This is a genomic window from Stutzerimonas chloritidismutans (genome assembly GCF_038562055.1).
Classification (GTDB): Bacteria; Pseudomonadota; Gammaproteobacteria; order Pseudomonadales; family Pseudomonadaceae; genus Stutzerimonas; species Stutzerimonas chloritidismutans_A.
Map to the genome: position 1 here is coordinate 57672 of NZ_JBCFXD010000015.1, position 48651 is coordinate 106322.

39 protein-coding genes and 2 tRNA genes (1 of these 41 cut by a window edge) are annotated in these 48651 nt (G+C 59.9%); 18 read left to right on the forward strand and 23 right to left on the reverse strand.

Annotated elements, in window-relative coordinates:
• Both rlmB and rnr read right to left on the reverse strand, forming a co-directional pair.
• Nucleotides 1-107, reverse strand: partial view of a 23S rRNA (guanosine(2251)-2'-O)-methyltransferase RlmB gene (gene rlmB / locus AAGW23_RS18830; protein ID WP_342407833.1) — the 5' portion only. Its footprint begins 649 nt before the window's first position; the window shows 107 of its 756 coding nt (coding positions 1-107); the start codon lies at nucleotides 105-107; its stop codon lies off the left edge, out of view.
• Complete coding sequence (rnr, locus tag AAGW23_RS18835) at nucleotides 104-2638, reverse strand: ribonuclease R (protein WP_342407834.1); 2535 nt, start codon at nucleotides 2636-2638, stop codon at nucleotides 104-106. Before rnr ends, rlmB begins: the two co-directional genes overlap by 4 nt.
• A gap of 204 nt (nucleotides 2639-2842) precedes the next feature.
• Here rnr and AAGW23_RS18840 point away from each other — a divergent pair.
• Nucleotides 2843-2929 (forward strand) — tRNA-Leu (locus AAGW23_RS18840).
• A 102-nt stretch (nucleotides 2930-3031) separates the two neighbouring features.
• Nucleotides 3032-3118 (forward strand) — tRNA-Leu (locus AAGW23_RS18845).
• 186 nt (nucleotides 3119-3304) lie between these two features.
• Here AAGW23_RS18845 and AAGW23_RS18850 read toward each other — a convergent pair.
• The 11 genes from AAGW23_RS18850 to AAGW23_RS18900 form a co-directional block, all read right to left on the reverse strand.
• Nucleotides 3305-4600: an adenylosuccinate synthase gene (locus AAGW23_RS18850; protein WP_342407835.1), complete on the reverse strand. Its 1296-nt coding sequence runs from the start codon at nucleotides 4598-4600 to the stop codon at nucleotides 3305-3307.
• 74 nt (nucleotides 4601-4674) lie between these two features.
• On the reverse strand, nucleotides 4675-5862 hold the full coding sequence (locus AAGW23_RS18855; protein WP_342407836.1) for an ATP phosphoribosyltransferase regulatory subunit: 1188 nt from the start codon (nucleotides 5860-5862) through the stop codon (nucleotides 4675-4677).
• A 283-nt stretch (nucleotides 5863-6145) separates the two neighbouring features.
• Nucleotides 6146-7018: a protease modulator HflC gene (hflC, locus tag AAGW23_RS18860; protein WP_148925213.1), complete on the reverse strand. Its 873-nt coding sequence runs from the start codon at nucleotides 7016-7018 to the stop codon at nucleotides 6146-6148.
• Nucleotides 7018-8205 (reverse strand): FtsH protease activity modulator HflK, encoded by a 1188-nt coding sequence (hflK, locus tag AAGW23_RS18865; RefSeq protein ID WP_200636702.1) that lies wholly within the window; start codon nucleotides 8203-8205, stop codon nucleotides 7018-7020. The genes hflC and hflK overlap by 1 nt, the downstream gene beginning before the upstream one ends.
• Nucleotides 8206-8302: 97 nt before the next feature.
• Entirely contained in the window at nucleotides 8303-9604 is a 1302-nt protein-coding gene (gene hflX / locus AAGW23_RS18870; RefSeq protein WP_342407837.1) for a ribosome rescue GTPase HflX, read from the reverse strand.
• 12 nt (nucleotides 9605-9616) lie between these two features.
• Complete coding sequence (gene hfq / locus AAGW23_RS18875) at nucleotides 9617-9871, reverse strand: RNA chaperone Hfq (protein WP_019340119.1); 255 nt, start codon at nucleotides 9869-9871, stop codon at nucleotides 9617-9619.
• A gap of 90 nt (nucleotides 9872-9961) precedes the next feature.
• On the reverse strand, nucleotides 9962-10933 hold the full coding sequence (gene miaA, locus AAGW23_RS18880) for a tRNA (adenosine(37)-N6)-dimethylallyltransferase MiaA (RefSeq protein ID WP_342407838.1): 972 nt from the start codon (nucleotides 10931-10933) through the stop codon (nucleotides 9962-9964).
• Between the two features lie 63 nt (nucleotides 10934-10996).
• Nucleotides 10997-12874 (reverse strand): DNA mismatch repair endonuclease MutL, encoded by a 1878-nt coding sequence (gene mutL, locus AAGW23_RS18885; protein WP_342407839.1) that lies wholly within the window; start codon nucleotides 12872-12874, stop codon nucleotides 10997-10999.
• Complete coding sequence (locus AAGW23_RS18890; protein WP_342407863.1) at nucleotides 12871-14292, reverse strand: N-acetylmuramoyl-L-alanine amidase; 1422 nt, start codon at nucleotides 14290-14292, stop codon at nucleotides 12871-12873. Before AAGW23_RS18890 ends, mutL begins: the two co-directional genes overlap by 4 nt.
• Nucleotides 14293-14309: 17 nt before the next feature.
• Complete coding sequence (gene tsaE, locus AAGW23_RS18895) at nucleotides 14310-14780, reverse strand: tRNA (adenosine(37)-N6)-threonylcarbamoyltransferase complex ATPase subunit type 1 TsaE (RefSeq protein ID WP_342407840.1); 471 nt, start codon at nucleotides 14778-14780, stop codon at nucleotides 14310-14312.
• Complete coding sequence (locus AAGW23_RS18900) at nucleotides 14768-16267, reverse strand: NAD(P)H-hydrate dehydratase (protein ID WP_342407841.1); 1500 nt, start codon at nucleotides 16265-16267, stop codon at nucleotides 14768-14770. The genes tsaE and AAGW23_RS18900 overlap by 13 nt, the downstream gene beginning before the upstream one ends.
• Before the next feature lie 197 nt (nucleotides 16268-16464).
• On the opposite strand from AAGW23_RS18900, the gene queG reads away from it, so the two are divergent.
• Nucleotides 16465-17559, forward strand: a complete 1095-nt coding sequence (gene queG / locus AAGW23_RS18905; protein ID WP_342407842.1) for a tRNA epoxyqueuosine(34) reductase QueG — start codon at nucleotides 16465-16467, stop codon at nucleotides 17557-17559.
• On the opposite strand, the gene ftsH is transcribed toward queG, so the two are convergent.
• From ftsH to mpl, 4 genes are all read right to left on the reverse strand, one after another.
• The gene (gene ftsH / locus AAGW23_RS18910) at nucleotides 17556-19397 is read right to left on the reverse strand and encodes an ATP-dependent zinc metalloprotease FtsH (RefSeq protein ID WP_342407843.1); all 1842 of its coding nucleotides are present in this window, start codon (nucleotides 19395-19397) and stop codon (nucleotides 17556-17558) included. The genes queG and ftsH overlap by 4 nt on opposite strands.
• A gap of 123 nt (nucleotides 19398-19520) precedes the next feature.
• The gene (locus AAGW23_RS18915) at nucleotides 19521-19820 is read right to left on the reverse strand and encodes a YceK/YidQ family lipoprotein (RefSeq protein ID WP_342407844.1); all 300 of its coding nucleotides are present in this window, start codon (nucleotides 19818-19820) and stop codon (nucleotides 19521-19523) included.
• Nucleotides 19821-19883: 63 nt separating this feature from the next.
• Complete coding sequence (gene ubiX / locus AAGW23_RS18920) at nucleotides 19884-20513, reverse strand: flavin prenyltransferase UbiX (RefSeq protein WP_342407845.1); 630 nt, start codon at nucleotides 20511-20513, stop codon at nucleotides 19884-19886.
• 208 nt (nucleotides 20514-20721) lie between these two features.
• Nucleotides 20722-22071, reverse strand: a complete 1350-nt coding sequence (gene mpl / locus AAGW23_RS18925; protein ID WP_342407846.1) for a UDP-N-acetylmuramate:L-alanyl-gamma-D-glutamyl-meso-diaminopimelate ligase — start codon at nucleotides 22069-22071, stop codon at nucleotides 20722-20724.
• A 215-nt stretch (nucleotides 22072-22286) separates the two neighbouring features.
• On the opposite strand from mpl, the gene exaC reads away from it, so the two are divergent.
• The 10 genes from exaC to AAGW23_RS18975 all read left to right on the forward strand — a co-directional run bounded on the left by exaC (nucleotide 22287) and on the right by AAGW23_RS18975 (nucleotide 32877).
• Nucleotides 22287-23807 (forward strand): acetaldehyde dehydrogenase ExaC, encoded by a 1521-nt coding sequence (gene exaC / locus AAGW23_RS18930; RefSeq protein ID WP_342407847.1) that lies wholly within the window; start codon nucleotides 22287-22289, stop codon nucleotides 23805-23807.
• A gap of 172 nt (nucleotides 23808-23979) precedes the next feature.
• Nucleotides 23980-25428, forward strand: a complete 1449-nt coding sequence (gene eat / locus AAGW23_RS18935; protein WP_342407848.1) for an ethanolamine permease — start codon at nucleotides 23980-23982, stop codon at nucleotides 25426-25428.
• A 14-nt stretch (nucleotides 25429-25442) separates the two neighbouring features.
• Complete coding sequence (locus tag AAGW23_RS18940) at nucleotides 25443-26837, forward strand: ethanolamine ammonia-lyase subunit EutB (protein WP_342407849.1); 1395 nt, start codon at nucleotides 25443-25445, stop codon at nucleotides 26835-26837.
• 46 nt (nucleotides 26838-26883) lie between these two features.
• The gene (gene eutC, locus AAGW23_RS18945; protein WP_342407850.1) at nucleotides 26884-27699 is read left to right on the forward strand and encodes an ethanolamine ammonia-lyase subunit EutC; all 816 of its coding nucleotides are present in this window, start codon (nucleotides 26884-26886) and stop codon (nucleotides 27697-27699) included.
• Between the two features lie 72 nt (nucleotides 27700-27771).
• The gene (locus AAGW23_RS18950) at nucleotides 27772-28584 is read left to right on the forward strand and encodes a M90 family metallopeptidase (RefSeq protein ID WP_342407851.1); all 813 of its coding nucleotides are present in this window, start codon (nucleotides 27772-27774) and stop codon (nucleotides 28582-28584) included.
• Nucleotides 28585-28723: 139 nt separating this feature from the next.
• The gene (gene ppa / locus AAGW23_RS18955) at nucleotides 28724-29251 is read left to right on the forward strand and encodes an inorganic diphosphatase (RefSeq protein ID WP_342407852.1); all 528 of its coding nucleotides are present in this window, start codon (nucleotides 28724-28726) and stop codon (nucleotides 29249-29251) included.
• Nucleotides 29252-29450: 199 nt separating this feature from the next.
• Nucleotides 29451-30701 carry a tyrosine-type recombinase/integrase gene (locus AAGW23_RS18960; RefSeq protein ID WP_342407853.1) on the forward strand — a complete coding sequence of 417 codons (1251 nt, stop codon included), beginning with the start codon at nucleotides 29451-29453 and terminating at the stop codon, nucleotides 30699-30701.
• 33 nt (nucleotides 30702-30734) lie between these two features.
• Nucleotides 30735-31394, forward strand: coding sequence for a hypothetical protein (locus AAGW23_RS18965; protein ID WP_342407854.1), 660 nt, complete (start codon nucleotides 30735-30737; stop codon nucleotides 31392-31394).
• 90 nt (nucleotides 31395-31484) lie between these two features.
• Nucleotides 31485-31727 (forward strand): AlpA family transcriptional regulator, encoded by a 243-nt coding sequence (locus AAGW23_RS18970; RefSeq protein ID WP_342407855.1) that lies wholly within the window; start codon nucleotides 31485-31487, stop codon nucleotides 31725-31727.
• Nucleotides 31728-31890: 163 nt separating this feature from the next.
• Nucleotides 31891-32877, forward strand: a complete 987-nt coding sequence (locus AAGW23_RS18975; protein WP_342407856.1) for a hypothetical protein — start codon at nucleotides 31891-31893, stop codon at nucleotides 32875-32877.
• Between the two features lie 781 nt (nucleotides 32878-33658).
• On the opposite strand, the gene AAGW23_RS18980 is transcribed toward AAGW23_RS18975, so the two are convergent.
• Nucleotides 33659-34537: a WYL domain-containing protein gene (locus tag AAGW23_RS18980; protein ID WP_342407857.1), complete on the reverse strand. Its 879-nt coding sequence runs from the start codon at nucleotides 34535-34537 to the stop codon at nucleotides 33659-33661.
• Between the two features lie 149 nt (nucleotides 34538-34686).
• Here AAGW23_RS18980 and AAGW23_RS18985 point away from each other — a divergent pair, with 149 nt between their 5' ends.
• The 4 genes from AAGW23_RS18985 to AAGW23_RS19000 are packed head-to-tail and all read left to right on the forward strand — an operon-like array spanning nucleotide 34687 to nucleotide 41148.
• Nucleotides 34687-38424: an ATP-binding protein gene (locus tag AAGW23_RS18985; RefSeq protein ID WP_342407858.1), complete on the forward strand. Its 3738-nt coding sequence runs from the start codon at nucleotides 34687-34689 to the stop codon at nucleotides 38422-38424.
• On the forward strand, nucleotides 38421-39068 hold the full coding sequence (locus AAGW23_RS18990) for a hypothetical protein (protein ID WP_342407859.1): 648 nt from the start codon (nucleotides 38421-38423) through the stop codon (nucleotides 39066-39068). Before AAGW23_RS18985 ends, AAGW23_RS18990 begins: the two co-directional genes overlap by 4 nt.
• Nucleotides 39065-40315 carry a hypothetical protein gene (locus tag AAGW23_RS18995; protein ID WP_342407860.1) on the forward strand — a complete coding sequence of 417 codons (1251 nt, stop codon included), beginning with the start codon at nucleotides 39065-39067 and terminating at the stop codon, nucleotides 40313-40315. Before AAGW23_RS18990 ends, AAGW23_RS18995 begins: the two co-directional genes overlap by 4 nt.
• Entirely contained in the window at nucleotides 40312-41148 is an 837-nt protein-coding gene (locus tag AAGW23_RS19000; RefSeq protein WP_342407861.1) for a DUF7281 domain-containing protein, read from the forward strand. Before AAGW23_RS18995 ends, AAGW23_RS19000 begins: the two co-directional genes overlap by 4 nt.
• A 167-nt stretch (nucleotides 41149-41315) precedes the next feature.
• Here AAGW23_RS19000 and AAGW23_RS19005 read toward each other — a convergent pair whose 3' ends face one another.
• From AAGW23_RS19005 to AAGW23_RS19025, 5 genes are all read right to left on the reverse strand, one after another.
• On the reverse strand, nucleotides 41316-42128 hold the full coding sequence (locus tag AAGW23_RS19005; protein ID WP_342407862.1) for a glutathione S-transferase family protein: 813 nt from the start codon (nucleotides 42126-42128) through the stop codon (nucleotides 41316-41318).
• Nucleotides 42129-42331: 203 nt separating this feature from the next.
• The gene (locus AAGW23_RS19010) at nucleotides 42332-44008 is read right to left on the reverse strand and encodes an AMP-binding protein (RefSeq protein ID WP_125898744.1); all 1677 of its coding nucleotides are present in this window, start codon (nucleotides 44006-44008) and stop codon (nucleotides 42332-42334) included.
• Nucleotides 44009-44078: 70 nt separating this feature from the next.
• Nucleotides 44079-45242, reverse strand: coding sequence for an FAD-binding oxidoreductase (locus AAGW23_RS19015; RefSeq protein ID WP_008175515.1), 1164 nt, complete (start codon nucleotides 45240-45242; stop codon nucleotides 44079-44081).
• Nucleotides 45235-46755: a phytoene desaturase family protein gene (locus AAGW23_RS19020; RefSeq protein ID WP_008175513.1), complete on the reverse strand. Its 1521-nt coding sequence runs from the start codon at nucleotides 46753-46755 to the stop codon at nucleotides 45235-45237. Before AAGW23_RS19020 ends, AAGW23_RS19015 begins: the two co-directional genes overlap by 8 nt.
• A gap of 46 nt (nucleotides 46756-46801) precedes the next feature.
• Nucleotides 46802-47638: an enoyl-CoA hydratase-related protein gene (locus tag AAGW23_RS19025; RefSeq protein ID WP_125898742.1), complete on the reverse strand. Its 837-nt coding sequence runs from the start codon at nucleotides 47636-47638 to the stop codon at nucleotides 46802-46804.
• A 117-nt stretch (nucleotides 47639-47755) separates the two neighbouring features.
• On the opposite strand from AAGW23_RS19025, the gene AAGW23_RS19030 reads away from it, so the two are divergent.
• Complete coding sequence (locus tag AAGW23_RS19030; RefSeq protein WP_125898741.1) at nucleotides 47756-48382, forward strand: TetR/AcrR family transcriptional regulator; 627 nt, start codon at nucleotides 47756-47758, stop codon at nucleotides 48380-48382.
• Nucleotides 48383-48651: the final 269 nt, after the last annotated feature.

The window sequence follows — 48651 nt, forward strand, 5'->3', positions numbered from 1 at the left end:
GGATCATCTCGCCCCTCCGCCAGCCAGATCTGCTTGACCCGCTTCGGGTGATGGCGGAGCAACGCTTCGACGGCATGAAGGCCATAGATCTTTTCAAGATCACTCATGGCTTGGCCTTACGCTTGCGAGGCGCGGCACCGTCGGACTTTGGCTCCGCCTTGCCGGTTGCTTTCGGCTTCGTGCTACTGCGCTTGGGCTTGCTCTTCGAGGGCTTGCCTGCCTTGGCGTCGCTCAGCAGCGCCTTTTTCATTTCACGACTCTTGCGCACGTCATCGCTGACTGACTCCCGGCCCCTCGACGAAGGCGCATCGGCGCTCTTCTTACTGCGACCGTCCTTGCGCGCGCCGCGGGCGTCAGAGGCACCTCGCTCGCCGATCCCGGTCTTGCTGCCACCACCAATCAACTCGAAATCAATCTTGCGCTCGTCCAGATCGACACGCATGACGCGCACCTCGACGCTGTCACCAAGACGGAAACTGCGCCCACTACGCTCCCCCGAGAGACGATGATGCAGGGGATCGAAGTGGTAGTAGTCGCCAGGCATCGCCGTTACGTGCACCAGTCCTTCGACGTAGATATCAGTCAGCTCGACGAACAGACCGAAGCCGGTCACAGCCGTGATGACGCCGGGGAAATTCTCACCGACGCGGTCTTTCATGAACTCGCATTTCAGCCAGTTCACAACATCACGGGTCGCTTCGTCGGCGCGACGCTCGGTCATCGAGCACTGCTCGCCCAACTGCTCCAGCGCAGCCTCGTCATACGGGTAGATGCGCGCTTTAGGCATGCTGGTCGCGCCCGCCCGGCGGACATGGGAGGTATCGCGCTTGGAGCGGATCACGCTGCGGATCGCCCGATGAATCAACAGGTCGGGGTAGCGGCGAATTGGCGAGGTGAAATGTGCGTAGGCCTCGTAATTCAGACCGAAATGCCCGTTATTATCCGGGCTGTAGACCGCCTGACTGAGGGAGCGCAGCATCACCGTCTGGATCACGTGGAAGTCGGGGCGACCCTGGATGTGCTCAAGCAGCGCCTGGTAATCCTTGGGTGTCGGCCCCTCCTTACCCTTGTGTAGCGTCAGGCCCAGCTCGCCGAGAAATGCCCGGAGCTTTTCCTGGCGCTCCAACGGCGGGCCGTCATGCACACGGTACAAGCCAGGAATCTCATGGTCTTGCAGGAAACGCGCTGTGGCCACGTTAGCGCAGAGCATGCATTCCTCAATCAACTTGTGCGCATCGTTGCGCTCGGTTGGCTTGATTTCCGAAATCTTGCGCCCTGCACCGAAAACAATGCGGGTTTCCTGCGTCTCGAAATCGATTGCCCCGCGGGTATGCCGCGCCTTGAGCAGTATCTTGTACAGCGCGTAGAGCTGCTTGAGATGAGGCAGCACCTCACCGTACTCACCCACGAGGCGCTTACCTTCGGCTGAAGACGGCTGCTCCAGCATGCTGCTGACCTTGTTGTAGGTCAGCCGTGCGTGGGAATGAATGACCGCTTCGTAGAACTGATAATCCGTCATCTTCCCCGATTTGCTCAGGGTAATTTCGCAGACCATCGCCAGGCGGTCAACGTGCGGATTCAGTGAACAGAGCCCGTTCGACAACTCCTCCGGCAGCATCGGGACAACCCGCTCGGGGAAGTACACCGAAGTCCCACGCACTTCGGCTTCCTGATCCAGCGCCGAGCCAACCTTCACATAGTGCGAAACATCTGCAATCGCCACGTACAGGCGGAAACCACCGGAAAACAGCTTCCAGCCACTGAGCTTCTCGCAATAGACGGCGTCATCGAAGTCACGCGCATCCTCGCCATCGATGGTGACGAACGGCAGATGGCGAAGGTCGACGCGCTTCTGTTTGTCCTTCTCCTCGACTTCCGGCTTGAGCTTGGAGGCTTCACGCTTGACCGCATCCGGCCAGACATGCGGAATATCGAAACTGCGAAGCGCGACGTCGATCTCCATACCGGGCGCCATGTAGTTGCCGATCACCTCGACCACATCGCCCTGAGGCTGAAACCGCTGAGTGGGCCAGTGGGTGATCTTGATCTCGACGAACTGACCCGGTTTGGCATTCATGGAACGGCCTGGCGTGACCAGGACTTCCTGTTGGATTTTGGGGTTATCGGCCATCACAAAGCCAATACCACTCTCTTCCTGATAGCGACCTACGATTGTTTCGTGGGCACGACCAATGATCTCCACTATTGCGCCTTCGCGGCGTCCACGACGATCAAGACCGGCTACGCGAGCCAGGCAGCGGTCGCCATCGAAGACCAGACGCATCTGCGCCGGGCTCAGGAACAGGTCGTCGCTGCGGTCATCGGGAATTAGGAACCCAAAGCCGTCGCGATGGCCGCTAACGCGACCGCAAACCAGATCCAGCTTGTCTACCGGGGCATAGGTGCCACGCCGGGTATAGATAAGCTGGCCGTCACGCTCCATCGCACGCAAACGGCGGCGCAGAGCTTCAATGTCATCTTCGGAGGACAATCCGAACTCTTCCACCAGCTGCTCACGCGCCGCTGGCGAGCCGCGCTCGCTCAGGTGCTGGAGGATCAGTTCGCGACTAGGGATGGGGTTTTCGTACTTTTCCGCTTCACGTGCGGCCTCGGGGTCGAGGGATTGCCAATCGGCCATTAAGAGATGTCACCTTTCATTCATTTATAGAGGCAGTGCGCCCTATATCTATTGAAGCGCGAAACGCCGCCTGACGGCAGCTTTCGCACAAATTATTTTTCCTGGACGGGGCTTTACAAGGCATAACCTCGCCCGTATAGTTCGCGCCCACAATGTCTGGTAGACGTTGTAACACGGAAACGATGAAGTATCATCGTTTGCAGTGCCCAGGTGGCGGAATTGGTAGACGCACTAGGTTCAGGTCCTAGCGGTGGCAACACCGTGGAAGTTCGAGTCTTCTCCTGGGCACCATTTATCCGATGAGACATTTGCAGCAGCAAGCGTCTCATAGACACGAGGTTTGTCGGCCTCGACCAGCAATCGACAGAAGTCGATGAGCAATCATCGCAATGTGCCCAGGTGGCGGAATTGGTAGACGCACTAGGTTCAGGTCCTAGCGATGGCAACATCGTGGAAGTTCGAGTCTTCTCCTGGGCACCACTCTTCAGAAAAAACCGAGCCACTGGCTCGGTTTTTTCGTTTCTGCTGTCTGGAGTCCATCCGGAGGGCCGCCAAGCCATAAGCGGTAGCTCAACGCTCTACTGATGCTCTTTCTTGGCAGCTACAAGCCATTAGCCTTGGCCAAAAAAACCGCCCGAGGGCGGTTTTTTAATGTCACTCCAGCGATCAGGCGTAGGGATGACGCAGTACGATGGTCTCGTTGCGGTCCGGGCCAGTTGAAATAATGTCGACTGGTGCCTCGACGAGCTCTTCAATGCGCTTGATGTAAGCACGCGCATTAGCCGGCAGCGCCTCAAGCGACTTTACCCCGACAGTGGACTCAGCCCATCCGGGAAGCTCCTCGTAAACCGGCTGCAAGCCCTGATAACTGTCCGCATCGGTCGGCGCATCGACCAGCATTTCCCCGTTTCGATCCTTGTAAGCGACGCAGATGCGGATAGTCTCGAGGCCGTCCAGTACGTCTAGCTTAGTCAGGCAGATACCCGAGACACTGTTGATCTCGATTGCGCGACGCAGGATTACCGCATCGAACCAACCGCAGCGCCGAGCGCGGCCGGTAGTCGAGCCGAACTCATGGCCACGCTCAGCCAGACGAGCACCCACCTCATCAAATAATTCCGTCGGGAACGGACCGGAGCCGACGCGCGTGGTGTAGGCCTTGGTAATGCCGAGGATGTAGTCCAGATAGAGCGGACCAAAACCGGAACCGGTAGCTGTACCCCCCGCTGTGGTGCTGGAGCTGGTTACATAGGGGTAGGTACCATGATCGATGTCGAGCAGCGAACCCTGGGCACCCTCGAACATGATGCGTGCACCCTGCTTGCGCAACTCGTGCAGCCGCGCCGAGACATCGGTCATCATCGGCCGAAGAATTTCGGCGTAGCCCAGCGCCTCATCCAGGGTCTTCTGGAAGTCGACTGGCTCGACCTTGTAGAAATTCTGCAGGATGAAGTTGTGGTACTCGAGCAGCTCACGCAACTTGACCGTGAAGCGCTCAGGATTGAACAGATCACCAATCCGCAGGCCACGGCGAGCGACCTTGTCCTCGTAAGCCGGCCCTATGCCACGCCCTGTTGTACCGATCTTACCTTCGGACCGCGATGCTTCACGCGCCTGATCAAGAGCGACGTGATACGGCAGGATCAGGGTGCAGGCCGGACTGATACGCAGACGCTCACGAACCGGGACACCCTTTTCTTCGAGCTTGGTGATCTCACGCATCAGCGCATCCGGCGCCACGACCACGCCATTACCGATCAGGCACTGGACGTTTTCACGCAAGATTCCGGACGGAATCAGGTGCAGTACGGTTTTCTCGCCATCGATGACCAGTGTGTGCCCGGCGTTATGACCGCCCTGGAAACGCACCACGGCCGCAGCCTGGTCGGTCAGCAGATCAACGATCTTGCCCTTGCCCTCATCACCCCATTGGGTGCCCAGGACCACGACATTCTTACCCATAAACCTTGTCCTCTTGGCGAAGCATACCGGTCATGACCGGCGAAAAATCTGGAAAACCTGCCAGCACAGCCACATCAGCGGTCCAGCGGCGAAACAACCCAGGAACCTTCTTGCAACAGTAGCTGCCGGTCACAGCCAACGCCCGGCGCCGCACCACTCTGCTGCCCGCCCAACGCTTGAACTACCCGCTCGCCCCGCGCACGCAGCTTTCGGATTGCCTGCCACAACGCCGGATCCGTACTGTGCGGCGCCCAGACACCGGCCGACGAGCCAACGAGCTCGGCATTGCCCAGCCTAACCAACGTTTTCAAATCTGTTGAAAAGCCGGTCGCCGGACGAGCCCGACCAAAATCTGCACCAATATCGTCATAACGCCCGCCTTGAGCGATCGACTGACCGACGCCTGGGACGAATACCGCGAAAACGACACCTGTGTGGTAGTGATATCCGCGCAGCTCGCCCAGATCGAAATACAACGGCAGCTCGGGATACCGCATCGCCAACTGGTCGGCGACTTGCGCCAAACCCTCCAGCGCCTCAAGAACCGGAGCAGGTGCACCAGCAAGCAGCTCGCGCGCAGCCTCAAGCGTCTCGCGCCCACCACAGAGCCGCGCCAACGCGCGCAACATAGCTGCCAGCGAAGGCTCGACATCAGCGGTCAGCGCCGCGATCTCGTCCATGGCCTTACGCTGCAAGGCATCGAAAAGGCGCTGCTCTGCATCTCCAGAGAGGCCGGCGGCGCGCGCCAACCCGCGATAGATTCCCACATGCCCGAGATCCATGTGCAAGTCCGGCACATCAGCGAGCAGAAGGGTCTCCAGCATCAGGCTGATCACCTCAAGGTCGCTGGAAGTACTGCTGTCGCCATAAAGCTCAGCGCCCAACTGAATCGGGCTTCGCGACGTGGCGAGAGCCTGTGGCTTGGCGTGCAGAACGCTGCCGGCATAGCACAGGCGGCTAGGGCCTTCACGGCGCAACGTATGTGCGTCAACACGCGCCACTTGTGGCGTGATGTCCGCTCGTAACCCCATCTGACGGCCTGACAATGGATCGACAACCTTAAACGTCTTGAGGTCGAGGTCCTGCCCCGCGCCAATCAGGAGCGATTCGAGAAACTCTACATGAGGGGTGATAACCAGCTCATAGCCCCAGCACTGGAACAAATCCAGCACACGACGCCGTGCAGTTTCGATACGCGCCGCTTCGGGGGGCAGCACTTCTTCAATGCCATCTGGCAGGAGCCAGCGGTCTATCGTTGCCATTTCGCCAATCACCTCTCGATACGGCAAGCCTAGTCAAGCAGACGAACGCCGGGGCAACAGCCTTAGCCGCCCATCGGTCGCGTGCGATTGTGTTCGAACCATGGCGACAGCGCCACGCCCCTCCCAGGGGATCAGCATGGCTGGCCATGCCTGGATCAGCCTGCTACCGCCGGGGCGCAGACGCAAAAAAGCCGGGCTTTTCCCGGCTCGCGGATCATAACAATGTTTCGCTAACGGGTCACCCGGCGGACAGTGCTCACCCCGCCAGACGACCCATTTGCTATCACTGCGCGGTTGCGGACTCCAGATAACGGAAGAAATCGCTTTTAGGGTCGAGCACCAGGACATCTTCTTTGTTGGCGAAGCTCTCACGGTAGGCCTGAAGGCTGCGATGGAAGGAATAGAATTCCCGATCCTGCCCGTAAGCTGCGGCATAGATGGCTGCCGCTTGCGCGTCGCCATCACCGCGCAGCTCTTCAGCCTCACGGAACGCCTCAGCTAATAGCACCCGGCGCTGACGATCGGCGTCAGCCCGAATGCCTTCGGCCAACTCCTTGCCTTTCGCGCGATGCTCACGGGCTTCACGCTCACGCTCGGAGCTCATCCGCTCGAACACGCTGCGGTTCACTTCGCGCGGTAGATCGATGCCCTTGACCCGAACATCCACTACCTCAATCCCGAGCTCCTGTTGTGCAGCTCGGTTCAGACTATTGGTTACCAGACTCATCAGCTCGTCGCGCTGACCGGACACCGACTCATGCAAGGTCCGCTTACCGAACTGGTCGCGCAGTGCCGCTTCTAGACGCCGCGCGAGACGCTCGTCGGCGATTTGCTTCACACCCGAGGTCGCCGTGTAGAAACGCTCGGCATCATCCACACGCCATTTGGCGTAGGAGTCGACCATCAACGCTTTCTTCTCCAGCGTCAGGAAGCGTGACGTCGTGGTATCCAGCGTCATCAGGCGCGCATCGAACTTGCGCACGCTATTGACGTAAGGAATCTTCAGATGCAGACCCGGCTTCACGTCGGGCTCAACAATACGACCGAATCGCAGCAATACCGCTCGCTCCGTCTGCGAAACGATGTAGAAGCTATTCCACGCCACGATCGCCAGCACCACACCCACAATAAGGGCGGTCAGGGATTTATTGCTCATTAGCGGACCTCCCTTGTACGCACTTCACGCGGATCCAATTCCGGCGGCAGCCTTGTGGTCTGGGTCGAAGCGCCTGACGCCGATGCCGCAGGGGATCGCTCAGACGCAGCACCGCGACTGTTGACCATCTTGTCCAGCGGCAGATACAGCAGATTATTTTGACCCTGCTCGCCGGTGACGAGAACCTTGCTGGTATTGCTCATGAGCTCCTGCATGGTTTCCAGATAGAGGCGCTCACGCGTCACGTCTGGCGCTTTTCGATACTCGGTCACCAGTTTGGAGAAGCGATCCGCCTCACCCTGGGCTCGCGAAATCACCGCATCACGATAACCACTGGCTTCCTCCAGCATGCGCTGAGCCTGACCGCGCGCCTCGGGAATCACACCATTGGCGTACGATTCGGCCTGATTCTTCTCACGCTGCTCATCCTCTCGGGCACGAATAACGTCATCGAACGCCTCCTGCACCTCGCGCGGCGCAGCGGCACTCTGCAGGTTCACCTGAGTCACGATGATGCCGGTCCCATAGTTGTCGAGAAACCGTTGCAGACGCTCTTTGACCTCGCCAGCCATGGCCTCACGGCCCTCGGTCAGCACCTGATCCATTGCAGTGGAACCCACGACGTGACGTACAGCACTATCAGTAGCGTGCTGCAACGATGCTTCCGGGTCTTCGACATTGAGGACGAACGCTTGAAGATCGCTGATTTTGTACTGCACAGTCAAAGGCACTTCGATGATGTTCTCATCCTCGGTAAGCATTTGCCCTTGCTTGCTATAGGAACGCTCTCGAGTCACGTTTGCCTGGAACTTCCGGTCAAACGGCGGGAAGTAGATATTCAGACCCGGGCCAACGGTTTCGTGATATTTCCCGAAGCGCAACACCACAGCCTGCTCTTGCTCATCGACAATGTAGATGGCATTGAACAGCCAGACAGCGAGCAACACCACCAGACCAACCCAGACCAGCGCAAACCCACCACGGCGCCCTGAACCACCACCCGAGGAGCCACCACTGCGTTTCTTGCCGCCGAACATGCCGTTTAGGCTGTCCTGCAGCTTGCGAAAAGCCTCATCCAGGTCAGGCGGACCTTTCTGATCGTCACCACCGCGACGACCACCGCCCCCACCGCCACTACCCCAGGGATCCTGGTTGTTCGAGTTGCCACCCGGCTCATTCCAAGCCATAGCGCTCTCCATTCAAATAAAGCTAAAGACGCGCCAGCGGCGCGTCCGCCAATGCTACCGAAAGCCCGGAACGAACGGCTTAAAAGCCCCCCGAGCTTTATTGCAAAGTGTGTTGTTCGAAGAACTGTTCTGCCTCAAAGCCCGCACGACTGATCAGCCTATGCAGCTCGACACGCTGCAAACGTACATCAAGCAGGCTGACACCCTCTTCATCGTGAACCTCGGACTGCACCGCCCCAAGGTCGAACAGCTGCGCACGCATGCGCCCAAGCTGCTGAGGCAACCGAAGCGTCCCTACGAAAAGGTCGTTACCAAGCAGTTCGGCAATGGCCTGCTTCAGAAGGTCTAACCCTAACCCTTGCTGTGCAGAGACCCATACCCGCTGCGGTACGCCATCAGCATCGCGCTGGATCTGCGGCTCGATGCCTTCAAGCAGATCCACCTTGTTGTAAACCTCTAGAATCGGAAGCTCATTCGCCCCGATCTCAGTCAACACCGCCAGCACCTGCTCGATCTGCTGATCACGTTCAGGCTCGTGAGCATCGATGACATGCAGCAGCAGATCAGCATTACTCGACTCTTCGAGCGTGGCCCGGAACGATTCGACCAGTTTGTGCGGCAAGTGACGAATGAAGCCCACGGTATCAGCAATCACCACCGGCCCTAGGTCATCCAGATCCAGACGACGCAAGGTTGGATCCAGCGTAGCGAAAAGCTGGTTGGCGGCGTAAACCTCGGATTCGGTCAAAGCATTGAAGAGAGTGGACTTACCCGCGTTGGTATAGCCCACCAGGGAGATAAGCGGAATGTCAGCACGTCTGCGGCCACGGCGAGCCTGCTCACGCTGACTACGAACCTTTTCCAGTCGCTGCTTGATCTGGCGGATACGCACACGCAGCAAGCGCCTGTCAGTTTCAAGCTGTGTTTCGCCCGGACCACGCAGACCAATCCCCCCCTTCTGCCGCTCAAGGTGAGTCCAGCCCCGCACCAGTCGAGTGCTCATATGATCCAACTGAGCCAGCTCAACCTGAAGCTTGCCTTCGTGCGTCCGTGCGCGTTGAGCAAAGATATCGAGAATCAGCCCGGTCCGATCAAGCACACGGCATTCAAGCGCTCGCTCAAGGTTGCGCTCCTGGCTGGGCGTCAGAGTGTGATTGAAAATGACCAGCTCAACCTCGCCATCCCTGACGAGATCATGCAGCTCTTCGACCTTGCCGCTGCCGATCAGAAACTTGGCGGAAGGTTGATGCTTGGCAACATTGACGAAACCAACTGTTTCAGCACCAGCTGACCGCGCCAGCTCCCGAAACTCCTGGGGGTCTTCACGCGCCGCTGGATCCTGAGCATCCAGATGAACGAGGATAGCCCGCTCACCACCACCGGGACGTTCGAAGAACAATGAAGGCTCCCTTTATTCGTTACCCGACTCGGACTGCTCAGCATCGCCAGCAGCAGGCAGGCGCACCGGACGGCCAGGAACGACAGTCGAGATGGCATGTTTGTAAACCATCTGACTAACCGTGTTCTTCAACAGAATGACGAATTGGTCGAATGACTCGATCTGACCCTGAAGCTTTATACCGTTGACCAAGTAGATCGAAACCGGAACGCGCTCCTTACGCAGGGTGTTCAGGTAAGGGTCTTGTAGCGAATGCCCTTTTGACATGTGCCGCACTCCTTAAAGGATCTTTTCATTAATTATTCGAAATCGAACACGGCCGATCAGTGATTGAGAATAGCCGGTCAAATAGCAGTGTCAGCTCAATATGGCGAGCCTATCCAAGTATTTCAATGCTCGCGGCAGATTGTCGCGGGCCGAACTTTCCAGCCAGTGAACCCCTTCCCACCCCCTCAACCAGGTCAGTTGACGCTTGGCCAGTTGCCGGGTTGCGATCACCCCACGCTCAACCATTTCTTGCGCAGAATACTCACCGTCCAAGTAGCGCCAGACCTGACGATAGCCGACCGCTCGCATAGACGGCAGTTCTGCATTCAAGTCAGGACGACTGCGAAGAGATTCGACCTCTGCAACAAAGCCCTGTTCAACCATCTGAACGAAACGCTGCTCGATACGCTGGTGCAAGACCTGCCGTTGCGCAGGCGCTATGGACAACTGCGCAACAGTATAAGGCAAGACGCAGCCGTCTGGCGTGCCGGCTCCGGCTTTTTGAGCGGACTGCCGAGCGCGATGCTCGGTCATGCTGACACCGCTGACTCGATAGACTTCTAGCGCCCTGATCAGTCGCTGCGGATCATTCGGATGGATACGCGCGGCCGATACCGGATCGACTTCGCTGAGTCGGCGATGCAGCTCCCCAGCGCCCTCCGCCCGCATCAGCGCTTCGAGCACCGCACGCACCTCAGCATCGGCGGCCGGCATATCCGCCAGCCCTTCAAGCAACGCCTTGAAGTACAACATGGTACCGCCGACCAGCAGCGGAATGCGCCCTGCTTCGGTGGTCTGAGCCATTGCGGCCAGGGCATCGCTGACGAACTCGGCGGCCGAGTAGCTCTGGACCGGGTCTCGGATATCGATCAGCCGATGCGGGAAGGCTCTCAACAGCTCCGCAGAAGGCTTGGCAGTTCCGATGTCCATGTCGCGGTAGACCAGGGCGGAATCGACGCTGATCAGGTCACATGGCAAGGCACGAGCAAGCTCGATCGCCAGGTCTGTTTTACCGGCGGCGGTCGGACCCATTAGAAAAATGGCGGGAGGTAGTCGGGACATCGGATGCTCAAAGAAATGTATCGAGGGTGACGCAGACGCCAGCGTAAAGGCCGGACCGCCTATCTATCGCCCCCGGAGAAAGAGCTTGTCCAGGTCACCCATGCCTAGCTGGGTCCAGGTCGGACGCCCGTGATTGCACTGACCACTGCGCTCGGTGTGCTCCATATCCCGCAACAGGCCGTTCATTTCCGGTACGGTAAGGCGTCGGTTTGCACGTACCGCACCGTGACATGCCATGGTGCCAAGCAATTCATTGAGGTGTGCCTGAATGCGGTCGCTGGTGCCATATTCAAGCAGGTCCGCCAGCACATCCTGTACCAGCCGGGTCGCCTCGGCCTGTTTGAGCAAGGACGGAATCTGGCGGATCGCCAAGCTTTCCGGGCCCAATCGCTGCAACTCGAAGCCCAGCCTCTGAAACCACTGGGCATGCTCTTCAGCACAATCTGCTTCGCGCTGGCTGACGGCGATCGATTCGGGAACCAGCAGCGGCTGGCCACGCAGCCCTTCGCTGGCCATCGCGGTTTTCAGGCGCTCATACATGATTCGCTCATGGGCGGCGTGCATATCCACCAGCACAAGCCCTTGAGCATTTTCCGAGAGGATATAGATGCCCTTGAGTTGGGCCAGCGCATAGCCAAGCGGCGGCACATCGTCCTGGCTTTCCGGCAGCGCCGCAGCACTGGGCTCCGCCAGTGGCGAAAAGAACTCCCGATAGGCGCCCTGCGCCTCTGCAAGGTTGCCGACCGGCATCGGCCGAGGCGCCTGATAACCGGCGCCGGCTCCGCGCCAGGCAGGCTGCTCTGCTTGTGGCTGTTCCAGCACATTGGCAGCAAGGCTCATTTCGTTCTGCCCGGCGAACTCTCCGGCATCGCGACCGGAGACCTTGGTTACCGGCGCCACACTCGCTGGCGCGGCAAGCTGATCCTCCGGACGCACATCACCGAGCGCGCGGTGCAAGGTGCCGTACAGGAAATCGTGCACCATGCGATTGTCGCGAAATCGCACCTCGTGCTTGGTCGGATGAACGTTGACATCCACTACCGCCGGGTCGACATCCAGAAACAACACGAAGGTCGGGTGTCGACCATTGAACAGGACGTCGCGGTAAGCCTGGCGCACCGCATGCGCGACCAGCTTGTCGCGCACCATGCGTCCATTCACATAGAAATACTGCAGATCCGCCTGGCTACGGGAGAACGTAGGCAGCCCGACCCATCCCCAGAGATGCAGGCCGCTACGCTCGATCTCGACCGGCAACGCCTGTTCAAGAAAGGCCGGACCGCAGACCGATGCGACGCGGCGCGCCCTGGATGTCGGGTCATTGGCCGGATGCAGCGCAAGAACCACCTTGCCGTTGTGCCGAAGGTGAAAGGCCACATCGAACCGCGCCAGAGCCAGCCGTTTGATCACTTCTTGCAGGTGATCGAATTCGGTCTTTTCGGTACGCAGAAACTTGCGCCGCGCCGGCGTATTGAAGAACAGGTCGCGCACTTCCACTGAAGTACCGACCGGATGCGCTGCGGGCTGAACGCGAGCCTCCATGTCCCGGCCCTCGGTTTCGACCTGCCACGCCTCGGCTGCCTCGGCCGTACGGGAGGTCAAGGTCAACCGAGAAACCGAACTGATCGACGCCAGCGCCTCACCGCGAAAACCCAGGCTCATCACGCGCTCGAGGTCTTCTAGGTCCCGGATCTTGCTGGTCGCGTGCCGAGCCAGCGCCAGCGCCAGATCGTCGGCAGGTATACCACAGCCATCATCACGCACCCGCAGCAGCTTGATGCCACCTTGTTCGACGTCCACCTCGATCCGGGTCGCCCCGGAATCGAGGCTATTCTCCAGCAACTCCTTGATCACCGAAGCGGGTCGTTCAACCACCTCACCGGCGGCAATCTGGTTCGCCAGCCGCGGACTGAGCAGCTGGATGCGAGCGGCCTCGATCATGGCTGCGAGGCCAGCGTGGTAGCGGGGATATTCAGTGTCTGGCCAACCTTGATCACATCGCTTTTCAAACTGTTGGCACTGCGCAAGGCAGGCAGACTGATCTGATAGCGCTGAGCAAGCAGCGCCAGGCTTTCGCCTGAACGAACGACATGCTCGCGCGCCGCGCTGGCAATCTTGCCGGAGTCGCGCATCCACGCGACATAGGTGCCGGGCGGCGGGTTTTCATGGAAGAACTGTCGCACGCCGCTGTGGATTGAACGCGCCAGGGCCTGCTGATGGGAAGCAGTCTGCAGTTTTCGCGCCTCAGACGGATTGGAAATGAACCCGGTTTCTACCAGGATCGACGGAATATCCGGTGATTTCAGCACCATGAACCCGGCCTGCTCCACACGTCGCTTGTGCAACGGCGTGATGCGACCCATGTTACTCAGCACCTTCTGCCCGACGTTAAGACTGGAAGACAACGACGCGGTCATCGACAGATCCAGCAGCACGCCGGCAAGCATCTGGTCCTTGTCGCCCAGGCTGACATTGCCGGCACCGCCGATCAGGTCCGAACGGTTTTCACTGTCCGCCAGCCAACGTGCAGTTTCCGACGTCGCACCGCGATCCGACAAAGCAAACACCGACGCGCCGTAGGCCGAAGACCGTGGCGCCGCATCGGCATGAATGGACACGAACAGATCTGCACCCTTCTTACGGGCGATCTCGGTGCGCTTGCGCAAGGGAATAAAGTAGTCACCGGTGCGCACCAGCTCGGCGCGGAAGCCTTTATCGGTATTGATCTGGCGCTGCAGTTCCTTGGCCAGCGCCAGCACCACGGTTTTCTCGTAGATCTTGCCAGGACCGATGGCGCCGGGGTCTTCTCCGCCGTGCCCGGCGTCGATCGCAACAACGATATCGCGTTTGCTGCTTGGCAACGGGGGCAGCTTGATCGCTGGCAGTGTTGGCGATATCGGGGCAGTTGGCGAACTCGGCGTGGTAGTTGCCGGGACGTTTGCAGTGGACGCCGCGGCCGCATCGGCAGCATTGTCGAACAGATCGACCACCAGCCGATGGCCGTACTGCTGGTTCGGCGTGAGCGTAAAGCTCTTTGGCGAAACCTCGGCGCTCAGGTCGATGACCACTCGCAAGGTGTCCGCGTCGTATTTCGCCGCGCGGAGCCCGGAGATGGGCGTATTCTGCAGTGGCAACTGATCGAATGGCTTGGCCAGATTGGCGCCGTCGACGTCGATGACGATGCGATCCGGAGCCGTCAGGGTGAATACCTTGTGCTGGACCGGGCCGGACAGGTCAAAGACCAACCGTGTGTTGTCAGGCGCTCGCCATAGACGCACGCTCTGAACGTCGGAAGCCGCAAGAACCTGCATGGCCGCGAACATCAATGCCAAACCACTAACCAGCGCGCGCATGCGCATACCCAACCCCATGATGTTCATTGATTGCCGACGGTCAGGATGGAACACCAGCCTTCACCGCGCTCGCCATGTGGCGTCAGGCGCAGCATACGACCGGCCCCGTGCGGCGTAATGGTAATGTCCAGGTCAGCCTTTGGCAAAACGCCGGCGCCACGCTCTGGCCACTCTACCAGGCACAGAGCGTCCCCTTCGAAATAGTCGCGAATGCCGAGAAATTCCAGCTCTTCAGGATCGACCAGACGATAGAGGTCGAAATGGAACACCTGGGCAGCCGGGGTCTCATAAGGTTCGACCAAGGTAAAGGTCGGGCTCTTGACCTTGCCTTCATGCCCCAGCCCGCGGATCAACCCCCGCGACAGCGTGGTCTTGCCGGCGCCAAGGTCACCGTGGAGGTAAATCACACCCCGACCGCCGGTCGCCTGGGCGATGCGCGCCCCCAGCAACAGCATGGCGTCCTCGTCGGCAGCCAACAACGTTACGGCAGACATGGTGAATGCTCCTCGAGCAACTGACGGACCATCGGAATCAGATCGGCGGCAACCAGCCCGCGCCCCTCGGCACCAAGACGCTCACCTGCCACCGCATGCAACCAGACCGCAAGGCAGGCCGCGTCGAAAGGCGCCAGCCTCTGCGCCAGCAATGCACCAGCAACCCCCGCTAAGACATCGCCGAGGCCCGCGCTGGCCATGGATGAATGCCCGCGATCACACAGCGCCATCCTGCCATCATGATCGGCAATCAGGGTTCCGGCGCCCTTGAGCAATACGGCGCAACCGAAGCGAGTAGCCAGAGCACGCGCGGCGGCGGGTCGATCGGCCTGCACATCAGCCACGGAAATATTCAGCAGCCGCGCCGCCTCTCCAGGATGCGGCGTGAGCAGACAATCACCTGGCAACTCGACCGCACCTGTCGCCAGCAGATTCAACGCATCAGCATCCCACACCTGCGGAACGCGACATTGCGGTGCCAGCGACAGCAAGCTGCGGCCCCACGGGGCCTGCCCCAGACCGGGCCCAATGACCAGCACATCGGCGCGTTGGGTCAACGCCGTCAATGCATAGGTGGATTCGACGCCGCTGCACATGATTTCCGGACGCCGCACCAGCGAAGCGGTGACATGCTCGGGACGCGTCGCCAGGGTCACCATGCCGGCACCGCAGCGCAGCGCGGCTTCGGCACTGAGCAACGCGGCGCCGCCAGTGCCGAGGTCGCCACCGATGACCAGCACCTGACCAAAACTTCCTTTGTGAGCAGTGGGTGAGCGGGGCGCGAGTGTCGGCAAGCTCGCCTCGCACAAGCGCAAGGCGGACGGCTCCATCTGAGCGACAATCTCCGCATCGGCCTGCAGGTCATCGAATACCAGCGATCCGATTCGATCAGGCCCCTGGCCAGTAAACAGACCGAGTTTCAGCCCGATAAAAGTCACGGTCAGCTCGGCCCGCACAACGTTGCCAAGCAAATTACCTGTGTCGGCACACAACCCCGACGGCAGATCAACAGCGAGGATCGGTAGCGAACTCTCGTTCATCGCGCGTATGGCGCTTGCATAGGGCTCACGCACTTCACCGGTAATGCCGGTACCGAGCAGCGCATCGACCAGCACGCCCTGCAATGTCGCACCGGCTGTCCAGGGCGTGACGTTGACGCCAGCGGCCTGGGCTTCAGCAAAGGCCTGAACGGCATCGCCCTGCAGTTGCTGCGGATCGCCCACGGCCAATACCCTGACCTGACGACCGGCACGCTGCGCCAACGCCGCAATTAGATAGCCATCCCCGGCATTATTACCCCGGCCAGCAAGCACGCTGATCTCGCCTGCATCAGGCCAGCGGCGCCTTAATGCACGCCACGCCGCATGGGCGGCACGCTGCATCAGTTCGTAACCTGGGGTCCCGGCCGCGATCAACCGAGCATCGAGCTCACGCACTTGAGCGGCAGAGTAAAGCGAGATGGGGAGCGTATCGGTGGTCTGGGACATGAATCACCCGAGCGAATATCTGGCAGAATTATACGCATGCGCCTGTCCTACCGCGCCTGGCGCAGCGGCGGCGGATTGATAGAAAAGATTGCCGCCTCAGCGCCCGCCACACAGTCGCTTCAACGGCTGGCGGTGCGTTAAACCGAAACATCAGGCACGCGCCCTAACACTGCCGTCCCACCCGACGACTTCAAGCCATGACCAGCTCCCACCTCGACCCAGCCGCACTTGCCGACTCCATCAGGGAGTGGGGCCGCGAGCTCGGCTTCCAGCAAGTCGGCATCACTGGTGTTGACCTGGGCGAGCACGAAGCGCACCTCGAACGCTGGCTGGCGGCCGGCTATCACGGGGAGATGGACTATATGGCTGCCCACGGCAGCAAACGTTCCCACCCGGAGCAACTGTTACCGGGCACACTGCGAGTCGTGTCGTTGCGCATGGACTACCTGCCTGGCGACACGCGCATGGTCGAGCAACTGGCGCATCCGGAAAAGGCCTACGTGTCTCGCTACGCGTTGGGCCGCGACTATCACAAGCTGATCCGCAAGCGCTTGCAACAGCTGGCCGAGCGCATTCAGCAGATGATCGGGCCGTTCGGCTTCCGTGCCTTCGTTGACAGCGCACCGGTGCTGGAAAAGGCCGTGGCGCAACAGGCCGGCCTTGGCTGGATCGGCAAGAATACCCTGGTGCTCAATCGCAAAGCCGGCAGCTGGTTCTTCCTTGGCGAACTATTCGTCGACATTGCCCTGCCGGTCGACGAACCCACCGCCCGCGACCACTGTGGGAGCTGCCATGCCTGCCTGGACATCTGCCCGACCGAGGCCTTCGTCGGCGAACGCGTGCTGGATGCGCGAAAATGTATCTCCTACCTGACCATCGAACTGAAAGGTCCGATCCCCGTCGAGCTGCGCTCGAAAATCGGCAACCGCGTGTTCGGATGCGATGACTGCCAGATCGTCTGCCCCTGGAACCGCTTCGCCAAACCGACCCAGCAGACCGACTTCCAGCCCCGCCACAGCTTGGACAATGCCGAACTGGCCACGCTGTTTCGCTGGACAGAAGACGAATTTCTCAGCCGCACCGAGGGCTCGCCGCTGCGGCGGACGGGCTATCAGAACTGGTTACGCAACCTGGCCGTTGGGCTCGGCAACGCTCCGTCCAGCATTCCTGTACTGGAAGCGCTGCAGGCGCGCCGCGATGACCCCTCGGAGCTGGTGCGCGAACATGTCCAATGGGCGTTGGGACAGCATGAAAAACAACGCTCTTCGTCTGCCTCAAATAGCGGGAACTAAGGGCGCATCGGCTCTGCCGAGGCGCTGATTGAAGCAGCACTCAAGCTGAGTAACTCTTCACCTTCCAGCGTTTCCTGCTGCAGTAGCCTGCTCGCGCTGCGCTCGAGCAGCTCCCGTCGTGCCTCAAGTAGCGCCAGGCTGCGCTGAAAAGCGGACTGAACAAGCTCCTGCACCTCCTCATCGATCGCTGTGGCAGTACTTTCCGAGTAATCATGCTGCGGCTTGAGGCCGAGCATCGCTTCGTTGCCCAAAAAGGAATTGGGCTCGCGCTCCAATGCCATATGGCCGAGGCGCCGGGACATGCCGTAGCGGGTGACCATGGCTCGGGCAATGTCGGTGACCTTGGCCAGGTCGTCCGCCGCACCGGTGGACAGGTGGGCAAACACCAACCACTCCGCTGCACGGCCGCCGAGCAGTACCGCCATCTTGTTTTCCAGCTCTTCGCGGGTCATCAGGAAGCGATCTTCGATGGGTCGCTGGATGGTATAGCCCAGCGCGCCCATGCCACGGGGAATGATCGATACCTTGTGCACCGGGTCGACGCCCGGCAGTGCCATGGCGACCAGCGCGTGGCCCATTTCGTGATACGCGACAATCTCGCGCTCACGTGGGTTGAGCAGCCGATTGCGCTTCTCCAGACCGGCGACGATGCGCTCGATGGCGGCGGTGAAATCTTCCATACCCACCGCCTCGGCGTGACGCCGGGTCGCCAGTAGCGTCGCCTCGTTGACCAGGTTGGCCAGGTCGGCACCGGTGAATCCAGGCGTCAACGCAGCGATAGCCTGGGGATCGACATCAGCGTCGAGCCTGGCTTTTTTCAAGTGCACGTTGAGAATCTGTACCCGCCCGACTTTGTCCGGGCGATCGACCAACACCTGACGGTCGAACCGGCCAGCGCGGAGCAGGGCCGGATCGAGAATCTCCGGCCGGTTGGTGGCGGCCAGCAAGACCAGTCCGCTGGAGGTATCGAAGCCGTCCATCTCGACCAGCAATTGGTTGAGCGTCTGCTCCTTCTCATCGTGCCCGCCGGACAGCGGCCCGGCGCCACGGGCGCGACCGAGGGCGTCCAGTTCGTCAATGAAGATGATCGCCGGTGCCTGGGCACGGGCCTGCTCGAACAGGTCACGCACCCGCGCGGCACCCACCCCGACAAAGATCTCGACAAACTCGGAGCCAGAAATGGAGAAGAACGGCACCTTTGCCTCGCCCGCCACGGCCCGCGCCAACAACGTCTTGCCGGTGCCGGGTGGGCCGACCAGCAGCACGCCCTTGGGCATGCGTCCGCCGAGGCGGCCGTAGGCCTGAGGATCACGCAGGAACTCGATAATTTCCTTGAGTTCGTCCTTGGCCTCGTCGACGCCGGCCACATCAGCGAAGCTAACCTTCATGTCAGTCTCGACGTAGACCCGCGCTTTGCTCTTGCCGATCTGCATCATGCCGCCGCCAAGGCCACCGCTCATGCGGCGCAGCAGAAACAGCCAGATGCCAAAGAACAGCGCCGCCGGAACGACCCACGACAGCAGGTCGCGCACCAGTGTGCTTTCCACCCTGCCGGTGTAGCGCACCGGATATTGCTGCAGGTGCTCGGCCAGCTGGGGCTCGACGCGGTTACTGACGAAGCGTCTTTGCCCGCTGGGCAACGGCTCCTTGAAGATGCCTTCGATACGCCGCTCGGTGATCGCCAGCTCGTCGATGCGCCCCTCCTTAAGGTGCTGCTCGAACTCGCTGTAGGGGATCGTCGCCACTTCCTGCTGTGCCGTCAGCAGGTATTGAATGCCGAGAAACGCCAGGACGGCGATAAACCAGTAACTCACGTGAAACTGAGCTTGTTCTTTCACCCTTTCCTCCTGGTCCTGACCACCATGAGCAACATGTCGCGGATACGTTGACTATGGCCCTTTCCGTGGCCCCACGCTGGACCTGGATCAGTAACAGGCCAAGCAGTGTCGCCTCAGAACGTTTCAGAGACCGCCGCTGACGCCAAGCCCAACACCTAATACGGCAGCGAGGGCAAAGGGCAACAACAGCGTGTCCAGCAACACGCTGGCCGGTAGGTCAAGCGCCGCATGCCTGGGCGCCCTGGCACCAAAGCGGTCCAACGGGCAGCAACCGCCGTTGAGGCTGTACCAGTCCAGGCGAGTGCCGGAATAGACGATGGGTGCGCCGGGTTTGGCGGCATCCAGGGTGCGCACTGTGGCGCAGCTGGAGAGCAGCAGGCCAGTCAGAAATATCGAGCAGAGCCGCATGACAGATCGTTTCATAGCCGGTCCTCGTCAGTAGTCACGGCATGGAGACGGTGCCTCTGCCCCGATGCGCAGCCGCACTCAGTCGTCACTGACGATATGGTGCTCGCCCCAGCGCGGCAGCATGTCCTGCGGAATGTTGAGCAGGTTGAGGATGCGCGCGACGATGAAATCCACCAGATCATCAATGGTCTGCGGCTGATGATAGAAGCCCGGTGACGCCGGCAGGATGGTTACGCCTAGATTGGACAGCTTGAGCATGTTCTCGAGATGAATGCTCGAGTACGGCGCCTCACGCGGCACCAGGATCAGCTGTCGGCGTTCCTTAAGGGCAACATCCGCTGCTCGCTCGATCAGATTGTTGCAGGCTCCGGTGGCGATGGCCGACAAGGTGCCGGTCGAGCACGGCACCACCACCATCGCCGTCGGCGCGCCGGAGCCGGACGCCGGCGGTGCCATCCAGTCTTCCTTGGCAAAGACGCGGATCTGCCCCGCCGCCGCGCCGGTGTATTCCGAAAGAAACGCCTGCATGGCTTGCGGTTTGGCCGGCAGCACCACGTCGGTCTCGGTGGCCATCACCAGTTGCGCCGCCTTGGAGATGAGGAAATGCACCTCGCGGTCTTCCTGAATCAGGCAATCCAGCAGGCGCAGGCCATATTGCGCGCCAGAGGCGCCGGTCATGGCGAGGGTGATGCGTTCCGGTCCGTTCATATATATCTGTTCCCTTTGCCGCTTGGTCGTGTTCCGGGGAGCTGAAGCCCACCCTACCTGCCCTCGCGCATGGAAAAGCCTTCGGCGATTTTCACCCCACCCACGGTCATCGTAGGGTGGAAAACCGCGAAGCGTTTTTCACCGTTACATGGTGTTGGCGCTTTCGGCCGCAACCTTACGCGTGGAAAAGCCTTCGGCGTTTTCCACCCTACGCCAGTGCGGCGGCCAGTTTGACGTGCAGCCCACCAAAGCCGCCATTGCTCATCACCACCACCTGCGTTCCCGGCGTGGCGTCGGCCCTGACCTTGGCGATGATGGCTTCCAGCGAATCGCACACGGTCGTCTCGACCGGCGAACCGGCGACCGTTGATGCCAGGTCCCAGCCGAGCGTCGGCGGCGCGTACCAGATAGCCTGATCCGCCAGCGCCACCGAGTCAGCCAAGCCTTCGCGGTGCGCGCCGAGTTTCATGGAGTTGGAACGTGGCTCGATCACCGCGATGATCGGCGCATCGCCCACCCGCTTACGCAGGCCATCGAGGGTAGTGGCGATGGCAGTTGGGTGATGCGCGAAGTCGTCGTAAAGGGTCACACCGTTGACCTCGGCGACTTTTTCCATGCGCCGCTTGACGCTACGGAACTCGCTCAGCGCCTCGGCGCCCTGCTTCGGCAGCACGCCGACATGCCGCGCCGCCGCCAGGGTCGCCAATGCATTGTTGACGTTGTGCTGGCCGGTCAGCGCCCAGTCGACCACGCCCTGCACGACGCCTTCGAATACGACTTCAAACCGCGAGCCGTCGGCACTCAGCAGATTGGCCTGCCACTGCCCGCCTTCACCGGTGGTCTGCACCGGCGTCCAGCAGCCCATGTCGATGACACGCTTGAGTGCTGCGTCGGACTGCGGATGGATGACCAAGCCTTCACCCGGAACGGTGCGCACCAGATGATGAAATTGCCGTTCGATGGAGGCGAGGTCCGGGAAAATATCGGCGTGGTCGAACTCAAGGTTGTTGAGGATGGCCGTGCGCGGACGGTAGTGTACGAATTTGCTGCGCTTGTCGAAGAAGGCGCTGTCGTACTCGTCCGCTTCGACCACGAAAAACGGCGTGCCACCCAGGCGCGCGGAGATGCCGAAATTCTGTGGCACCCCGCCGATGAGAAAGCCCGGGCTCATACCGGCATGTTCCAGCACCCAGGCGAGCATGCTGCTGGTGGTGGTCTTGCCATGGGTGCCTGCCGCGGCCAGCACCCAGCGCCCCTGCAGCACGTGATCGGCCAGCCATTGCGGGCCTGAGACGTACGGCAATCCTTTGTTCAGCGTGTATTCGACCGCCGGGTTCCCGCGCTTCATTGCGTTGCCGATCACCACCAGATCCGGTGCGGGCTCAAGCTGGCTGGGCTCGTAGCCTTGAGTCAGCTCGATGCCCTGAGCTTCCAACTGAGTGCTCATGGGGGGATAGACATTGGCGTCCGAACCGGTGACACGATGGCCAAGTTCCTTGGCAAGCACCGCCAGCGAGCCCATGAAGGTGCCGCAGATGCCGAGAATATGAATATGCATGAATGACCTCTGAAAAGCGCCGCGCCGGGCAATCGGATCAGGCGGCACAGCCACGCCTGTCGGCGCCGAAAACTGCGGCGCAGATTAGCACAGCGCTCGCGCGGCCATGCCCGACCAGCGCTACGCCGCACGTCGCCTCGCCAACCGACGAACGGACTTTGTTCTACGCTGGATGACAGCAGTCCCAACACAATTACAAGCCCCGGAGACTCACCATGCGTTACGCCCATCCCGGCAGCGAAGGCGCTGTCGTTTCCTTCAAGTCCCGTTACGGCAACTTCATCAACGGCGAGTTCGTCGAGCCGGCCAACGGTCAGTACTTCACCAACCTGTCCCCGGTTAACGGCCAACCTATCGCCGAGTTTCCGCGCTCCGACGCCGCCGACATCGAAAAAGCGCTGGACGCCGCCCACGCCGCCGCCGAGGCCTGGGGCAAGACCAGCGTGCAGGCACGTTCGCTGATCCTGCTGCAGATCGCCGACCGCATTGAGCAAAACCTCGAGATGCTCGCCATCACCGAGACCTGGGACAACGGTAAGGCGGTGCGTGAAACCCTGAACGCGGACATTCCGCTCGCCGCTGACCACTTCCGCTACTTCGCCGGTTGCATCCGCGCCCAGGAGGGCACCGCCGCCGAGATCGACGAGCACACCGCCGCCTATCATTTTCATGAGCCGTTGGGCGTGGTCGGGCAGATCATCCCCTGGAACTTCCCGATTCTGATGGCCGCCTGGAAGCTCGCCCCGGCGCTGGCCGCGGGCAACTGCGTGGTGTTGAAGCCGGCCGAGCAAACACCGCTGGGCATCGCCGTGCTGATGGAAGTCATCGGTGATCTGCTGCCACCGGGCGTGCTCAACGTCGTGCAGGGTTACGGCCGTGAGGCTGGCGAAGCCCTGGCGAGCAGCAAACGTATCGCCAAGATCGCCTTCACCGGCTCGACGCCGGTCGGCTCGCACATCATGAAACGCGCCGCCGAAGCCATCATTCCGAGCACCGTCGAGCTGGGCGGAAAGAGCCCGAACATTTATTTCGAAGACATCATGCAAGCCGAGCCGACTTTCATCGAGAAAGCCGCGGAGGGTCTGGTGCTGGGCTTTTTCAACCAGGGCGAAGTCTGCACCTGCCCGTCGCGGGCGCTGGTGCAAGAGTCGATCTACGGGCCGTTCATGGAAGCGGTGATGAAGAAGGTCGCGCAGATCAAGCGCGGCGACCCGCTGGACACCGACACCATGGTCGGTGCCCAGGCCAGTCAGCAGCAGTTCGACAAGATCATGTCCTACCTGGACATCGCCAAACAGGAAGGCGCCGAGGTGCTCACCGGTGGAGCGGCTGAAAAGCTGGAAGGCTCTCTCGCCACCGGCTACTACATCCAGCCAACGCTGCTCAAGGGCACCAACAAGATGCGCGTCTTCCAGGAGGAAATCTTCGGCCCGGTGATCGGGGTTACCACCTTCAAGGACGAGGCCGAGGCGCTGGCCATCGCCAACGACACTGAATACGGCCTCGGCGCGGGCGTCTGGACCCGCGACATCAACCGCGCCTACCGCATGGGCCGGGCGATCAAGGCCGGTCGCGTCTGGACCAATTGCTACCACCTCTACCCCGCGCATGCGGCGTTTGGCGGCTACAAGAAGTCCGGCGTCGGTCGCGAAACCCACAAGATGATCCTCGACAGCTACCAGCAGACCAAGAACCTGCTGATCAGCTACGACATCAACCCGCTAGGGTTCTTCTAGGCCATAACCGCTAGCCCAGAAAGAGTGCCCGCCCGCGCCACAAGGCGTCGGGCTGGTGCGTCCGTGGCTGACTTTTCACTCAGGAGGCTCCTGAACGCCCCACAAACTGCACAGGCACAGCGCTTGCTTTAACCATTCTGCCGTTACCGACCCCATCAAAGGATGCTCCTCCATGGCTCTCGAACACAGCAGTGCGACACCCGCGACCCACGCCACCGATTTCGAAGCAGTTGGCAGTACCTACTTTCAGGAACGCGAGCTCAAGAAAGGCGCCGCCGGTTGGGTGCTGCTGGTTGGGCTGGGCGTCGCCTACGTGATCTCCGGTGATTACGCTGGCTGGAACTTCGGGCTCGCCCAAGGCGGCTGGGGCGGACTGTTCATCGCCACGCTGCTGATGGCGACCATGTACCTGTGCATGTGCTTTTCGCTGGCCGAGCTGTCCTCGATGATCCCCACCGCAGGCGGTGGCTATGGCTTTGCCCGTAGCGCATTCGGCCCGCTGGGCGGCTTTCTCACCGGCACGGCAATCCTTATCGAATACGCCATCGCGCCGGCGGCCATCGCCGTATTCATCGGCGCCTACTGCGAGTCGCTGTTCGGCATCGGCGGCTGGGCGATCTACCTGGCCTTCTACATCATCTTTATCGGCATCCACATCTTTGGCGTCGGCGAGGCGCTGAAGCTGATGTTCATCATCACGGCCATCGCCGCGCTGGCTCTTGGGGTGTTCATTGTCGCGATGGTGCCGCACTTCTCCGTCGACAAGCTGCTGGACATCGCCCCGACCACGGCCGCTGGCGCCAGCAGCTTTCTGCCCTACGGCTACGTCGGTATCTGGGCGGCGATTCCCTACGCGATCTGGTTCTTCCTAGCGGTCGAAGGCGTACCGCTGGCCGCCGAGGAAACCAAGAACCCCCAGCGCGACATGCCACGCGGATTGATCGGCGCCATGCTGATTCTGGTCGCCTTCGCCGGGCTGATCCTGCTGGTCGGCCCCGGCGGTGCGGGCTCCAGCACCCTGATCGAATCCGGCAACCCGCTGGTGGAAGCGCTGACCACCGCCTATGGCTCGTCGACCTGGATGAGCGGCTTCGTCAATCTGGTCGGCCTGGCCGGGCTGATCGCCAGTTTCTTCTCGATCATCTACGCCTACTCGCGGCAGATCTTCGCGTTGTCACGGGCCGGCTACCTGCCACGCAAACTGTCGCTGACCAACAAGAACAAGGCGCCGGTCATGGCTTTGGTGATACCGGGCTTCATCGGTTTCCTGCTCTCGCTGACCGGCCAGGGCGACCTGCTGATTCTCGTCGCGGTATTCGGCGCGACCATCTCCTATGTGCTGATGATGGCTTCGCACATCGTCCTGCGCATGCGCCGGCCCGACCTGCACCGCCCCTACAAGACACCCGGCGGCGTGCTGACGTCCGGCGTGGCGCTGGTGCTGGCCTGCCTCGCGGTGGTCGCCGGATTCCTGGTCGACCCACGGGTGGTCATCGCCGCGGCGGTCATCTACGGCATCTTCATCGCCTATTTCGCCTTCTACAGCCGGCACCATCTGGTCGCCGGCACGCCGGAGGAGGAATTCGCGGCGATCGAGAAGGCCGAGGCGTCGTTGAACTAGCGAGGAGAAAGGCCATGGCGCAATACACCCACAGCGTAGGCGGCACCCAGTGGCGCTTCGACAGCCTGCGCGACGTCATGGCCAAGGCCAGTCCGGCGCGCTCCGGGGATTTTCTCGCTGAAGTTGCGGCGGGCAGCGATGCTGAGCGCGTCGCTGCCCAGATGTGCCTGGCGCAAATCCCGCTCAAGCGCTTTCTCGAAGAAGCGCTCATCCCGTACGAAACGGATGAAGTCACGCGTCTGATCATAGACAGCCACGCCGCCGACGCCTTCGCGCCGGTCAGTCACCTGACCGTCGGCGACTTCCGTAATTGGCTGCTCGGGGACGCCGCTGACGAGGCGGCGCTGAAAGCCCTCGCGCCGGGGCTGACGCCGGAGATGGTCGCCGCGGTATCGAAAATCATGCGGGTGCAGGACCTGATCCTCGTCGCACAGAAAGTCCGCGTGGTGACCCGCTTTCGCAACACCATCGGCCTGCGCGGCCGCATGTCCACCCGCCTGCAGCCCAATCATCCCACCGACGAAGCCGCCGGCATCGCCGCGAGCATCGTCGACGGTCTGCTCTACGGCAATGGTGATGCGGTCATTGGCATCAACCCGGCCACCGACAGCACCAGCTGCATCTGCGAGCTGCTGAAGATGCTCGACGCGGTCATCAGCCGTTACGAGATTCCGACCCAAGGCTGCATCCTCACCCATGTCACCACCTCCATCGAGGCGATCAACCGCGGCGCGCCGCTGGACCTGGTGTTCCAGTCCATCGCCGGTACCGAAGCGGCGAACAGCAGTTTCGGCATCAACCTCGCGTTGCTGCAGGAAGGCTACGAAGCAGGTCTGTCACAGAAGCGCGGCACGCTGGGCGACAACCTGATGTACTTCGAGACCGGTCAGGGCAGCGCCTTGTCGGCCAATGCTCATCACGGCGTCGACCAACAAACCTGCGAAGCGCGCGCTTATGCCGTGGCCCGTAAATTCAAACCGCTGCTGGTGAACACCGTGGTCGGTTTCATCGGCCCGGAATACCTCTACAACGGCAAGCAGATCATCCGCGCCGGCCTGGAAGACCACTTCTGCGCCAAGCTGCTTGGTGTGCCCATGGGCTGCGACATCTGCTACACCAACCACGCCGAAGCCGATCAGGACGACATGGACGTGCTGTTGACCCTGCTCGGCACCGCCGGCATCAACTTCATCATGGGCATTCCAGGCTCCGACGATGTGATGCTCAACTACCAGACCACCTCCTTCCATGATGCGCTCTACCTGCGCCAGAGCCTCGGCCTGCACCCGGCGCCGGAGTTCGAGGCGTGGCTGGCGAAGATGGAGATCCTGCGTCAGGACGGCGGCCGTTTGCAGATGGGCAGCCAGCTCCCACCAGCCTTCCGCCAGGCCCTGGAGCGCATGGCATGAAGCCCCACATCACGCGTACGGGTAGACCTGCCCCAAGGAGTGCTGCATGAGCCGTCAACCTCCCGCACCCACCGCGATCACCAACCCCTGGGCTCACCTGCGCCAACACACCCCGGCACGGATCGCGCTGGGTCGAGCCGGCGCCAGCCTGCCCACCGAGGCCCAACTGGACTTCCAGTTTGCCCATGCCCAGGCGCGCGACGCCGTGCACCTCACCCTGGACACCGAAGCTCTGGCCATGCAACTGGAACAACGCGGCCATCGCGTCCTGCAATTGCACAGCGCCGCACCGGACCGCGACACCTACCTGCAACGGCCCGATCTGGGACGGCGATTGAGCGACGCATCGGCCGAGCGGGTAGACGACCACGCGCGGCAACATGAGGCGGGCTACGACCTGGCCATCGTCATCGCCGACGGGCTATCGGCACTCGCCGTGCAACGCCACGCCTTGCCCCTGCTGCAGCGCATCGAGGAGCAGATCGAGAAAGACGGCTGGAGCCTTGCGCCGATCTGCCTGGTGCAGCAGAGCCGGGTCGCGCTGGGTGACGAGGTGGGCGAACGGCTGGAAGCGAAAATGGTGGTCATGCTGCTCGGCGAACGCCCGGGCCTGAGTTCACCGGACAGCCTCGGGCTGTATTTCACCTACGCGCCGAAAGTCGGCCGTACCGATGCCGACCGCAACTGCATCTCCAACATCCGTCTCGAAGGCTTGAGCTACAACCTCGCCGCCCACCGCCTGATACATTTGATGCGCGAAGCCTGCCGACGACAACTTTCCGGCGTGAATCTCAAAGACGAAGCGGAAATCCTCAGCCTCGACGACGCCTCGCCCAAACCCGGAAATTTCCTGCTTGGCTAAACGCACGCCTGCGCTTGCCGGCCGCTATCGCGCCGCTTTAAGGTTGACGCCCTCTCGCTTGGAAGCTCCTCCATGTGGTCGTTCCGCGACTGGCGCCGCAAGCGCATCCTCGCCCGTCTCGCCATCGAACCGGCGCTCTGGCAACGCGTGCTCGACAGTCTGCCGATTCTCGATGGCCTGAGCCTCGAGGAAACCGACCGCCTGCGTGAGCGCAGCCTGCTGTTCCTGCATGCCAAACGATTGACCGCCCTGCCCGGCGTCGAGCTTGAACTTGATGATCGTCTGCGCCTGGCCGTTCAGGCCGAGTTGCCCTTGCTGCACCTGGCGGATCTGGACTGGTATCAGGGCTTTCATGAAATCGTGATCTATCCCGACGATTTCCACAGCCCGCAAAAGCACCGCGATTCCACTGGCGTGATGCACGAGTGGGACGGCGAGCACAGCGGCGAAGCCTGGTTGCAGGGCCCGGTGATTCTCGCCCTGCCGGGTGTCCGGCAAAGCGGCGCCTGGGAAGGCTATAACCTGGTGATCCACGAGCTCGCCCACAAACTCGACATGCTCAACGGCGACGCCAACGGCCTGCCGCCCTTGCACCGCAACATGCGTATCGAGGATTGGGCCCACGCCATGCAAAAGGCGTACGACGCCCTCAACGCCCGGTTGGATGCCCATCCCCATGCCCACACCGCCATTGATCCCTACGCGGCGGAGAACCCGGCCGAGTTTTTTGCCGTCACCAGCGAATACTTCTTCAGCGCCCCGGACGTGCTGCACGAGGCCTATCCCGAGGTTTACCGGCAGCTCGCCGCCTTCTATCGACAGGACCCGCTGATACGCCTGCAGCAGCTGCAAACCAGCCATCCGCAGTACGCGGAACCTCATTGACTTGAAGCCGTCGAATGCGCGCATTGCCTGACCCGCGAGCTTCACCAATGCTGGCATGGCAAAACGCCCGACACTGGGCCTATAATCGCGCCCACTTTTTTCGCCCCAGGCCGCCTTGGCCGACCACGGAGCCATGTTCATGAGCTACAGCAAAGTCCCGGCCGGCAAAGACCTGCCAAACGACATCTACGTCGCCATCGAAATCCCGGCCAACCACGCGCCGATCAAATACGAAATCGATCACGACACCGACTGCCTGTTCGTCGACCGCTTCATGGCCACGCCGATGTTCTACCCGGCCAACTACGGTTTCATCCCGCACACCCTGGCCGACGACGGCGACCCGCTCGACGTGCTGGTCGTAACCCCTTATCCGGTGGCTCCGGGCTCCGTCATCCGCTGCCGTCCGGTCGGCGTGCTGAACATGACCGACGAAGCCGGCGGCGACGCCAAGCTGATCGCCGTCCCGCACGACAAGCTGACTCAGCTCTACAAAGACATCAAGGAATACACCGACCTGCCGCCGCTGCTGATCGAGCAGATCAAGCACTTCTTCGAGAACTACAAGGATCTCGAGAAGGGCAAGTGGGTCAAGGTCGAAGGCTGGGAAGGCGCCGACGCCGCCCGCGCCGCCATCATCAAAGCTGCCGAGGCTTATCAGAAGTAAGCCGAAGCACTGAAGAAAAGCCGGCCACAAGCCGGCTTTTTTATTGTCCAGACAAAACCAATGACCGCCACAAGACCTAGGAACCACGGCACGTCCAGCGTATTATCGCCCCACCAATGTCCACTAACGACCAGAAGTTTCCACCGACAAGGTGTGGGTCAAAGTGTGGGTCAAAGCGCAAGTCTGGCAGGTGTAGGCTGTGGGAAAACTAACTAGCAAAAAATTGGATTCTTTGGCTAAGCAGGCGTCTTCAGGCAAGACTAATGATGGAGACGGTCTGTATTTCCAAATTTCCAAAAGTGGCACCGCCAGTTGGATTTTCCGCTACAAGGTGGATGGCCGTAGCCGCGAGATGGGACTTGGCCCATATCCTGCGATAACCCTCAGTGAAGCGCGTCAACAGGCCTCAGATCAGCGCAAACTGCTTGCGTGCGGCAATGACCCTCTGGCTACCCGAGACGCTGCAAGAGAAGCCAAGCGCGAAGCCGAACGCCAAGCTGCTGCTCGCAGCACTGACTTCGAGACTCTTTCACGCGACTATCAGTTGGCACATGGCGGAACCTGGTCTGAGAAATGGCGTAAGGGCTGGCTTCGTAAGCTAGAGCTGTACGCGTTTCCCATCATCGGCAAGCTGTCGGCGAGCGCCATCGAAACCGAGCACGTTCTCAAGGTTCTACGACCAATCTGGTCTGCAAAGACCCGCACTGCTGATGAAGTCAGGGGGCAGATTGAACAAGTATTGGACGCAGCAAAGGCTCGGCGCCTACGTGACGGAGATAACCCAGCACGATGGCGTGGCCACCTCGACAACCTCCTAAGCAAGGCGGAAAAGAAAAAAGCTAGGCAGCGGCAGCACTTTCAAGCGATGCGCTGGGAAGACTTACCTGGATTGATGGAGCAGCTTGCACAACACCCCTCGCGAGAAGCCGTAGCTGCTCGGCTACTCGTCCTGACTGGCGCCAGATCCCATATGGTTCGGTTTGCTCAATGGAGCGAGTTCGATCTGGAAAATGCCTTGTGGGCTCTTCCCGCCGAACGCATGAAGATGCGGAAGCCCTTCGTCATTCCACTCTCGGCTCAGACGGTTGCAATGCTCAAAGGCATGACTCGGGGTGATACGACATATGTTTTTCCTGGTCAGGGGAAAAGTGGCGTGATGCATGCAAACGCAGTCAGAGCTCTGCTGCACAAGCTGGGACATACGGACATCACCCGCCACGGTTTTCGATCGACATTTCGTGACTGGGCAAATGAGTGCACTCATTACCCCCGAGAGGTATGCGAGCTTGCGCTGGCCCACGATGAAAGAGACCAAACTGAAGCGGCCTATTCCCGCTCAAATCTTCTTGAGAAGCGCAGAGCGCTCATGGCTGAATGGGCAGACTTTTGTACAACCCCACGCCGCACGCCAAAGGGCACTGATCGTGCCTCTGAAGACACGCGCACTTGACCCGTCATATCTGAAATGAAGCGAGACTCGCTGATGATTCGCGGCCTACCTCAGCCCGAGTGGCTTTCAACAGACCAAGCACTGAAGCTCCTCCAAACACTAGAAGCTGGGCTTACCATTGCTGACTTAGTCAGCTATTGCACAGAGCTGAAATTATTTGTCGTTTACGTCCGCCTTCGAATGGTTCAAGGGATCATCTCAGACGACCAGACCGAGGTATACGGTCTCGGTACGTATGCGGTCAGTAATCCAGAAGATCTCTTCTACGGATCGAATAGCGTGACGCTGCATATGCATGGTGACGTATTCGACGCGCCGGACCCACAGGCATTGAAACTGCGCAATGTGGACTGGGAATATACGACCCAGAAAGACAAGCTCCGCATATTGTTCAAGCGATCCGAGCTGGTCCAGCTCCTGTCCACGCCGTCTGCTGCAGACCTGTCGGTACCCGTAATGGCTCCACCACCCGCCACTCATTTGATCGTAATCTCAAAACTGTTGGAGTTGCTGAGAGCAGGTGCACGCCTGCACACACAGACAGACATTGCGAAGGCGGTGGAGGAAGAGTTCCCTCATATCCAAGGACTGGGGGAGACAAGCCTGCGCACTCTGTTTGCGGCAGCTAATGAAGCGCGCAAGAATGTCCCAGCCCGCCCGACAGGAGCTGGCCCGAAAATCCGTCTGGATTAAAAATAAATCCAATTGAACTGACATAGGGTTACCGACCGGATCAAATTGACAGGACCTCAACAAGCGCATCACGCGCTAAGGATCCTCGTCATGCCCAGACTTCAGCCCACCCCCCCTTCTCAGTCAGCATTTAGTTACTCGCGTCGCTTCCTTCGTCTTCCTCAAGTTGAACAACTCACCGGATTCAAGCGTTCACACATCTACAACCTGATGAAGACTGGTGAGTTTCCATCGTCGATCAAACTCGGAGCCCGAGCAGTAGCGTGGGATTCGTTATCAATCGAACAGTGGCAAAAAGAGCGCATCACAGCAGCACAATCCGCGCTTCATTGACGCGACCAGGCTTATCGAACCAATGGACACATTGTACCACTCACCCAGTTACAACAGATCGCGAAGACACCGCAAAGGCCCATCAACGGTGGGCCGCCTGATCGATCTCTACCTCAGCACCCAAGCCTACGTAGTTAAGACTAAGTATCTACTTAGTGATTCTATGACTGTAGAAGACCAAGAGCAGTATCAGGAACTGAGGACAGAAATACTGAACAACGAGGTCAGAGCGAAAAAAATCTTCCAAACCTTGAAGCTTCCAAGATGGAGATCTCTTCCGGAAGACCTGAGACAGGTATTCATCATGGCTGCCGTTGGAAGCCTTGGAAATGGGCTAGCCGTCACTTGTAACGTCGGCCCAAGAGCAGCGAAGCGTGCCTCAGAAGCCTCCAGAGGTCCTGCTGACTACATAGGTCGAAAACTTCGTGGGTTGATGAGTATCGCTCCCGAGCTAGCAATTGTTCTTGAGGACGCTGAATATCGACAGGGATGTAACCCTGGATTGCACTTCCATGCAGCCATCCGGATGTCCACAGATCAAATAGCCGTACTTGAAGCAGCATTGTTGAGACTGTTTTCCTCTGACTACGTGGAGGTTGCCGGTAACCAAGCGGTGTTCATCAAGCCCATCTGTGAACCCGGCACCTGGGGCTCCTATTGCTGCAAGACGCTCCTTAAACCAAATCAAGTCGATAAAGCTGTATTCGCTACGAAAGCCGCTAGTAGGGCTGGCGAGCAGCTGTATAACGAGACCATGCGCTGGATCAGAGAGCTACCCGTTCCGGAGTTGTTGCAGGCAGAGTTAGATGACTCGCTCCGCCAGTTGGTGCTCTCCAAGCAATGCCCGGAGTTGTGCCTACTGATCCGCCATCATGCTGAGCACAGGAGTGAGACAAGAAGGTTACGCCGCAAGCAGGCGAGAGATATCAAACAGCTTGCAGCAACCAATCCGGATCAAATCATGCAAGAGTTAGTCAGCATATTCCGAAGCGCATCTGAAAGAAGTTATATCGAAGCATTTGTAAGCCCCGTAGAGCGCGCTGACGAAGAGATCTTGAACAAGCTCGACATTGGCAGCACTCAGCGCTCTATCGCGCTTACAGAGCGATATAGCGAGCTTCCCGGCGTCGGTGTCTGGTCGAACAACTAATGGGACAACGCACCGCTCGTGGACTCTAAAAGAGAGCATGGCCGGGAACCTCGGCAAGGATGCCGGCACTTTCAAAAGAAACAGGTCATCGTCTAATGGTTCTGCTAGCTACAAGTCTGCTTGCGCTTGCTCACGGAGTCGGAAGGCCTCTGGCTCGTGAGCTTAACGTGGAATCAGGCATTTTTCAGAACCGGACATTGAATAGAATTTCCCTGTCCGGACATGTACTGAGTTGCGAAACGTCAAAGTCTTAGAACCATATTTACTTCCCCAACCCAGTCGATCCTTCGTGCCAATCAGCCTCAAAACTCTCCTTACACAATGCTAGGCGGAAATATAAGTTAACAGATGTTCATCTCATGTTAACGATCCGGACAAGTAAGGTTTACATGGAAGGATCTCATGTGAAACTCCATTGAGGCCTGCCTGCCAACGACGCTAGGAAAATATCCTTACATGCAGCCAGCAGCAACCACTAGCAATCCCGATCCGCTCCTGTCTTTTTCGTGGCGATAGCCGGCGTATCAAGCCAGGAGGCCCGGCGCCTGGTCCAGGATGCTTTCATCTGCAACCTAAATATCCACTACTTGTTGCCACCGGCACGGCCAGCTAAGCCTCGGACCTCTCGTATGCCAGGCTGAAGATCAAATTCAATCCACCCTGGAATCCATCGCAAAGCCTATTCTTCGGCGCCTAGTGCATCCAGCCATTCCCGGCATTCGCAAGTCTGGCTCGCCAGATTCGATCGAGCGAACCAGCACCAGCATTTTGCACGCATGGCTTAAGGATCGTACCTGGGCGCAAGCTTCAAATTAGGTACTCCGTACAATGCCTCCCGATTTCGCAGCCAGAGTTGGTACTCCCGAGCTGATCCAGAATGATCGAGCGAGCAGTCAACGCCCCATTGTCTAAGAGCGTAGCCAGCGACGGCGGCGCGAACCCTTACGAGCATGATGCCGTCTTTGTCGAAGGGGTAGTCGCATAGCACTGGCTCTTTGCGTTCAAGCCCCGGGTGAGGGACCAGTTCAAGTACGACGCGTCGAGACCAGTGGTCATCCTCATCGGCACATTCAGCTTCGCGAGCCGAACCAGCATCCTTTACCGATACCACTCGGGTGATCACAAAATCCCTGAATTCACAGCTCTCGCGATCGTATGCCCTCGCGTGCCATCGTCTGCCATCGCTATGCAGGCCGAACGGCGCGATAACTCTGGTGCTGCATCGAGCCAGTGACTCATACGCGATCTCGATTGCGCGCTGCTGCCTAATCGCGCGGCAGACAGCCGCCAAGATGTCAATTTTGGGTTGTGACAGGGATTCGCTAACGGTGCATGGGATTCCTGTCGACCAGCTCAAATGCTCCTCGTCTCCGAACCCCTGACTCAGCCATGTTGTGATGCGGGAAACCGAGTAAGTAAAGATAGGGTTAAAGCCTTCACTCGGGCGGTACACCTTCTCTCGCTGGTCAAGCAACAGGTTCTCGGGTGCCAGCTCTCGGTATAGCGACAGATCCCTGGTTGCTGCCGCCGTCTGGATATCGAAGCGACTGACAACATCCCGCCGAGAAACCGCGCCGCAGAACCAGGCCTGTTGCTCGATGAACGCCAGTCTGTCTCGTTGCTTCTGTTGTATGCCTTCGATGGGGGATGTGTTGGACACTGTATATAACCTCAGCTTGCCACTGCCTGATGCGATCTTATATCTTTTTGGTTCGATGTCAGAATCATAATGATTCGATGGTCTCTTTCCTTGTGTCGACTATCGCGTCCGCGCTGACACTTGTCCACCTATCAGCCTGCGGAGGCCCTGTGGCCAAACTTCTCCGGATCATCCTGATTGACTCGCTTTGCCGAGGAGAGATTGTCGAGGTGAAAACCGACGACAACACATGCCTGACGGGCACCAACGGCATCGGCAAGTCGACCTTTCTGAAGCTGATCCCACTGTTCTACGGCGCGCCTGCAGGTCGGATGGTTCGCAAGGGCACCAATACCACCAGCTTCGCGGATCACTACCTGCCTCATGTATCGAGCTACATCGTGTTCGAGTACGAGAACCACGAGGGAGCGCTCCGGCTGGCCATCCTGCATCGGTCATCGAATGGTTACGCCTACAAGTTGGCAGCATCAGGTTGGAAGCCTGAGCTGCTCTATGTGGATCAGGACTCAGGCGAGCTGGTAATGCCTGGGAAGGTCAGTAGTCGTATCCAGGGCATGGGGGTCGATTGCACGCCGGAACTGAGTTGGAGCCATTACAGCAAGATCATTCAGTACAACACTGGATCTGCAGACATGGACGGAGTCACGGATGCGGCTGTGAAAAAGATGATCAATCTCTTCAGACGCATGTATTCCCTGGCACCGTTGAGGCGCAACTTTGCCGGCATCGATAGCCTCATGTTCTCGCTTCTGGAATCCAAGGGGACCTTTGACTCCATGGAGTCTGCTGTCGGAGAAATTATCCGGCAGGAAACCATGCGCAGCGAGATCGACCTTTCAGGCATCGACGTCCAGTCCTTCATGAGTGCGATCAGCAACCGGGCGAGCTACCTGGTCATGGACAGGGAAATAAAACCCAAGATTCTCAGTCTGGCGGCTTTGCGCAGCCGGCTGATGGCTTGCGATCTGCAGCTTGGACGCCTTAAGACGGTCGCCGTGTCGCGGCAGCTTTCTGTCAAGAAGGAGCAGGAGGCTGTCACGGATGCCATAGAAACGCAGCGCAAAGAGGAGCAATCTGCGCAAGATAATTCTCGTGAAGAGCAGCGGCAGGTTGACTGTCGATTGGGCGACGCCCGGGCAGCTTCCGCTGAGCAACTGAGGCTACTGGAAACGCTGGAAGATCAGAAGAGCAGGTATGACAAAGCCGGCATGCCGGCATTGCTTGCTGAGATCGATAGGCTTCCTTCGATGCAGGAGGATCTGGCCGCTAAGCGAGAGCAGCTGGCGCTGATGACCAATAAAAGCGCAGACATCGTGTCGCGGTTTTTGGCCATGGAACGAGCCGCCACTGATTCGCTGTCATCTCGACGTGAATACCGCCACAGCGAAGCGCAGGCCCGCCTCTCTGAACTTGATGCGCAGCTCCGCGCGCACAACGAGGCCTCGGAAGAGGCGCTTGGGCAGGCTCACAAGGCATTCACGGATGATCTCGCTCAGCATGAGCACACCCGAAGCAGCCTGGCTGCGATGGACGCTTCTGCTGCGGCAGAGATGGCCTTCCTGCTGAGGCAGAAGCATCTGCCGGATATGGCGGAGCAGATTGATGCCGAGCAGTCAGCTCTGGCTCAGCTCTATGAGTTGCAGGAGCAAACCCGACAGGACCTCGCCAGGCTTGATGCTGATCTTGCTGCCGTTATTGAGGAGCAGCAGGAGCTTGCCTTGGAAATGTCAGGGCTTGTTCGGGGTCGTGATGATCTGCGGACGCAGGTTACGTTGCTCTCAGCCCGTTTAAGTGCAGCTGATGACACGCTGCTCTCGTTTCTTCGCAGCAGCATGCCTGACTGGGAAAACACAGTGGGACGCGTCATAGATCCCCGGCTCTTGCTACGTGAGGATCTATCGCCGGTTGTTGCGGCACAATATGACGGGGTCTTTGGCCTGCGGATCGACCTTGAGCGCCTTGAAACTGTTGAGTTGCTCAACCTCGAAGAGCTGGAGTCTCAGGTTGCGCTGCTGAATCTGCGCATCGAAGAATGCAATGAGGCCGAGGCGGCCCTTAGTCGTCGTTCGGCATCTGCTCAGGTACGCCGCAATGAACGGCGTGAGGAGCGAGTCCCGTTTTACGCGCGTGCGGCAAGCCTTGAGGCTGATATTGCCGCCAGAAAGCAGCGCCTGGAGTCGCTTCGAGATGAGGGAGCAGAGATGCTTGCCATGGCTCGCGCCAAGGCTGAGGAGGCGGCCGACAAGGCTTCAGTTGCGCTGTCGAAAAAAGTAGTCGAGATCGATGAGCTGAAAACCGCTTTTGGTCGCCATAAGGTTGAGCTGAAGAGCATTGCAGATCAGGCCAGACAGGACATTGCGGCCCAGCGAAGCTCCGTTGAAGAGGCTCTTGCTGCTGCCCTAACTGACCTTGAACGGGATCATAAGGAAGAGATCAAGCGCATTGAGGCCGACAGGTTCTCCGCACTGCAGGGCGCCGGCATCGATGCTGGCGCGGTTCACCGATTGGAAACCACGGTGAGCGGTCTCGAGCAGGCGGTCAGAGACCTGGTTGAGCTGTTGCCTCGCATTCAAGAATACAAAGCATGGCTTGAAACCGCCTGGCCTACCATGGCTGCCCGTGAGGCCGCCTATGCAGAGGCAGAACAGGGAGTCACTCGCATTGAGCGTGAGCTGCAGGCGATGCGTGCGGCAGATGAGGCTCGACAGAAGGCCTATAAGGCGCAGCAAGCTGAGCTTGCCGCCCGCAACAGCGTGCTCTTCGATCAGGCCAGCGCGCTGCGCTCGGTTCTGGATCATCTTAGCTCAGTTGCTGCGGTCTCCTCCGGCACTGAGAGCCTTGAAAAGCTTTCTCCAGCGGATATCGAGTCGGAAGTCGGGCGAATAATCCGGGACGCTCACCAGATCAAGCAGGAGGGGCGCGGCCTTCTCCGTGATATTGAGGCTCCCTTTAATTTTGCGCATCGGGCCACCCCCGAGGCCGGTGTTGTGCACGAAATCATCATGCGCGCCAGGCATGCCGACAGCTCGGGTGAGCGGGTTTGGTTTTACGCCGCGCCGGAACTGCAGATGTATATCGATGATGGCCACGATGTTCAGCGGAGCAAGCTGGTCACCTATATCCGCATGCTGTGCAACCAACTTGTCGAAGGCGGCAAAATCCTTGCAGAAGTCGACCGCATAATTCAGGACGTTGGCCGGCGTGCGACGCTGAAGGTCTCTGAGGTACTCGGCCGCTTCCCAGAGTTCACCAATTTCCACCTCCATGTGGTCTCGAAGATCAAAGATTTGAAGATCAATGACCTGCCGATCTGGGAGCACATTCGAGCGATTGAGCTTCAATCGGCCCGATGGGAAGCTATGGGCAACGACGCGTTCCCGCCCGATGGGCTTGATCACGCCTTGCGTATGCTTCACTCGGCTATGGTTGATAAGCAGTGGCGGGGTGCACAGATTGACGAGTGCTTCGAGGTCAGCCTGTCCTGGCAGGTGAATGGTCAGCCACGCGTCGCTCGTAACACGACAGACCTGGGCGATGGTTTGAGTACTGGTCAACTAAAGATCGTAGTCGGGATGATCTATCTGGCACTGTTCGAAATGATTCGTCGGGACGCTGACTTCGAGCTGATCGTGCCTGTGGATGAGGCGCTGGAGCTGGAGGTCAACAACGCTGCGACTCTGGTGGGCAATTTCAACTCGCGCAACGTCAAGCTGATGCTGGGGTTCCCAGGCGGAGCGCCAGAGCTGATGCGTCATTTTAAGAATCTTTACGCCCTTGACCGGCGACGTTCGGGCGGGGTGTATCTGAAAGAGTACCGTGGCGCTGATCCCTTCGCTCTGGATGATCTGAATGCCGGCCTTCCCGCGGAAGATGGGGTGCCCGCATGAGAAAAGTTCTCGAAGGACTCATCGACGGGCAGTTCATCTGCCCTTACTCCAACCGCGATGTTTACGAGCAGCTTCGGCAGCCTGAGTTTGCCTCTGCTATTGATGCCGCACTTCGGCCGCTTGGACGGGCGCTGGGGCATCTGGGCGAGGGCGAAGACGTCACCGCGTTTTTCGCCCGCTATGTCGACCTCACCGACGCTGGCGATCGGCATGAAGCGATGGAAGAGCTGAAGCGCGTTCGCGATCAGATTATGCCTGTTCTGCATTTCATCCATCTCTACAGCCGAACTGAGAAAGTGGACGCTTGCCTTTCACCTGGGGAGGAAGTCTCCTTTGGTGAGTTGCTGATGCATGTAGATCAGTCCAACGTCGCTCGTGAACAGCTTCGTGATTTCTGTGTTTACCCGCTTTTTTCTCGGGTAAAGGCCGTCGAGGCTAACAAGGAAAAACTGACTGTCGTATTCAAAGGAATGGTGGAGGCTGGCTATCTTGTTCGCAAGGGTGCTGAGTCCAGCAATTATGTGGCCACCGGCAAGATGGGCTACTTCTACCAAGTAGTTTCATGGATCGCCGACAGCCAGAAATTGCTGCCTGCAGAAGAGTATGAGCCTGCTGTGAGCCAGGTCACGGGAGAGCTTCTGTGAAGGCGGAGAACTGGCGGGAGTTCGGTGCTCATCTGGCAGCTAATGCGGACATCATCGAGGACATTTGCCAGGCTGACGAAGAGGGCGTACCAAAGCCAGAAAAAATGACTGCCGGGCTGTCTTGGTTGGTCAGTCAGCGACTTATCGATGACTGCGATGGGTGCCTCCATCCCTCCTCCATGCTGCTTGACCTAGGGTCCCGTATTGGCGCGCAGCGCTTTGAGCTGTCAGCGCCCGACCTGCAGGAATTGTTGATCCGTATTGAAAATGGCTGTGAGCGATTCCACTCGGCCAAGGAGGGGGCGCCTTCTGAGCTGGATCGAGAGCTTCAGCAGGTGCGGCTTTCAGTTCGTCAGGTCGTCACCCATTTGCGTGATGAGCACCGGGCAGCGACTGATTTTATCGAGGCTCGTCACGGGTACTCATCACGGTTCAAAGAACGGCTGAGGGATATCGATAGCGCGGTAAAGCGCCTCGGGCGCCTATCTGAGAAGCTCCTGGCCTTCGATCGTGACAAGCTAAGTCATTGGTGCCGCGGTGACCGGTCTCTACGTCGTCTGCTGCTCAGTAGCCTGTATGAGTCGATGGACCGTTGCAAAACTGGGATACGTGATCTGATCGACCGACTGAACCAGTTGGGCACCACCATGCGACGGCGCAACCATTATCGCCTGGTGGCGCAGGGCGTATTCTCTTGGCTGCAGGATGGAAATCGTCCTGATATGGATGGGATCCTGGAGCGTGCCGATGCGGCTAGCTGGGTTCGTGCTATGCGACTGACCAATAGCGCCTACCTTCTCCCGCCTGTCGAGGATGAAAAAGGCATACAGGAAATGTTGGCCCTGATTCAGGCAATGCCTTTGCCGAAAGTCAGAAAGATTCTGCTCGACCCGCTGGTAAGTCGCGAAGCCGTGAAGGTGGTTCCTGCGGCTCCGGAGGTCGAGGATGCTCCGGCGCCATTTGTTGAGCCGCATTTCCACCGCATGCTTGCAGCGCTAAAGCGTGATCTGTCGCCCCAGAGCGCGCTGGCTTACTGGACAAACGTCGCCGACGGCGGTTTCCGCAGTGCCATCTGGCTCTATGCGTTGGATGCCTACTACCTGACGTTGATGGCGGATGCCGCCCGAGTCGGGACGATTCCGCGTTTCGTGTTGTCGCCGGTGCTGGGGCAGTCGCATCATGGCTTCGGCAATCAGGTAGTAGTCGACTTGGTGCTGCGCCTAAGGAAGAAAGGGGAGCGGTCATGACATCGTTGCTGCAAAGCAAGCGAGTCGTTGAGATGATCAGCCGCGCAGTTCGCATGGCCTTAACTGAGGTCTCCTTAGGCGACATCTGGCTGCAAATCCATCAAGCCCATGGGGTCGGCAGGGTCAGTGGTCGCAAACTCCTGCTTGACGCTGAGGACAGGAAGGCACTACGCAGCCTCGCTGGGCGGCATGCCGGCTGGGACCCTCATGTAGCGGGTAGCAAGGTTCAGGGTTGTCGTGCTGAACTGGCTGCATACATACGCAATGAAAAACTGTCCGGTGAGCGTGTCGCCAAGGATCTCGTCCTGGTCTCGGCCCCGTCCGGGAAGATATTGCTGGGAGACTCTATCCAGCCACTGGTGCCTGGATGCATGTTGACGGTGCCTTCTGGACTGGTTGCCGGGCAGCGCCGGATTATCATCGTTGAGAACCTGCAGGCCATGCTCCATGCGTCGCGCTATGCGCTTCCGGAGGACCTGATTGACGCTCCTTTCGTGTTCCGAGGGTCGCCTCAGTTTTCCGTAGGGGCTGTTGCGGATCTGGCTAAGCGTGTGTCCGAGGTTTACTACTTCCCTGATGCGGATCCACAAGGCCTGGTAAACGCCAACAAGGAGATCCTATCAAAGGGCACCCTTGCGCCGAGCCCGGAAGGATTCAGGGCAATGCACGATGCAGGTGTTAGTAAGCCGCAGGATTATGAGAAACAAGCTCACCTCATGCCTGGACTCCTTGCAACCGACAATCCATTGGTGAAGATCATTCATCATTACCGAGCTGGATTTTCCCAAGAATCGATGGCGGCGCTCTCGTGCCCGCTGCTGTGCTACGTATGAACCGTTCTGAGTCATATCCATGCATTTATGACGGGTGATTGTTGGCCGACTGCGATGAAGGACAACGGGCCGCTTCCGGCCAGAAGCAGCCATTAAACTTCTACAAGATCAGGGCGATGGGCTACCCCCGCTCCGGTAGACATCTCCGGCCTAACACCCCGCCAGGCTCAGACCTCATGCCCAAACATGGCACTCAGTGCCCCCCTGGCGGGTTTCAGCAACTGCGCGTAAGTCGTACCGAACTCCTCCAGCAGCTCACGCCGGGAAACGGGAAACTCATGGGTTTGCATTGCCAGAATGGCCTGCGTCACGGGACGCTCAGCCATGGCTTGGTAAAACCTGCTCAGGTCCTTGTTACCCTCCACCAAGTTCATGAAAGGAATCTCGAACAGTTCGGAGAAGGTTCGGCTGAGCTCCAACACATGAAACAGATGAAAGTCCGGAAGGTAAGGCTCCGGACCCAGCAGGAAGGGCTGCAGACGGGAGCGCCCCACAAGGCGCGCCAATGCACTTTTGATCATCAATACCGACCAGGCACTGAAAACCCCAGACTCGCGCTCGGTTTGGAACCCCAATGCCTTGGGAAAGTATCCCCCGACGAAGAACCAGTTGAAGAAAGGCCCGCTCAGCGAAAACGTGATGTAGTCGTTCAGCGTGTCGATCTCGGCACAGCGTTGTACGTCGTGACACGGATAGAACTTGGCCGCCTCCGGGTAGGTTCTGGCCAGATAACGACAAATCGCTTGTCTCTCCGAGACACACACACCGTTTACATCCGTGAGCGACGGAATCTTCCCCAGCGCGTTACGGACCTGATGCTCGGCCGAGAGCGTCTCACCTATGAAGGGAGACACGCGCTGATACTGAAACTCAAGGCCAGCCTCTTTCAGCATTTGCGCAACCAGCGCCATGAAAGGTGAAAGCCAGAATCCATAGAGAACCCGCTGTCCACTTGCGCCTTCAACATCCTCTGAAAACATGGAACTGACTCCTGATCTGCTGATTAAACATTCGTCCGCAGTACCGGCCCCAGGGTGATCTTGGACAGGATTTCGATCATGGTGCGGCTCGTGCGGACCAGGGCGCCAGGCACCCTGCCCTGAGTAAAAAGAACGGGATGGAGTGGGACATCCCGCCGGCCATTTCACGCTCGGGTGCATGTGGCCTAAACCGGATTGCGAGCTCAGCGCCCCGCGCGCAGCTCTGCACGGAGGATCTTGCCGATGGGCGACTTGGGCAGTTGCTCGCGGAAGACGATCTGCTTCGGTACCTTGTAGGCGGTCAGCCGCTCACGGCAGTGGCGGATGATTGCCTCGCCATCCAGGCCGGGCCGCCGCAACGCGACAAAGGCGCGTATTGCCTCGCCGGTGATCTCGTCCGCCACACCGATCACCGCCACCTCGCTCACGTCCGGGTGCTCGGCGATGACGTCTTCCACCTCGTTGGGATACACGTTGAAGCCCGAGACCAGGATCATGTCCTTCTTGCGGTCGACGATGCGGATGTAGCCCTGTTCGTCCATCACCGCGATGTCGCCGGTACGGAACCAGCCATCGGCGAAGGCCTCGGCGGTCTCGTCCGGGCGGTTCAGGTAGCGTTCGACGATATGCGGGCCACGTACCAGCAGTTCGCCAGGCGTTCCCATCGCGAGCTCGCGTCCCGCAGAGTCCGCTATGCGCACCTGGCTCCCGGGCATGGGTAGGCCAACAGTTCCCGGACGGGATGTTGGTCCCGGCGGGTTGAATGACACGAAGCAGCTGGTTTCCGTCAGCCCATAGCCCTCCAGGATCTGGCCAACCGCCGCCTGCCAGCGCTCGGCGGTGCTCGGCCGCAACGACGTGCCACCGGAAACGGCCAGCTTGAGCTTGGGTGGATTGGCCTGCAGCCAGGGTTCTGCCAGCAGGCCGGCATAGAGCGTATCCACGCCGGTCATCCAACGCACCGGGAACTTGTCGAACGCCGGGAACACGTTGGACAGCGGGCGAGGATTGGGCACCAGCAGGTTGCGCCCACCGCGGCGGAAGAACAGCAGGAAGTTAAAGTTGAAGGCGAAGATGTGGTAGAGCGGCGGCACGGTGACGATCGCTTCGCCGGGCTCGATGTATACGTCATGGGCACTGATGTAGTCCTCGGCCATGCGCAGCACGGCGAGGAGGTTAGCATGGCTCAGCACGGCACCCTTGCTGCGCCCGGTGGTGCCGCCGGTGTACTGGTAGAGCGCCACGGGATGGGGTTCGGCTTGTACCGGTAGCTGTCCTTGGCCGATGGTCAGGGCTTCGCTGAAGCGCTGGTGGGCGATGCGTGGGGTCAGGTCGCCGCCGCTTTCGGCGGCCAGCTTCTGCTGGATCGCGGCGCCGACGGCTGGCGGGAAGAAGTCTCCCAGGCTGGTGGTCACCAGGCGCACACCCTTCTCGGCAATCACCGCCTCGGCGCGACCGACGAACAGATCGCAGGCGACCAGCAGCTTGGCGCCGCTGTCGGTCAGCTGCGCTTCCAACTCGCGCGCGGTGTACAGCGGGTTGACGTTGGTGACGATCAGCCCCGCCTTCCAGGTGCCCAGTACGGCAATGGGGTAGTGCAAGCTGTTGGGCAGCTGGATCGCCACCACGTCGCCGCTTTTCAGCCCCTGCTCCTTCAGCAGGTAGGCGGCGAAGGCATCCGACAGTGCGTCGACCTCGCTAAAGGTGATGTCGGCGTGTAGCCCTGTGGGCAGCACGATGGTGAAAGCCGGCGCGTCGGCGAAGTGCTCGGCGCCATGACGGGCGAAATCGGCGACGCTGCCGCGCAATGCTTGGGGATCTATCCGGTAGTCGCGCAGGCTGGGTGGATAGCTCTGCTGCCACGGTTTGGACATGCTCATCTTCGGTTTTCCTTGTTCTTGTTCTCGGGCGTTGTTCGCGCCGCCCGGTATGGGCAGACGGAACTGGAGGCTAGAGCTGGATCTCGATATCCCCCGTGGGGAACGCGACGCAGGAATAGATCCAGCCGAAATCGCGGTCGGACTTGCGCAGATGAGCCTCCTGCGGATTGAACACAGCACCGGAAACCAGCTTGACCCGGCACAGGCTGCATTCGCCGGAGCGGCAGGCGTTCTCGGTGCCGTAGCCGTTGCGTTCCAGAGCATTGAGCAATGGTTCGCCGACACGGCTGCGGAAGCTGCCGCGGCCACGTACCGTCACGGTGACCTCGTCGTCCAGCGAGACGCCTTCTGGCCATCCCGTCTGCTCGTTCGGCGCCTTGGGTGCGCCGTTGGCCTCGACGCGGATGCGCCGACGCTTGACACCCAACCTAGTGAGCAGTTCGACGCAGTTGTCGTTGAACGGGGTCGGGCCGCAGATGTAGAACATCTTGTTACCGATGTCGCCGAGCAGACGCTGCAACAGCTCTTCCGTCAGACGCCCCGTGTAACCCCAGTAGCCGGTGGGCGGGCGGGAGATAACCTCGCTCAGGGTGAAGTTCTCGTGACGGTTGGCCAGCTCGCGGAATTCATCGTCGAAGATCACGTCGTCGATGTAGCTGTTCACGTAGACGAGGTGAAAGCGATGCGACAGGCCACGGTCGAGGATGTCCAGCAGGATGCTGCGCGCGGGGGCGCCACCCGATCCGCCGGCGAGGAACACCAGATCGTCGCCGTGGTACAGCGGGTTGTGGTGGAAGGTGCCCATCGGCCCGGAACTTAGGAAGCGTTGCCCTGCCGCCACCCGGTCGAGCAGGTAGTTGGAGACGAAACCACCCTGGGCCCGCTTCACGGTCAGGTCGTAGTACACCCGCTGCGATGGCGAGGACGAAATGGCGTAGGGCCGAGCGGTCGCCACCCCATCGATCTCGACGAACAGGTTGATGTACTGCCCGGCCTGGAAGGGGGGCAACAGGCTGTGATCCGTTGCGACCAGGCGTAGGGTCCGGGTGCTGGCTGTCTCGTCGATCACCTCGGCGACCTCCAGTTCCAGCCGTTTCGGGTGCAGCTGCACAACAGTGCTGGCGACCTCGCCCTTGATCTCGTGGAAGTCGGTGCCGCTGCGTTCCAGCGCTTCCTTGGCTTGCCACGCCTCGCGGAAGCCGGCGATGGAGTTCAGCAGGTTCTGCTCAGACATGTTCCACCTCTTTGACTTTCAACTGTTTGAGCACCGCTCTGGCCGTGGACTCGCCCGCCATGTAGGTCGGCTGGAAGCCGCCCATGGACGTCCATGAGCCGGCGATGTAAAGGCCCGGCACGCCGTCCAGGCGCTCGCGCAGCAGGGCCGAGTCCTGGGCGCTCTGCTGGAAGCCGTAGATGGCGCCGCCGGGGGTGTTGAGGTAGCGCATCATGGTCAGCGGTGTGGCTACCTCGACCTCCTCGATGTATTGGCGCACCTTGGGGTAGACCTTCTCGATCAGAGCGATGAGCTTCTCGGCGAAGTCATACTTGGTACGGGCGTAGTCCTCGGGTGCCACCGACTTCCACACGTCGCCGTACTGCAGGCAGACCAGCATCACCTGGCTCTTGCCGGGTGGCGCGGCGCTTGGATCTTCGAAGTTGTAGCAAGTGAGCATCCCGCCCAGCGGGGTCTGCAGCGTGCCCATGCGGTCATGGATCTGCTCCTCGTCCAGCGTCTCGTAGATGAAACTGGAGGCCGCGGTCACGCCCAGTTCCTGCGGCGTGCAGTCCAGGCCGAGGTAGATCACGAAGGCCGAGGTACCCATGCGCCGGGATTTGAAATCCTGCTGAATCGCCAGTGGCGGACGCTCCAGATCCAGCAGTTCGTTGAAGGTGATCAGCGGGCTGGCATTGGACACCACCGCATCACAGGACACTCGCTCGCCACCCTCCAGGCGCACAGCGCATACCCGGCCGTCCTCGGTCAGGATCTTCTCCACGCCGCAGTTGAAACGCACCTCGCCGCCGGCCTCAAGGAACGACTCCACCAGAGCCGTCGACATGGCCTGGGAGCCGCCCTTGATGTGCCAGGGCTTGAACACCGCGTAGGCATAGAGCATCACCGCCAGGTCTGGAAACGGCAGCATGCTCGGTGGCACTCCAAGGTAGAGCCAGTAGGTCGCCAGTACGTTCTTCAGCTTCGCGTCGCTGAAGAACTCGTCGAGCACGTCGCGGGCCGAACGGAAACCGTACTGCACGTAATACGGGCACAGCGACTGGAGAGCCGCATCGCTGTTGGCCTTGCGCGCCTTCGGCAGGGTCATGAAACCTTCCAGCGACACCTTCTCGCAGACCAGCAGAAAACGCTCGATGGCCTCGCTTTCGGCCGGGAACATCCCCTGCAGCAAGTTGCGCAGCCCGGTCCAACTGGCCGGCAGGGTGACGTCCAGCTCGCCGGGTACCACCAGGCGATACAGATCGTGCTCCTGGACGAACTCGACCTTGTCCAGCACACCCAGCTTGTCGAATAACTGGCGCATGACGAAAGGCTTGTCCTTGGTGCCCAGGCCACTGAGCTGATGCAGCGCTACCTCGAACTCGAAGTCGCCGCGCACGAAGGAGGTCGCGCAGCCGCCCGGAATATTGTGTCGCTCCAGCAGCAGAGTGCGGCTGCCGCCACGCTGCAGCGCGGTTGCTGCGGTCAGCCCGGCATTGCCGGCGCCGATCACCACGGCGTCATAGTGCTTCATGATTACCTCAAACTTATCATTGATAAGATTTGGTTAAAAAAACGCCCTAAAAAGTGCGCTGTAGTTCAATCAGATCGGCGAACTGCGGCGAAACTCCGGTCGCCCGCGCACCGACCGAACGCAGGATGTCCTGCCCACTCAGGATGGCGCTTTGCAGCAGCACCGTGTGTTGCAGGGACTCGTAGACCCCATGGTCGCGGCTGTAGAGCATGGCGCGCTTGATACCGTTTATGGCCACGGGCGGGCGCTCGGCAATGCGTCTGGCGGCGGCGAAAGCACCTTCGAGCAGGGCCTCGTTGGTCGGGAAAATCTTGGCCAGCAACCCCAACCGATACGCCTCGGCAGCATCCAGGGTGTCGCCGGTCAGTGCCAGATAGCGCGCCACGCCTGCAGGAATCAGACGCTGCAGGCGCTGCAATACTCCCAGATCGGCCATCATGCCGACGTTGGTTTCCTCGATGCGGAACTTGGCGGACTCGGATGCAAAGCACAGGTCACAGGCAGAAACCAGATCAAAGCCGCCACCGAGACAGGCGCCCTGTATTGCGGCAATCACTGGAAAGCGCGCACGCTCCAGAGCATTCAATGCATCCTGCATCCGCTCCAGGTTGGCTTGCAGGACCTCGCGCTCTTCGGGGCAGGTCGCATGGAACTCCTTGGCGGTAGAAAACATCTGCATATCCAGGCCGCCGCAGAAGACCTTGCCCTGCGCCGATATGACCATCGCCCGCACCTTGCCCGAACGACTCAGCTCGCCGACCGCCTCCGGCAGCTCACTCCAGAAGGCCCGTGTCAGGCTATTGGCCTTGTCGGGGCGATTGAGCTGCAAGTGGGCGATGCCATCTTCGACAGAGACATCAAAACATTCGTAGGTTGAAGCCATGGTTACACCTCAGGCACGTTATGTTAGCGATGCTAAGATCTGAATCTTATCGCCGTCAAGATATTTTCGAGTGATAAGATCGAAGCGCCCTCAAGCTCTCGCAATTAAGGCCCACACATGAGCAAGACACTCCAACGAGCCCGCGACACCTACCACGTAGGCAACCTTGCGCCTCAATTGCTCAGCGCGGCACGGGAAATGCTCGAAGAGGTAGGGCCGACTAAGCTCTCCCTGCGCGCCGTATCCGAGCGTGTCGGCGTGAGCTCGACAGCCGCCTACCACCACTACGCCAACCGGGCCGAGCTGATTGGCCAGTTGGCGGCACAGGGCTTCCGCGAGCTGGCCAAGGTCTTGCGAGTCGAGGGTGAGTACGACGACGGGATACGAAAGCTGCGCGACGCCAGCCTGGCCTATTTCAGCTTTGCCCGCCGCAACCCGGCGCTATACCAGCTGATGTTCGGCCCGGAACTGGCCAGCGGCGAAATGCCCCTAGAGTTTCATGAGGCACGCGATGAAGCCTTCGGTGAACTCCGGCGCATCATTGCCGAGGTACTCGGACAGGGAATGGACAGCGTGGAGGTGCGCCGATCTGCGCTTGCGAGCTGGTCTTATACCCATGGCCTGGCTTCCCTAGTCATCCATGGAGTTCTGCAGTTCCCAGCAACAACCACCGATGAGCGCTTCGTGGACAGTACGCTGCTGGGCTTCGAGCACCTGTTCAAGGCTAGAGCCGGACAAGATTGATAGGCGTGTGGACTACCCCCGCTCCGGTAGACATCCCCGGCCTCGTTTTTTCTCATAACAGTTGCGCCTGCAATCCAGTCAGGCAATCGCCCCTAAAGTTGTATGGCACATGCGAGCGACTCCTCTTGGAGGACTCCTATTGACGCCAACTGGCTTTGGGTCGAAATCGGCCGGTTGCGAACGGCCGCTTTTGGCCGATTCTGTTGAAAAAGTAGCGACCTCCCCATGCCGTTGGCAAAATTGCTTTGTCAGCGGGCGTGGAGGCGAAC

Coding starts and splice junctions, on each gene's coding strand:
- rnr (WP_342407834.1), bottom strand. CDS start 2,638: ATGGCCGATTGGCAATCCCTCGACCCCGAGGCCGCACGTGAAGCGGAA.
- AAGW23_RS18850 (WP_342407835.1), bottom strand. CDS start 4,600: ATGGGTAAGAATGTCGTGGTCCTGGGCACCCAATGGGGTGATGAGGGC.
- AAGW23_RS18855 (WP_342407836.1), bottom strand. CDS start 5,862: ATGGCAACGATAGACCGCTGGCTCCTGCCAGATGGCATTGAAGAAGTG.
- hflC (WP_148925213.1), bottom strand. CDS start 7,018: ATGAGCAATAAATCCCTGACCGCCCTTATTGTGGGTGTGGTGCTGGCG.
- hflK (WP_200636702.1), bottom strand. CDS start 8,205: ATGGCTTGGAATGAGCCGGGTGGCAACTCGAACAACCAGGATCCCTGG.
- hfq (WP_019340119.1), bottom strand. CDS start 9,871: ATGTCAAAAGGGCATTCGCTACAAGACCCTTACCTGAACACCCTGCGT.
- miaA (WP_342407838.1), bottom strand. CDS start 10,933: ATGTCCCGACTACCTCCCGCCATTTTTCTAATGGGTCCGACCGCCGCC.
- mutL (WP_342407839.1), bottom strand. CDS start 12,874: ATGATCGAGGCCGCTCGCATCCAGCTGCTCAGTCCGCGGCTGGCGAAC.
- AAGW23_RS18890 (WP_342407863.1), bottom strand. CDS start 14,292: ATGCGCATGCGCGCGCTGGTTAGTGGTTTGGCATTGATGTTCGCGGCC.
- tsaE (WP_342407840.1), bottom strand. CDS start 14,780: ATGTCTGCCGTAACGTTGTTGGCTGCCGACGAGGACGCCATGCTGTTG.
- AAGW23_RS18900 (WP_342407841.1), bottom strand. CDS start 16,267: ATGTCCCAGACCACCGATACGCTCCCCATCTCGCTTTACTCTGCCGCT.
- queG (WP_342407842.1), top strand. CDS start 16,465: ATGACCAGCTCCCACCTCGACCCAGCCGCACTTGCCGACTCCATCAGG.
- AAGW23_RS18915 (WP_342407844.1), bottom strand. CDS start 19,820: ATGAAACGATCTGTCATGCGGCTCTGCTCGATATTTCTGACTGGCCTG.
- ubiX (WP_342407845.1), bottom strand. CDS start 20,513: ATGAACGGACCGGAACGCATCACCCTCGCCATGACCGGCGCCTCTGGC.
- mpl (WP_342407846.1), bottom strand. CDS start 22,071: ATGCATATTCATATTCTCGGCATCTGCGGCACCTTCATGGGCTCGCTG.
- exaC (WP_342407847.1), top strand. CDS start 22,287: ATGCGTTACGCCCATCCCGGCAGCGAAGGCGCTGTCGTTTCCTTCAAG.
- eat (WP_342407848.1), top strand. CDS start 23,980: ATGGCTCTCGAACACAGCAGTGCGACACCCGCGACCCACGCCACCGAT.
- AAGW23_RS18940 (WP_342407849.1), top strand. CDS start 25,443: ATGGCGCAATACACCCACAGCGTAGGCGGCACCCAGTGGCGCTTCGAC.
- eutC (WP_342407850.1), top strand. CDS start 26,884: ATGAGCCGTCAACCTCCCGCACCCACCGCGATCACCAACCCCTGGGCT.
- AAGW23_RS18950 (WP_342407851.1), top strand. CDS start 27,772: ATGTGGTCGTTCCGCGACTGGCGCCGCAAGCGCATCCTCGCCCGTCTC.
- ppa (WP_342407852.1), top strand. CDS start 28,724: ATGAGCTACAGCAAAGTCCCGGCCGGCAAAGACCTGCCAAACGACATC.
- AAGW23_RS18965 (WP_342407854.1), top strand. CDS start 30,735: ATGATTCGCGGCCTACCTCAGCCCGAGTGGCTTTCAACAGACCAAGCA.
- AAGW23_RS18970 (WP_342407855.1), top strand. CDS start 31,485: ATGCCCAGACTTCAGCCCACCCCCCCTTCTCAGTCAGCATTTAGTTAC.
- AAGW23_RS18975 (WP_342407856.1), top strand. CDS start 31,891: ATGACTGTAGAAGACCAAGAGCAGTATCAGGAACTGAGGACAGAAATA.
- AAGW23_RS18990 (WP_342407859.1), top strand. CDS start 38,421: ATGAGAAAAGTTCTCGAAGGACTCATCGACGGGCAGTTCATCTGCCCT.
- AAGW23_RS19000 (WP_342407861.1), top strand. CDS start 40,312: ATGACATCGTTGCTGCAAAGCAAGCGAGTCGTTGAGATGATCAGCCGC.
- AAGW23_RS19005 (WP_342407862.1), bottom strand. CDS start 42,128: ATGTTTTCAGAGGATGTTGAAGGCGCAAGTGGACAGCGGGTTCTCTAT.
- AAGW23_RS19010 (WP_125898744.1), bottom strand. CDS start 44,008: ATGAGCATGTCCAAACCGTGGCAGCAGAGCTATCCACCCAGCCTGCGC.
- AAGW23_RS19015 (WP_008175515.1), bottom strand. CDS start 45,242: ATGTCTGAGCAGAACCTGCTGAACTCCATCGCCGGCTTCCGCGAGGCG.
- AAGW23_RS19020 (WP_008175513.1), bottom strand. CDS start 46,755: ATGAAGCACTATGACGCCGTGGTGATCGGCGCCGGCAATGCCGGGCTG.
- AAGW23_RS19025 (WP_125898742.1), bottom strand. CDS start 47,638: ATGGCTTCAACCTACGAATGTTTTGATGTCTCTGTCGAAGATGGCATC.
- AAGW23_RS19030 (WP_125898741.1), top strand. CDS start 47,756: ATGAGCAAGACACTCCAACGAGCCCGCGACACCTACCACGTAGGCAAC.